This window comes from Pinisolibacter sp., assembly GCF_036782435.1.
In the GTDB taxonomy this organism is placed as follows: domain Bacteria; phylum Pseudomonadota; class Alphaproteobacteria; order Rhizobiales; family Ancalomicrobiaceae; genus CALBKH01.
Genome location: NZ_DAIPZB010000016.1, coordinates 1 through 56,344, shown reverse-complemented (window position 1 = coordinate 56,344; position 56,344 = coordinate 1). Strand labels below are relative to the sequence as shown.

Annotated in this window: 50 protein-coding genes, 2 tRNA genes and 1 pseudogene (1 of these 53 cut by a window edge); 34 read left to right on the top strand and 19 right to left on the bottom strand. The window is 68.3% G+C overall.

Going from position 1 to position 56,344, the window contains the following annotated elements; all coding sequences use genetic code 11:
• A protein-coding gene (locus V7Q42_RS09020) for a YihY/virulence factor BrkB family protein (protein ID WP_333823668.1) crosses the window boundary here: on the bottom strand, positions 1-712 show its 5' portion. It extends 203 nt beyond the left edge of the window; 712 of the gene's 915 nt are visible here — the first part of the coding sequence; it begins with the start codon at positions 710-712; its stop codon lies off the left edge, out of view.
• Positions 713-923: 211 nt separating this feature from the next.
• Here V7Q42_RS09020 and V7Q42_RS09015 point away from each other — a divergent pair, with 211 nt between their 5' ends.
• From V7Q42_RS09015 to V7Q42_RS09005, 3 genes are all read left to right on the top strand, one after another.
• A complete protein-coding gene (locus V7Q42_RS09015) occupies positions 924-3,584 on the top strand; it encodes a DUF3772 domain-containing protein (RefSeq protein ID WP_333823667.1) in 2,661 nt (886 codons plus the stop codon).
• Positions 3,585-3,670: 86 nt separating this feature from the next.
• The gene (locus V7Q42_RS09010) at positions 3,671-4,186 is read left to right on the top strand and encodes a CAP domain-containing protein (protein ID WP_333823666.1); all 516 of its coding nucleotides are present in this window, start codon (positions 3,671-3,673) and stop codon (positions 4,184-4,186) included.
• A 160-nt stretch (positions 4,187-4,346) separates the two neighbouring features.
• A tRNA-Val gene (locus V7Q42_RS09005) sits at positions 4,347-4,421 on the top strand.
• A gap of 139 nt (positions 4,422-4,560) precedes the next feature.
• Here V7Q42_RS09005 and V7Q42_RS09000 read toward each other — a convergent pair.
• A complete protein-coding gene (locus tag V7Q42_RS09000) occupies positions 4,561-5,874 on the bottom strand; it encodes a sigma-54-dependent transcriptional regulator (protein WP_333823665.1) in 1,314 nt (437 codons plus the stop codon).
• A complete protein-coding gene (locus V7Q42_RS08995) occupies positions 5,871-7,337 on the bottom strand; it encodes a sensor histidine kinase (RefSeq protein WP_333823664.1) in 1,467 nt (488 codons plus the stop codon). The genes V7Q42_RS09000 and V7Q42_RS08995 overlap by 4 nt, the downstream gene beginning before the upstream one ends.
• Positions 7,338-7,639: 302 nt before the next feature.
• On the opposite strand from V7Q42_RS08995, the gene V7Q42_RS08990 reads away from it, so the two are divergent.
• The 8 genes from V7Q42_RS08990 to V7Q42_RS08955 all read left to right on the top strand — a co-directional run bounded on the left by V7Q42_RS08990 (position 7,640) and on the right by V7Q42_RS08955 (position 15,127).
• The gene (locus tag V7Q42_RS08990; RefSeq protein ID WP_333823663.1) at positions 7,640-8,164 is read left to right on the top strand and encodes an invasion associated locus B family protein; all 525 of its coding nucleotides are present in this window, start codon (positions 7,640-7,642) and stop codon (positions 8,162-8,164) included.
• Positions 8,161-8,964, top strand: coding sequence for a hypothetical protein (locus tag V7Q42_RS08985; RefSeq protein ID WP_333823662.1), 804 nt, complete (start codon positions 8,161-8,163; stop codon positions 8,962-8,964). The genes V7Q42_RS08990 and V7Q42_RS08985 overlap by 4 nt, the downstream gene beginning before the upstream one ends.
• 261 nt (positions 8,965-9,225) lie before the next feature.
• Complete coding sequence (locus V7Q42_RS08980; RefSeq protein ID WP_333823661.1) at positions 9,226-9,474, top strand: hypothetical protein; 249 nt, start codon at positions 9,226-9,228, stop codon at positions 9,472-9,474.
• Positions 9,475-9,690: 216 nt separating this feature from the next.
• Entirely contained in the window at positions 9,691-9,825 is a 135-nt protein-coding gene (locus V7Q42_RS08975) for a hypothetical protein (RefSeq protein ID WP_333823660.1), read from the top strand.
• A gap of 32 nt (positions 9,826-9,857) precedes the next feature.
• Positions 9,858-10,610, top strand: a complete 753-nt coding sequence (gene otsB / locus V7Q42_RS08970; protein ID WP_333823658.1) for a trehalose-phosphatase — start codon at positions 9,858-9,860, stop codon at positions 10,608-10,610.
• A complete protein-coding gene (locus tag V7Q42_RS08965; RefSeq protein ID WP_333823657.1) occupies positions 10,607-12,394 on the top strand; it encodes a glycoside hydrolase family 15 protein in 1,788 nt (595 codons plus the stop codon). Before otsB ends, V7Q42_RS08965 begins: the two co-directional genes overlap by 4 nt.
• Entirely contained in the window at positions 12,391-14,667 is a 2,277-nt protein-coding gene (locus tag V7Q42_RS08960) for an alpha,alpha-trehalose-phosphate synthase (UDP-forming) (protein ID WP_333823656.1), read from the top strand. The genes V7Q42_RS08965 and V7Q42_RS08960 overlap by 4 nt, the downstream gene beginning before the upstream one ends.
• A 115-nt stretch (positions 14,668-14,782) precedes the next feature.
• Entirely contained in the window at positions 14,783-15,127 is a 345-nt protein-coding gene (locus V7Q42_RS08955) for a DUF305 domain-containing protein (RefSeq protein WP_333823655.1), read from the top strand.
• A 28-nt stretch (positions 15,128-15,155) separates the two neighbouring features.
• On the opposite strand, the gene V7Q42_RS08950 is transcribed toward V7Q42_RS08955, so the two are convergent.
• The 3 genes from V7Q42_RS08950 to V7Q42_RS08940 form a co-directional block, all read right to left on the bottom strand.
• A complete protein-coding gene (locus V7Q42_RS08950) occupies positions 15,156-16,724 on the bottom strand; it encodes an FGGY-family carbohydrate kinase (RefSeq protein WP_333823654.1) in 1,569 nt (522 codons plus the stop codon).
• Positions 16,725-16,866: 142 nt separating this feature from the next.
• Positions 16,867-18,468 carry a glycerol-3-phosphate dehydrogenase/oxidase gene (locus V7Q42_RS08945; RefSeq protein WP_333823653.1) on the bottom strand — a complete coding sequence of 534 codons (1,602 nt, stop codon included), beginning with the start codon at positions 18,466-18,468 and terminating at the stop codon, positions 16,867-16,869.
• Positions 18,469-20,091, bottom strand: a complete 1,623-nt coding sequence (locus V7Q42_RS08940) for an FAD-binding oxidoreductase (RefSeq protein ID WP_333823652.1) — start codon at positions 20,089-20,091, stop codon at positions 18,469-18,471.
• A 312-nt stretch (positions 20,092-20,403) separates the two neighbouring features.
• Between V7Q42_RS08940 and V7Q42_RS08935 the strand changes: the two genes are divergently transcribed.
• The 6 genes from V7Q42_RS08935 to V7Q42_RS08910 all read left to right on the top strand — a co-directional run bounded on the left by V7Q42_RS08935 (position 20,404) and on the right by V7Q42_RS08910 (position 26,367).
• Positions 20,404-20,964: a sigma-70 family RNA polymerase sigma factor gene (locus tag V7Q42_RS08935; protein WP_333823651.1), complete on the top strand. Its 561-nt coding sequence runs from the start codon at positions 20,404-20,406 to the stop codon at positions 20,962-20,964.
• The gene (locus V7Q42_RS08930) at positions 20,961-21,629 is read left to right on the top strand and encodes an anti-sigma factor family protein (protein WP_333823650.1); all 669 of its coding nucleotides are present in this window, start codon (positions 20,961-20,963) and stop codon (positions 21,627-21,629) included. The genes V7Q42_RS08935 and V7Q42_RS08930 overlap by 4 nt, the downstream gene beginning before the upstream one ends.
• Before the next feature lie 58 nt (positions 21,630-21,687).
• On the top strand, positions 21,688-23,490 hold the full coding sequence (locus tag V7Q42_RS08925; protein ID WP_333823649.1) for a S8 family serine peptidase: 1,803 nt from the start codon (positions 21,688-21,690) through the stop codon (positions 23,488-23,490).
• Between the two features lie 219 nt (positions 23,491-23,709).
• The gene (locus V7Q42_RS08920) at positions 23,710-24,012 is read left to right on the top strand and encodes a hypothetical protein (RefSeq protein ID WP_333823648.1); all 303 of its coding nucleotides are present in this window, start codon (positions 23,710-23,712) and stop codon (positions 24,010-24,012) included.
• Between the two features lie 217 nt (positions 24,013-24,229).
• Positions 24,230-24,520, top strand: a complete 291-nt coding sequence (locus V7Q42_RS08915) for a hypothetical protein (protein ID WP_333823647.1) — start codon at positions 24,230-24,232, stop codon at positions 24,518-24,520.
• A 185-nt stretch (positions 24,521-24,705) separates the two neighbouring features.
• Positions 24,706-26,367: an AMP-binding protein gene (locus V7Q42_RS08910; protein ID WP_333823646.1), complete on the top strand. Its 1,662-nt coding sequence runs from the start codon at positions 24,706-24,708 to the stop codon at positions 26,365-26,367.
• Between the two features lie 270 nt (positions 26,368-26,637).
• Here V7Q42_RS08910 and V7Q42_RS08905 read toward each other — a convergent pair whose 3' ends face one another.
• From V7Q42_RS08905 to V7Q42_RS08895, 3 genes are all read right to left on the bottom strand, one after another.
• Complete coding sequence (locus tag V7Q42_RS08905; RefSeq protein WP_333823645.1) at positions 26,638-27,849, bottom strand: GNAT family N-acetyltransferase; 1,212 nt, start codon at positions 27,847-27,849, stop codon at positions 26,638-26,640.
• 24 nt (positions 27,850-27,873) lie between these two features.
• Positions 27,874-29,283 (bottom strand): lipopolysaccharide biosynthesis protein, encoded by a 1,410-nt coding sequence (locus tag V7Q42_RS08900; protein ID WP_333823644.1) that lies wholly within the window; start codon positions 29,281-29,283, stop codon positions 27,874-27,876.
• Positions 29,284-29,407: 124 nt separating this feature from the next.
• Complete coding sequence (locus V7Q42_RS08895) at positions 29,408-29,836, bottom strand: L,D-transpeptidase (RefSeq protein ID WP_333823643.1); 429 nt, start codon at positions 29,834-29,836, stop codon at positions 29,408-29,410.
• A gap of 243 nt (positions 29,837-30,079) precedes the next feature.
• Between V7Q42_RS08895 and V7Q42_RS08890 the strand changes: the two genes are divergently transcribed.
• Complete coding sequence (locus V7Q42_RS08890; protein WP_333823642.1) at positions 30,080-30,481, top strand: hypothetical protein; 402 nt, start codon at positions 30,080-30,082, stop codon at positions 30,479-30,481.
• An 8-nt stretch (positions 30,482-30,489) separates the two neighbouring features.
• Here the strand turns inward: V7Q42_RS08890 and V7Q42_RS08885 are convergent, their stop codons facing one another.
• Both V7Q42_RS08885 and gluQRS read right to left on the bottom strand, forming a co-directional pair.
• Positions 30,490-30,906, bottom strand: coding sequence for a response regulator (locus V7Q42_RS08885; protein WP_333823641.1), 417 nt, complete (start codon positions 30,904-30,906; stop codon positions 30,490-30,492).
• Positions 30,907-30,944: 38 nt separating this feature from the next.
• The gene (gluQRS, locus tag V7Q42_RS08880; RefSeq protein WP_333823640.1) at positions 30,945-31,868 is read right to left on the bottom strand and encodes a tRNA glutamyl-Q(34) synthetase GluQRS; all 924 of its coding nucleotides are present in this window, start codon (positions 31,866-31,868) and stop codon (positions 30,945-30,947) included.
• A 118-nt stretch (positions 31,869-31,986) separates the two neighbouring features.
• Here gluQRS and V7Q42_RS08875 point away from each other — a divergent pair, with 118 nt between their 5' ends.
• Together V7Q42_RS08875 and V7Q42_RS08870 are read left to right on the top strand one after the other, a co-directional pair.
• Positions 31,987-32,631 carry a DNA-3-methyladenine glycosylase family protein gene (locus V7Q42_RS08875; RefSeq protein ID WP_333823639.1) on the top strand — a complete coding sequence of 215 codons (645 nt, stop codon included), beginning with the start codon at positions 31,987-31,989 and terminating at the stop codon, positions 32,629-32,631.
• A gap of 157 nt (positions 32,632-32,788) precedes the next feature.
• Entirely contained in the window at positions 32,789-33,346 is a 558-nt protein-coding gene (locus V7Q42_RS08870) for an HNH endonuclease (protein WP_333823638.1), read from the top strand.
• Here V7Q42_RS08870 and V7Q42_RS08865 read toward each other — a convergent pair.
• On the bottom strand, positions 33,319-33,885 hold the full coding sequence (locus tag V7Q42_RS08865; RefSeq protein ID WP_333823637.1) for a disulfide bond formation protein B: 567 nt from the start codon (positions 33,883-33,885) through the stop codon (positions 33,319-33,321). The genes V7Q42_RS08870 and V7Q42_RS08865 overlap by 28 nt on opposite strands.
• 34 nt (positions 33,886-33,919) lie before the next feature.
• Positions 33,920-34,504, bottom strand: a complete 585-nt coding sequence (locus V7Q42_RS08860) for a YqaA family protein (RefSeq protein ID WP_333823636.1) — start codon at positions 34,502-34,504, stop codon at positions 33,920-33,922.
• A gap of 325 nt (positions 34,505-34,829) precedes the next feature.
• Between V7Q42_RS08860 and V7Q42_RS08855 the strand changes: the two genes are divergently transcribed.
• The 9 genes from V7Q42_RS08855 to V7Q42_RS08815 all read left to right on the top strand — a co-directional run bounded on the left by V7Q42_RS08855 (position 34,830) and on the right by V7Q42_RS08815 (position 44,671).
• Positions 34,830-34,915 (top strand) — tRNA-Leu (locus V7Q42_RS08855).
• A gap of 171 nt (positions 34,916-35,086) precedes the next feature.
• A complete protein-coding gene (locus tag V7Q42_RS08850; protein WP_333823635.1) occupies positions 35,087-36,340 on the top strand; it encodes a tyrosine-type recombinase/integrase in 1,254 nt (417 codons plus the stop codon).
• A complete protein-coding gene (locus tag V7Q42_RS08845; protein WP_333823634.1) occupies positions 36,337-36,783 on the top strand; it encodes a hypothetical protein in 447 nt (148 codons plus the stop codon). The genes V7Q42_RS08850 and V7Q42_RS08845 overlap by 4 nt, the downstream gene beginning before the upstream one ends.
• Positions 36,784-36,875: 92 nt before the next feature.
• Entirely contained in the window at positions 36,876-37,103 is a 228-nt protein-coding gene (locus V7Q42_RS08840) for a helix-turn-helix domain-containing protein (protein WP_333823633.1), read from the top strand.
• 194 nt (positions 37,104-37,297) lie between these two features.
• Positions 37,298-37,834 carry a hypothetical protein gene (locus tag V7Q42_RS08835; protein ID WP_333823631.1) on the top strand — a complete coding sequence of 179 codons (537 nt, stop codon included), beginning with the start codon at positions 37,298-37,300 and terminating at the stop codon, positions 37,832-37,834.
• Positions 37,827-38,432, top strand: a complete 606-nt coding sequence (locus V7Q42_RS08830; protein ID WP_333823630.1) for a hypothetical protein — start codon at positions 37,827-37,829, stop codon at positions 38,430-38,432. Before V7Q42_RS08835 ends, V7Q42_RS08830 begins: the two co-directional genes overlap by 8 nt.
• Positions 38,429-42,202 carry a bifunctional DNA primase/polymerase gene (locus tag V7Q42_RS08825; RefSeq protein ID WP_333823629.1) on the top strand — a complete coding sequence of 1,258 codons (3,774 nt, stop codon included), beginning with the start codon at positions 38,429-38,431 and terminating at the stop codon, positions 42,200-42,202. Before V7Q42_RS08830 ends, V7Q42_RS08825 begins: the two co-directional genes overlap by 4 nt.
• 403 nt (positions 42,203-42,605) lie before the next feature.
• The gene (locus V7Q42_RS08820; RefSeq protein WP_333823628.1) at positions 42,606-43,145 is read left to right on the top strand and encodes a hypothetical protein; all 540 of its coding nucleotides are present in this window, start codon (positions 42,606-42,608) and stop codon (positions 43,143-43,145) included.
• Positions 43,142-44,671, top strand: a complete 1,530-nt coding sequence (locus tag V7Q42_RS08815; RefSeq protein WP_333823627.1) for a PBSX family phage terminase large subunit — start codon at positions 43,142-43,144, stop codon at positions 44,669-44,671. The genes V7Q42_RS08820 and V7Q42_RS08815 overlap by 4 nt, the downstream gene beginning before the upstream one ends.
• Positions 44,672-45,296: 625 nt before the next feature.
• On the opposite strand, the gene V7Q42_RS08810 is transcribed toward V7Q42_RS08815, so the two are convergent.
• Positions 45,297-45,896, bottom strand: coding sequence for a hypothetical protein (locus V7Q42_RS08810; protein ID WP_333823625.1), 600 nt, complete (start codon positions 45,894-45,896; stop codon positions 45,297-45,299).
• A gap of 614 nt (positions 45,897-46,510) precedes the next feature.
• Positions 46,511-46,884 (bottom strand): annotated as a pseudogene (locus tag V7Q42_RS08805) (IS1595 family transposase).
• On the opposite strand from V7Q42_RS08805, the gene V7Q42_RS08800 reads away from it, so the two are divergent.
• Complete coding sequence (locus V7Q42_RS08800) at positions 46,885-47,130, top strand: hypothetical protein (protein WP_333823623.1); 246 nt, start codon at positions 46,885-46,887, stop codon at positions 47,128-47,130.
• A 94-nt stretch (positions 47,131-47,224) separates the two neighbouring features.
• Here V7Q42_RS08800 and V7Q42_RS08795 read toward each other — a convergent pair whose 3' ends face one another.
• Positions 47,225-48,862, bottom strand: a complete 1,638-nt coding sequence (locus V7Q42_RS08795; protein ID WP_333823621.1) for a recombinase family protein — start codon at positions 48,860-48,862, stop codon at positions 47,225-47,227.
• Between the two features lie 654 nt (positions 48,863-49,516).
• Positions 49,517-50,911 (bottom strand): AAA family ATPase, encoded by a 1,395-nt coding sequence (locus tag V7Q42_RS08790; protein ID WP_333823620.1) that lies wholly within the window; start codon positions 50,909-50,911, stop codon positions 49,517-49,519.
• Here V7Q42_RS08790 and V7Q42_RS08785 point away from each other — a divergent pair.
• Positions 50,871-51,982, top strand: a protein-coding gene (locus tag V7Q42_RS08785; protein ID WP_333823619.1) for an IS3 family transposase whose coding sequence is annotated in 2 segments (ribosomal slippage) — positions 50,871-51,120 and positions 51,120-51,982 — 1,113 coding nt in all. Because the reading frame shifts where the segments join, the coding sequence is not laid out codon by codon here. The genes V7Q42_RS08790 and V7Q42_RS08785 overlap by 41 nt on opposite strands.
• Positions 51,983-52,070: 88 nt before the next feature.
• Here the strand turns inward: V7Q42_RS08785 and V7Q42_RS08780 are convergent.
• Positions 52,071-52,913, bottom strand: coding sequence for a dienelactone hydrolase family protein (locus tag V7Q42_RS08780; protein WP_333823617.1), 843 nt, complete (start codon positions 52,911-52,913; stop codon positions 52,071-52,073).
• A gap of 104 nt (positions 52,914-53,017) precedes the next feature.
• Here V7Q42_RS08780 and V7Q42_RS08775 point away from each other — a divergent pair, with 104 nt between their 5' ends.
• Together V7Q42_RS08775 and V7Q42_RS08770 are read left to right on the top strand one after the other, a co-directional pair.
• Entirely contained in the window at positions 53,018-53,917 is a 900-nt protein-coding gene (locus V7Q42_RS08775; protein ID WP_333823616.1) for a LysR family transcriptional regulator, read from the top strand.
• Between the two features lie 150 nt (positions 53,918-54,067).
• On the top strand, positions 54,068-54,502 hold the full coding sequence (locus V7Q42_RS08770; protein WP_333823614.1) for an RrF2 family transcriptional regulator: 435 nt from the start codon (positions 54,068-54,070) through the stop codon (positions 54,500-54,502).
• 93 nt (positions 54,503-54,595) lie between these two features.
• Here V7Q42_RS08770 and V7Q42_RS08765 read toward each other — a convergent pair whose 3' ends face one another.
• A complete protein-coding gene (locus tag V7Q42_RS08765; protein ID WP_333823613.1) occupies positions 54,596-55,027 on the bottom strand; it encodes an Rrf2 family transcriptional regulator in 432 nt (143 codons plus the stop codon).
• 205 nt (positions 55,028-55,232) lie between these two features.
• On the opposite strand from V7Q42_RS08765, the gene V7Q42_RS08760 reads away from it, so the two are divergent.
• Positions 55,233-56,273 (top strand): trypsin-like serine protease, encoded by a 1,041-nt coding sequence (locus V7Q42_RS08760; RefSeq protein WP_333823612.1) that lies wholly within the window; start codon positions 55,233-55,235, stop codon positions 56,271-56,273.
• The last annotated feature ends 71 nt before the right edge of the window (positions 56,274-56,344 follow it).

Here is a 56,344-nt window from a genome sequence, read left to right as displayed (position 1 = left end):
TCAGCAGGACGCCCGGCATCACCCCCTTCAGCGTCTGGCGCCGGGCCGGCAGCCACAGATGCGCCGAGGCCAGGAAGAGGAAGACGGCGAGGGTGAAGAAGGCCAGCGGCAGGCGGTTGAAATAGGACCAGTAGGGGGCGAGGTCGGGGGCGTGCGGGATGAGGAAGGCCCATACCACCGGCAGCACCACGACGAGGAAGCCGAGGCCGAGGATGACGACACCGCCGATCAGCATGAAGAACGTGCCTTCGAGGCGGCGGATCAGGAAGTGGCGATCGTCGTAGGAGCGATAGGCGTAGTTGAGGCCCATGCGCAGGCTCTCGACGAGGCCGGTGACGATGACCACGAGCAGGATGGCGCCGACCGTCAGGACGCTGCCCTGCGAGGTGGCGAGCACCGCCGAGATCTCCGGCCGGAGGATGTCGGCGACCTGATCGGGCAGCACCGAGAAGATGCCGCCGGTGCCCTGTTCCGCAGCGGCGGCCAGTTCCGCCCCGCCCCAGTAGCCGGCGAGACCGGTGACCAGGATCATGAAGGGGAACATCGAGAACAGGATGGCGAAGGCGATGTTGGAGGCGTGGGCGAAGGACTCGTTGCGCAGCAGGCCCCAGTAGAAGGCCTCCCAGACGATGTGGCCGAGCGCCTTGATCCGGTGCCGCAGCGTCGCGGTCGCGGAAGAGTGGTCGGGGGCTGCGGTCTCGGTTTCGGCCATGGCGCGGAAGATAGGCGCGCCGGCGTTCGGACACAATCGTTTCGGGCGTCGCCAGTTGGTCGATGGGCGACCGGCTGCGAGGGACGGCGAGGCGGCTGGCGGCTGCTGCGCTTTTGTCGCATTCTCGGGGCAGAGAGACCGCCGACGATTCACCGGCGCCGCGCTCTCGGCCCGCTTCGCCTTCCGAAACATCGCCCTCGGATCGACCGCCTTGATCAAGCCGACCGCTCGCGCGCTCCTCGTTCTCTTCTTCACCGCCGTTCTGCCGATCGCCGGCGTCGCGCCGGCCGCCGAGACCGCCCCGGCGGTCTCGGGTGGTGGAAAGACCGCCCCGGCAGCCTCGGAAGGTGGCAGGACCGCTCCGGCGGCCGCGGAGACGACCAGGGCTGCTTCGGAGGCCGGTGAGGCGGCGAAGCCGGCGGATGCGGCGAAAGCGCCGGCGGCGGGCGACGCACCCGCCACGCGGTCGATGAAGCCGGCGGGCAAGCCCGACGAGGTGCAGCAGAAGCTCGACGCCTGGAAGGTGGAGGTCGACCAGATCGCCGCCGGCATCCAGCGCGAGGGACAGACCGATCGCCATCTCGCCGAGATGCGCGCGCGCGCCGAGCAGATCCGCACCGCCGCCAACGAGCTGATCGCCGCGGAGAGCCCGCGTCAGACGTCGATCGAAGCCCGCCTCAAGCAACTCGGCTCGGCGCCGCAGGCCAAGCCCGACGAGCCGACGGCGGTCGAGTCCGACGCGGTGAAGGCGGAGCGCGAGGACCAGCAGCGGCAACTCGGCGAGGTCCAGGGGCGGATCAAGCAGGCGCAGCTCATCGACCTCAGGGCCGAGGAGATCACCAGGACGATCGCCGATCGCCGTCGCGACCGCTTCGCCCGCGAGCTGATCGAGCGGTCGCGCTCGGTCCTCGATCCCGGCACGTGGCTGGAAGCGGCGCAGTCGTTCCCGGGGACCTTCAACAGTCTCAGGTATCTGATCGCCGATTGGCTGAGCCTGATGGCCGGGCGCGGGCTCGAGACGGCGATGGCCGTCGGCTCGGTGATCCTGGCGCTGGTCGTCGCCCTTTTCGCCATGCGAAGGCGGCTCACCCTCTTCACCGAACGCGATCCGGACGTCGTCGATCCGCCGCGTCTGCGCAAGGCGGCGGTCGCCGCCGGGATCGTCGCGCTCAATGTCGCGATACCGGTGGCCGGCCTCTTCGGGATCGCCCGGGCGCTCGCGATCTTCGAGCTCAACCCCGACCGGATCTCGCTGTTCCTCGACGCTCTGATCGTCGGCGTCGGTGCGGCGGCGGCGGTCTACGGCGTGGCGCTGGCGCTGTTCGCGCCGGCCAAGCCGAACTGGCGGATGGTGGCGGTCGGCGACGTCACGGCGTCGCGCATCGTCGGTCTGTCGGTGGTGCTGGCGGTGACCCACGGCGTCGGTATCACCATCGCGCGACTGATGAACGTCGTCGCCGCGCCGGTCGCCGAAGTGATCGCCTATGCCGGGTTCTTCGCCGTCCTCGACGCCATCGTGATCATGGCGGGGCTCAAGGCGGTGGCGCGGTCGTTGAGCGGCGACGAGGCGCATGCGCCGACGGCGGTCGAGGGTGAAAGCGAACGCAGCGTGCTGTGGCGCTGGATCGTGCCGCTCGGCTGGGTGGTGGCGATCGCGGCTCTGGTGGCGGCGATCGGCGGCTGGGTGGCACTCGCCTCCTTCCTGACGACCCAGATGGTCCGGACGGGCTTCATTCTCGGGGCGCTCTACATCCTGCTGCAGCTCACCGACGAGGCGATTCTCTCGACCTTCCACGAAGAGACGCGCGTCGGGGCGATGCTCACCCGGTCGATGGGACTGGGGCGGGAGCGGGTGGAGCAGATCGGCGTCGTGCTGTCCGGTGTGACGCGACTGCTGGTCATCGCCGTCGCCGTGCTGTTCGCGCTGACGCCGATCGGGGTGTCGTCGCAGGACGTGGTGGCCGACGCCAAGGTCGCCTTCTTCGGCTTCAAGATCGGCGGTTTCACCTTCTCGCTGGCGACGATCCTGAGCGGCGTCGCCTTCCTGGTCATCGGCATCGCCGTGACGCGGGCGGTCCAGGGCTGGCTCGACGAGCGCTTCCTGCCGCGCACCCGGCTCGACGTCGGCCTCAAGAATTCGATCCGCACCGCGATCGGCTACGTCGGCTATCTCTTGGCGGCGATGCTGGCCTTCTCGGTGGTCGGCCTCGACCTCAGGAACCTCGCCATCGTCGCCGGCGCGCTCTCCGTCGGTATCGGTTTCGGCCTGCAGTCGATCGTCAACAACTTCGTTTCCGGCCTGATCCTGCTCGCCGAGCGGCCGATCAAGGCGGGCGATCTGGTCGAGATCGGTTCGGAGAAGGGTTTCGTCCGCAAGATCAACGTGCGCTCGACCGAGATCGAGACCTTCGATCGGGCGTCGCTGATCGTGCCGAATTCGTCGCTGATCTCCGGCAACGTGAAGAACTGGATGCACCGCGATCTCACCGGCCGCTGCGTCATCAACGTCGGCGTGGCCTATGGTGCGGATCCGGAACAGGTCCGGCGCATCCTGCTCGATTGCGCCCATGCGCACGAGAAGGTGCTGAAATTCCCCGAACCCGGCGCCTTCTTCGTCAATTTCGGCGACAGCGCCCTGGAATTCCGTCTGACCTGCACCGTCGGCTACGTCACCGATGTCTTCGGCGTGGAGAGCGATCTGCGCTTCGCCATCATGGCGGGGCTCAAGCAGCAGGCGATCGACATTCCCTACGTCCAACGCGACATCCACATCCGCCAGCTCGACGACCTCAGGGATCTCCTCGGGCGGATGGTGAACGTCCGCGAGGGCTCGTCGGATCGGCCGGAGGGGCCGCCGCCGGTCGACGCGTGACACCCGCCGCCGATCAGCTCGACCGGACCGGAGCCGTCGGTCGCGCCCTCGCTTTCCTCCACCTCGTCATCCCGTCGGGAGTTGCGATGTCTCTTCTGCGTTTCGGCGGCACCTGCGCCGCCCTCACCGCTCTCGCTCTGCTGGCCGCCTGTTCGCGCGGGCCCGTGCCGGAGCGCCAACCGGCCTTCTATCAACGGCTCGACCAGACCGGCGGTGCCGTCGACCCGGCGTCGTCGCTGTCGATGATCAACATGTATCGCTCGAACAAGGGGCTGGCGCCGCTGGTCTGGGATCCGGCGCTGGCGCGCGTCGCCCAGGGTCAAGCCGACCGGATGGCGGCGGCGGACAAGGTGCAGTCGGTCGAGGAGGCGCATTTCGACGCCGAACTCGCCGCCGCCGGCATCGGCCACAAGAGTTTCCTCGCCAATTTCTCGGCCGGTTACCGCACCTTCGCGGAAGCCTTCTCGGGCTGGCGCGAATCGAAGGTGCACGACGCCACCATGTCGGCGCCGCGCGCCACGCGGATCGGGTTGGCCACGGCGCAGGCGCCGCGGTCCAAATACAAGATCTTCTGGACCATGGTGGTGGTCGAGCCGAAGTGAGGGGGCGAAGCGGGCTCGCGCCGGCGCGCGAGGCGTCGAGCGCCGGCGCTTCTCGCGACTCGGGCGTCGCGGGGACGAAGCGGACGGGGATCGTCGAAGACCCCGGATGCGGCTTGACGAACCGCTCCCCACCCCCTTATATCGCCCCGTCTCGTGAGGCGGGCGCGTAGCTCAGCGGGAGAGCACTTCGTTCACACCGAAGGGGTCACAGGTTCGATCCCTGTCGCGCCCACCATTCCTTCCCCTCTTCGACACAGATCCGTCGGCACCCGGCCGTCGATGCCGGACCGGCGACGCCCGTGCGCCGACCGGTTGCGCGGAAATGCCGGCCGCGGATGCGGCCGCTCCTCGCGCGTCGACCGTCGGACATGGGCTCAGCGCTCCGCGTCCGGTTTGGCGATCCCGAAGCGCTTCATCTTCGACCACAGCGTGACGCGAGAGATGCCGAGAGCCTTGGCGGTGTCGACGATCCGGCCGTGATTCTCGGCGAGCGCCGCCTCGATCGCCTGCCGTTCGGCGTCGCGGCGGGCGGTGTCGAGTTTGTGGTCGGCGGCGTCGCCGCCGGTCGGCTGGTCGGGGAAGAGGTCGGCGACGGTCAACTCCTCCTCGCTCGCCAGGGTGACGGCACGAACGATGCGATTGCGAAGCTCGCGGACGTTGCCGGGCCAGGAATGGTCGCGTAGGGCCGCGGTCGCTTCGGCCGACAGGCGATGGCGGGCCGTGCGGGGGGTCGCACGGTCACAGAGGCGCAGGAAATGTTCGGCGAGCGGGACGATGTCCTCGTCCCTTTCGGCGAGCGGCGGCAGCCGGAGTTCGATGACCGCGAGGCGGTGGAGCAGGTCGGTGCCCGACCCCGGCGCGACGCCCGCCTCGGTGGGCGAGACCCGGCTGGTCGCCATGATCCGACCGACGAAGTTCTTCTCGGCGGTGGCGCCGACCGGTCGATAGCGGTGATCCTCGGCGAAGCGGAGAAGGCGTGCCTGAAGCTCCGGCGCGATGTCGGAGACGTCGGTGACGAGCAGGGTTCCGACGCCGACGCCGTCGACGAGGCCGGGCTCGTGTCCGTCGCCTTCGCGCGAGCCGAACAGCAGCCGATCGCCGCCGGCGGCGGTCAGCGCGGCACCTTCGATGACGACGAAAGGATCGGCGGCGCGGGTGGAGAGGGCGTGGAGCCGGCGCGCCAGCGCCTGCCGGCCGGAGCCGCTCGGCCCGACGAAGAGGACGTTCTGGGTGTCGTCGGCGAGGCGATCGAGGGCGGACGCCACCCGCTGCATCGCCGGCGACGCGGCGACGAACTCCGGTGAGCCGACGTCGGCCTCGGGGTGGCCGGTCACGCGCCGCAGGAGATCGACCAGCGCTCCGAGATCGTAGGGCTTGGTCAGGTAGTCGATGGCGCCGACCTTGACGAGCCGAACCGCCTGCTCGACGTCGCCGTAGGCGGTGGCGAAGATGGTCGGCGTCATGGCGAAGCGGGCGCGCTCGGCCCAGAAGACGTCTTCGCCGGATCCGTCGGGCAGGCGGATGTCGCTGACGACGGCGTCGAAATCGCGGTTCTCCAACGCTTCGATCGCGGCTTCGCAGGTGCCGGCGTGGACCGGAATCATGCCCTCCAGGGTGAGGCGGGCCTTGAGTGACGAGGCGAGAATCTCGTCGTCTTCGACCAGGAGTATCGTCGGCGCGTCGGTCACGAAGAGGGCTCCTTCGGCAGCGGGGCTCGATCCGCGGGGGCGCGGCTCGGCAATCTGACGGTCACCGACGTGCCGCCGCGGGGTGGGGTGGCCGTCTCGATCGCACCGCCGAGCGAGGCGACGGCGCGAATGACGACACCGAGGCCGATGCCGCCTTCGGTGGTGTCGATCCAGTCGAGGTCGAGGCGGTCGAGACGGGCGGCGACGGCGGGGTCCAGGCCGGGGCCGTCGTCGTCGACGACGAACCGCAACTCGGCTTCGTCTTCGGCCGCGGTGACGGAGATTTCACCACCGGAGCCGGTGGCGTTGACGGCGTTCAGAACCAGATTGAGGACGATCTGGCGGACGATCGCGGCATCGAGGGAGAGGCTGCGCTCGAGGGTCGCCGACCAGTCGAGCCGCACCCCGTGGCGTTCCGCCACCGGCCGGACGAGGCGCTCCAGATCGTCGAAATCGACCTGGCGGACCCCGCTGTCGCGCGCCGGAGGGCGCCAGATCGACAAGGTGGTGTCGACCACCCGGGCGATGGCGTTGAGCCCTCGTTCGAGCAGATCGAGGGATTCGGTGACGGCGGCGCGATTGTCGGGGAAGCGGCGGGCGGTGTCGACGGCGTTGAGCATGCCGGTCAGCGGGTTGCGGACCTCGTGGGCGATGGTCGCCGCCAGACGCCCGAGATCGGCGGCGCGCAGCCGTTCGGCGCGGGCGATCTGAACCTGCCGACGTTCGGCCAGGGCGCGGGCCATGCGATTGTAGGCGCGCACGAGCTTGCGGATCCGGCGATTGTGGGTCTCGCCCTCGACGACCGGGATCGGCCGCGGCTCACCCTCGGAGGCGTCGACGAGGGCGCGCTCCAACAGATTGAGAGGCGCGAGCAGACGACGCATCAGCAGGAAGCCGACGGTGGCGAGGCCGATCGCCATGGAGACGTTGACGGCGAGTGATTTCAGACTGACGGTGAGGCGCTCTTCGCGGATGGGCTTCAGGTCGAGCTGGGCCGACACCACCGCGAGGGCGCGATCGCCGACGAACAGGGGCCGCTGCACCCAGAGGCGATTCTCCTCGCTGGTGGTCGTCAACGATACTTCGGTGTCGACCGGCGGCAGTTTCGCCTGGGCGGCGACGGTGTCGCGGGCGAGATCGCCGAGAATGTCGCCGCCGGTGCTGCGAACCACGATTCGGACCTCGCGCACGCCGTCGTGATAAGCGGCGACACGCTCCAATGCGGCGGCGAGGTCGGTCCGGTGACCGGTGTCGAGCAGGGGCGCGACCGTCGCCGACACGCCGTCGAGATAGACCTCGCCGATCCGTTCGATCAGGCGCATCTCCGATTGCCGGTGCATCAGGATCGCCACACGCGACGCCAGGACCGTGACGAGCAGAATCAACACGGCGCCGACGACGGCGACCAGGACCGTCTGCGGGATGGAACCGGAAAATCTGCCCAGGGAAGTGCTTCGAGGCATCGGGGTCTCTTGGTTGGCGATTCCGCCGGGAGCTTCGCGCTCGCCTGTCTTCGGACCGGTGGGTAAAATTTACCCGGTCGACCGATGGAATGCAATTCGAACAAATTTCCCTCGACGGGACCGTATTCTTCTATTTCTGGATTCTATACTCTTGGTTTTATATGTTTAACACTGATGTTAAGATTATTGAACATTGACAATACCGTAATTCGTGGGTTTCATACTTGTCGATGTTCTTTCTTTCGTCAGCGGCCCGAGGCTGCTCGGACACCGACGTGGCGGAAGCAGATCACGGAGATCGAATGATCCGTTCCTGGAATATCCCTTCGGCCGCCTTCGTCCTGGCTCTGGTGTTCCCGATGTTCGCCGGTGGCGTGGCGCAGGCCGCACAGAAGCAGATCGTACAATCGGGCGCATGGCGGGCGATCGAAGCGGAAAGGGGCGGGCGGAAGGTCTGCTTCGTCATCTCCGAACCGACGTCGCGGATGCCGGCGGACCTGAAGCGAGATCCGGGAAGTCTCTTCGTCACGCTCACGTCGTCCTCGCGCGGCGAGGGAACCGAGGCGTCGATCGACTTCGGTTTTCCGCTCGCCGCGACCGGACACGTCGCGGCCGTCGACGATCGCGGCTTCGCGCTGATGTCGCGGGGCGAGACCGCCTGGCTGCGGTCGGAGGCCGACGAGGCGGCGATCGTGCAGGCGATGCGGGCGGGCCAGGAGATGCGCGTCACGGCGAAGTCGCGGCGCGGAAATACGACCACGGACGTCTACAGCCTGAAAGGCTTCACGGCCGCGCTCGCGGAACTCCAGAAACGGTGTCGCCGATGAGAATGAACACTGTGCAGACGAAATCGAGTGAAACGCCCTTCAAGAACGCCGTGCGGGCGCTGTTTTCCGATCCGCGCGAGAAGGCCTTCATCTTCGCGATGGAAGGCGGCCTGATCCGGTCCGACGATCTCGACGAGACCCGCTTCGCGGCGGAGGAGCTCGCCGATCTTCTCGGCGAGCTGTCGTCGGCCAGCGACGGTGCGGTGGCGGTGTTGTCGGATCGCCCGTTGGCGGAGACCGACCGGCTGCTGGCGCCGTTGTCGCTGCCGGGGTGCGGTTCGAGCGGACTCGAGTTGCGCATACCCGGCGGAGCCCACCTGAAGCTCAGGATCGAGGCCGATCTCGACCCGGTCCGGCGCTTTCTCGACGGCACGCTGCGCGGCGACACGCTGCTCGGTGTCGACGACGACGGGTTGTCGATCGCGCTCACCCACGGCGGCGAGCCGGAGGCGGTGGAGCGGGCACGGGTCCTGGCGCGCGAGGCCGTCAGCCTCGCCCCCGCGGCGTACCGCGTCCGTTTCGAAGAAGCGGCGACACGCATCACCTTCGCCGGCGTCTCGAAGGCGCGGGCGGTGAGGCGGCTCATGAGCTGCGACTATTTCATCGAGCGCATTCCGGTCGTCTTCGGCGGCCGCGTCTGCGACGACGACGTCTATTCCGTCGTTCGCTCCTTCGGGGGAACCGCGATCCAGGTGGGGTCCCGCGATGGGCACTGCGCCGACATCCAGGTGCCCGGTTCGAACGACGTGCGTTGGCTGATCCGCGATTTCCTCGCGGATCTGGGCGACCGGGTGCACTGACCCGGCAGCCGTTCGGTCGCTCCGGGCGACCGACCGAATCGATCCTCCGGCCGCGCCGCCGTGGCCGGAGGGGTACGAGATCTCGGCTCCGAGGTCCCCTGACGGTATCCGTGATCCGTCCGTTCATCCGTGTGGGCGGCCAGGAAATCGGTACCAGGAGCCGAGTCCACTCGCCTTTCGGCGGCGAGTGGGACCCACCCCGACGGCTCCGCATCGTCGTCGGGGTGGGTACCTTCATCGAGAGAAAGAGGAGACCCGAGAATGGTACACGAGGAGCTCATCACCCTGCTGAACTCCCATGTCGGTGCCGATACCCGGATCTCGGTCGATGCCGAGGACGGGGCCACCCGGCTGAGTTTCTATCGCGCGGACCGTCTGTCCGACGATCTGATCCGCGAGGCCGTCGAGAGGGTGCGCGGCGAATTCTCCGGCGACACACTGGCCGACTGCGAATTCTTCGTCGCCTTCGAAGAGCGGCTCGGCACGACACGTCGTCGCGTCGCGCTCTGAGGGAGGCGCTCTCCGAATCCATCGAAGCCTGCGGTCGCCGCCGGGTGCGGTGACCGTTTTTCTTTCGAAGGGCGCGACGCCGATCCGAGGGTCGCCGAGCGTCCGAAGCGAACACGAGGGGACGTTTCCGGTTCGGGGATGGCGGCGACCATGACGAACCGGAACGCGGTGACGACAGGTGTCCGTCCCACCGCCGACAGGACAAGGAGTCGAGTCATGAGTGGACAGAACCGCCGAGGCACCCCGGACGACACCTCTTTCGACGACGACGACACCGCGCCCCTGCCGGCGTCCTACGTCGTCGCGTTGTTCGGCGCCCTCGCCGTCGTCGTGCTGGCGACCTTCCTGTGACCTCGTCGGTGGAGGATCCCGTCTCGAGCCCGATGGGCCGACGTCCGCTCGCGCACCTCGCGGACATCGGCCGTCCGGCATTGTTCCTCGACTTCGACGGAACCCTCGTCGATCTCGCCGCGACGCCCGATGCGATCGTCGTCCCCCGCGGCCTCCCCGATCTCCTGGTTCGGCTGGAGAGTGCCCTCGGCGGGGCGCTCGCCATCGTCACCGGGCGGCGGATCGTCGACATCGATCGTTTCCTCGCGCCGGCGGTCTTCGTCGTGGCGGGGGTGCACGGCGGCGAATACCGGACCGGCCGGGGCGACATCGTGAGGCCGACGACGGAGCCGATCGAAGCGGATCTGGTCGAAGCGATCCGGATCCTCGAAAGGCTCGTACCGGGCGTGCTGGTCGAGCCGAAGGGGGCGACGCTGACCGTGCACTGGCGCGCCGTGCCGCAAGCGGCCGACCGGGTCGAGGCCGAACTCGCCCGCATCCTCGAAGGCGGTCCCGACCATCTGGAGATCTCGCACGGTCGCAAGGTCTTCGAAGTCTGCCCGAGAGACATCTCGAAGGGGGCGGCGCTGGGCCATCTCGCCGCATTGCCGGCCTATCGCGGTCGTATACCGATCATGATCGGTGACGACGTTTCCGACGAGAGCGCCTTCGCCGCCGCCGAACGGCTCGGAGGGGTGGGCTACCGTGTGCGCGGCGAGACCTTCGCCGCGGCGGTCGCCGATTTCGACTCGCCACGTCGGGTCCGTGAATGGCTCTCGGTTCTTCTTTCCAGGATTTCCCGATGACCTCTCCCGTTTCGCTCGATCTCGCCGTGATCGGCAATTCCAACATCGCCGCGCTCGTCGACCGGGGCGGGCGTCTGGTGTGGGCCTGTTGGCCCCGTCTCGACGCCGATCCGGTGTTCAGCGCGCTGGTCGACGGCGACGATCCGGAGAGCGGCTTCTTCTCGATCGATTTCGATCACGACGGTACGGCCGAACAGGCCTACGTGCGCAACACCGCGATCGTCAGGACCGTTCACACCGACGACCGCGGCGCCTCCTTCGCGGTCACCGATTTCGTGCCGCGGTTCCGTCAGTTCGGCCGGGTCTATCGACCGTTGATGATCGTGCGGCTGGTCGAGCCGATCGCCGGTCTGCCGCGCATTCGCGTCAGGATGCGGCCGCGCGGCGGCGACGGATCGGCGCATCCCACCGTCGTCACCGGATCGAACCACGTGCGCTGGGCCTGGGAGGGCGGCGCCATCCGGCTGACCACCGACGCGTCGATCAACCACGTGCTCACCGAGAGCGCCTTCGTCCTGACCAAGCCGCTCGCCTTCATCATCCACCCGGACGAGACGCTGAACGATTCCGCCTCGCGGGTCGGGCGCGACTTCCTCGAGAAGACCGCCGGTTGGTGGCTCGACTGGTCGCGGTCGCTGAACGTGCCCTACGAGTGGCAGGAGGCGGTGATCCGCTCGGCGATCACGTTGCAGTTGTGCAGTTTCGAGGACACCGGCGCCATCGTCGCGGCGCTCACCACCTCGATCCCGGAATCGCCCGAGGGCGAGCGCAACTGGGACTATCGCTTCTGCTGGATCCGCGACGCCTATTTCACCGTCCACGCGCTGAACCGGGTCGGCGCGACGGCGACGATGGAACGGTTCATCGAATACGTCACCAACGTCATCGCGCTCGAACAGGGGCCGACGCTGAAGCCGCTCTACGCCGTCGTCCCGGAACGGGAGGTGACGGAGGAGACGGCGAACTGGCTCGCCGGCTATCGCGGCCAGGGGCCGGTCCGGATCGGCAACGCGGCGCGCGATCAGGTGCAGCACGACGTCTACGGCAGCGTCATCCTCGCCGCCTGGCAGATGTTCTTCGACGAGCGTCTGCCCAACAAGGGCGACGCGTCGCTGTTCAACATGCTCGAACCGCTGGGCCTGTGCGCCCTGCGCCATGCGCTCACGCCCGATGCCGGCATCTGGGAATATCGCGGTCGCGCCCGCATCCACACCCATTCGGCGACGATGTGCTGGGTGGCGTGCGATCGACTGGCACGGATCGCCGAGAAGCTCGATCTCGCCTCCAACGCGCGTCACTGGCGCGACGCCGCCGACGGGCTGCGCGACACGATCCTCGAACGGGCCTGGAACGTCGGCGGCTGGTTCGCCGGCAGCCTCGACGGCGAGGAGGTCGACGCCAGCGTGTTGCTGATGCACGAGCTCGGCATCGTCGAGGCGAACGATCCGCGCTTCGTGGCGACGGTCGAGAAGATCGGCGCGACGCTGCGCCAGAACGGTCACGTCCGCCGCTACGACGAGGCAGACGATTTCGGCGTGCCGACGGTCGCCTTCACCATCTGCACCTTCTGGTACATCGACGCGCTGGCGGCGATCGGGCGGCGGGAGGACGCGCGGGCGCTGTTCGAGGGCCTGCTCTCCCACCGCAATCACGTCGGCATCCTCTCCGAGGACGTCGATTGGAAGACCGGCGAACTGTGGGGCAACTTCCCGCAGACCTATTCGATGGCGGGCCTCATCGTCGCGGCGATGCGCCTGTCGCGCGGTTGGGAAAGCGCCCGATGAACCCCGCGCCCATCGGTCCCGCAGGAATGGGGCCGACGGGCGTTGCGGCCCGGGTCGGCCGCTTGTTCGAGAACCGGGTCGTCCGGTACGGGCTGGTCCTGCTCGTCACCTGTCTGGTGTTGGTGCTGGCGCTGGCGCCGCTCGCCGCACTCCTGGTGGAGAACTGGTCGCGCCAGGACGTCGAACTGCGGTCGCGCTTCGTCAACCGATCGATCCACGAACAGGTGGTGAGCCGCTCGATCGACGAAAAGGACGTCGGTCCGCTGTTCGAACGCATGGCGGCCGACGAACGTCTCCTCGCTCTCGGCTTCTGCGACGAGGCCGGCGGCCTGCGCTTCGCCACCGCGCAGATGCCGAAGAGCCTGACCTGCACCGCGGTGCCGCTGCCCAAGACCGACGGCTTCGTGATGCGCACCTTCGACGGCGTGCACGTGCACGTCGGCATCTACCCGATGAAGGTGGGATCGATCGGCGGCCATCTGCTGGTGCTGCACGATCTCGCCTATGTCGACGAGCGCACCGCCACGGCGCGCATCTACACTATGCTGGCGCTGGCCAGCGCGGTTCTCGGCTTCGGGCTCGCCGCGGCGCTGGTGGTCTATGTGGCGATGCGGCGATGGACACGGTCGGTGACGGCGGCGCTGGCGGGCGCGCGCGATCTCGGCGCGACGGTCCGGCCGGGGCGCAAGGGCTCGCCGCCGGGGCGCGACTTCCAGGCGTCGATCCAGGAGCCGGAGACGGCGAAGAAGCACTCCGAGGGCATTCACGTCGACTGGTCGCCGGAAACGCTGCGCCGGCTGTTGGTCGAGGAACTGCCGGGTGCGGAGGTGCTGGTGGTGTCCAACCGCGAGCCCTACATCCACAATCACGACGCCTCGGGGGCGGTCGAGCTGCAATTGCCGGCGAGCGGTCTCGTCTCGGCGCTGGAGCCGGTGATGCGGACCTGCGGCGGCACCTGGATCGCCCACGGCTCCGGCTCGGCGGATCGCGAGACGGTCGATGCGAACGACCGCATCCGCGTGCCGCCCGCGCATCCCGACTACACGCTGCGCCGCGTCTGGCTCGCCGACGACGAGGTCGAGGGCTACTACTACGGCTTCGCCAACGAAGGGCTCTGGCCGCTGTGCCACATCGCCTTCGTCCGGCCGACCTTCCGCGAAACCGATTGGGATCGCTATCGGCTGGTCAACGCCCGTTTCGCCGACACGGTGGTGGCGGAGGCGACCTCGGAGGCTCCGATCGTCCTCGTCCAGGACTACCATTTCGCGCTGTTGCCGCGGATGATCCGCGAGCGCCTGCCGAAGGCGACGATCATCACCTTCTGGCACATCCCGTGGCCGAACGCCGAGACCTTCGGCATCTGCCCGTGGCGGGCGGAGATCATCGACGGGCTGCTGGGTTCGTCGATCCTCGGCTTCCACACCCGCCAGCACTGCAACAACTTCTTCGAGGCGGTCGACCGCTTCGTCGAGAGCCGGATCGATCGCGAGCACGATTCGGTCACCTTCGGGCGCCGCGACACCCTGGTCCGGCCCTATCCGATCTCGATCGAATGGCCGCCGGCGGCGCTCGCCGCGCAGGCGCCGGTCGAAGAGTGCCGTCGGGCGGTGCGGGCGCGGCTCGGGCTCGCCGACACGGCGAAACTCGCCGTCGGCATCGAGCGGTTCGACTACACCAAGGGCATTCTCGACCGCATGGCGGCGGTCGACGAACTTCTCACCCGCCAACCGCAGTGGAAGGGCCGCTTCGTCTTCGTCCAGGCGGCGGCGCCGACGCGATCGACGCTGGGCACCTACGGCGCCCTGCAGGAGGACGCGTTGCGGCTGGCCAAGGAGATCAACGCCCGTCACGGCGACGACGGCTGGCAGCCGATCCGGCTGGTCATCCGTCACCACGATCAACGCGAGGTCTACGAACTGTTCCGCGCCGCCGACGTCTGCGTCGTGTCGAGCCTGCACGACGGCATGAATCTGGTCGCCAAGGAATTCGTCGCGGCGCGCGACGACGAGCAGGGGGTGTTGGTGCTGTCGAGCTTCGCCGGGGCGTCGCGGGAGCTCTCGGAGGCGTTGATCGTCAACCCCTACGACACCCGTGCCATGGCCGACGCGCTCGCCACCGCGCTGACCATGCCGGAGAGCGAGCAGCGCGACCGGCTGGTGCTGATGCGCGACATCGTACGCCAGCGCAACGTCCACCGCTGGGCGGCCCAGATGCTGATCGACGCCTCCGACATCCGCAAACGCGAACGCATCCCGGCGCAGGCGTTCTTCTGACCGCGATCGTCACGACCCCGTTGCCGTCGCGCCGGTCCCGAGGCATGTTGCGGAGAAACATGGGGAAACGTGACCCGACCGCTTCGAACGGCCGGGCGAGATGCGGATCGGCACGATGCAGACGAAGAACATCGTCATCGCCGCGATCATCGGATCGGCGGCGCTTCTGGAAGTCTATCATTTCACCAGCACACTGCGGTCCTCCGACGGCGACGAGGAAACGGTCTCGGTGCAGGGCCGAAACGGCCGGGACCTCGATCGGCTGTTCGTCGAGGCGCTGATCACGCGTTACAAGGACACGATGGTTCTGGCCGAGGCCGAGCGCCTGCGCGGCCACAATCCGGAACTGCGGCGGCTCGCCGCCGCCCTGGTGGAGGCCCGCCGCAAGGATCTCGACACATTGATGCGCATCGACACCGCCGAGAACGGTGGGTCCGCCACGGACAAGAGCGCCCGCTGATCCGGCGCGCCGCGCGACGCCGGTGGGCTCAGTCGAGCCGCGGATAGTCGGTGATGTGGCGGATGGCGCGGTAGAGGCGGGCGAGACGCGGGTACATCTCGACGTAGACCTCTCGGTACAGCCGCTCGTAGAGCCGAGCGTTCTCGAGCTTCGGCTCGAACAGGCGGCCGGGGCGGCTCATGCGCTTCTGCGCGGTGGCGTGGTCGGGGTAGAAGCCGGCGCCGATGGCGGCGTTCATCGCGGCGCCGAGGCCGGAGGTCTCCCAGGTGTGCGGCCGCTCCGCCGGCCGGCCGAAGACGTCGGCGGTGATCTGCATGACCGCGTCGGACTGCGAGCCGCCGCCGGCGACGCGCAGCCGCTCGATCCTGACACCGTTGCGCTTCTCCAGCCGCTCGGCCGCCTCGCGCAGGGCATAGGCGATGCCCTCGACGATGGCGCGGTACATGTGCGAGCGCTCGTGGACGTCGCCGAAGCCGATCATCGCCCCCTTGGCCTCGGGGCCCGGCACCTTGACGCCGGGGTTCCAGAAGGGTTGCAGCATCAGCCCCATGTTGCCGGCCGGGGTCTTCTCCAACATGCGCTCGAACAGCACCTCGGGCGGCACGCCTTGGCGTTCGGCCTCGATCACCTCGCGGGCGGCGAACTGTTCCTTGAACCAGTTCACCATCCAATAGCCGCGCTGGACCATGATCTCCGCGTCGTAACGGCCGGGGGCGGCGGCGGGGAAGGGCGGGATGAAGGGGATCGGCTCGACGTAACGGCCGCTCGAAGTGTTGATCGTCGCCGTGGTGCCGTAGCTGAGCACAGCCGTCTCCGGCGTCCAGGCGCCGGCGGCGAGCACCTCGCAGGCCTTGTCGGCGCCGGCGGCATAGACCGGCAGACCCTCGGGGATGCCGGTCTCCTGGGCGGCACGGGCGGTGATCTGGCCCATCGACTGACCACAGGGGACGAGCTCGGGGAGCATGTCGCGGCGAACCGCGAAGAGCTTCCATTTGAAGTCGATGGCGCGTGCCCATTGCTGGCGCTTGGCGTCGAAGGGGACGTAGCCGACCTGGGAGCCGACGGCGTCGCAGAGGCGGCCGGTCAGTTTCAGGTTGAACCAGCCGGAGAGGAAGAGGAAACGCCGGGTGGCGCGCCAGGTCTCCGGCTCGTCGGCGGCGAGCCAGTTGCATTCGGCCTTGGACTGGAAGAAGTGGACGGTGCGGCGCTGGCCGGCGAGCCGGAGCCCGGCCTCGAGCCACAGAGGGAGCGGCGGGTAGCGCTTGGTCCGGCGTTGGTCGAGCCAGCCGATGGCGGGGCGCAAGGGTTCGCCGGCCTCGTCGAGCACCACCACCACGGCGCGCTGGGTGGTCACCGCCATGGCGGCGACGCGCGCCTTCAGGTCGGGATGGGCACGCCACAGCTCGTTGGTGGCGTGGCAGAGATTGGCCCAGTAGTACTCGCAGTCCTGCTCGGCCCATCCCGGCGCCCGGGAATAATAGGGGGTGATGTGGACCTGCGATTTGGCGACGAGTTCGCCCTCGAGATCGAAGATCATGGCGCGGACGCTCTGCGTCCCCTGATCGATGGCGAGCAGCAGGTCCTTGGTCTCGCTCATGCCGCCCTCTCCCCCGTCGGGACCGTCACGCCGTTCGCCGGAGCCTCGACTTTTCGACTTCGTTGCCCCGAACTCGGCCGTCGTCCCCGGCGAGCCGGAGGCGAGGGAAGGGGACCCATCGGCCTCTCGACTCGACGGAACATCATCGGATCCCCTTCCCCTCCGCTTCGCTCCGGCCGGGGATGACGGCTTCTGGCCCGGTCGAATTCGGAGGCGGCTGCGAAGGCCGAAAACCGTCGCCTCGAATTGCGCGAACGTCCCCCGTCGGCAGGCCGTAGACATCTTCGGCGATCTCGGCGAGCCGCGCCACCTCGGCGTGCCAGCGCGTCGCGTCCCAACCGAGGCGGTCGCGGCAGAACGGTTCGATGGTCGCGAGGAGGGGGACGAGGGCCGCCGGACGCGCGGGGAGGAGGCGCAGGCGGCGGGCGAGGAGGTCGTCGAGCCGGCCGACCATCTCGTGGTCGAGCGTCCAGGCGAACGCCTCGATCAGCGCCTCCCCCTCGGGGAGCGGCGCGGTCGGATGACCGAGACGGTCGGGAAAAGCGACGGCGTGGCGGAAGAGGCGCTCCTTCGTGCGTCGCGCCCGCTTGCGTTCGGCGGCGTCGATCAGACCGGCGGCGGCGAGCGCGTCGAGGGCGATGAGGCGGAAGGTGGTGAGCTTGCCGCCGGCGACCAACACCTCGCCGCCGTGATGCCAGACCGAATGGTCGCGGCTCTCCTGCGACGGATTCAGCCCCTTGCCGGAGGGCACCACCGGGCGGATGCCGGCCTGGGTGGCGATGACGTCGTCGCGGCCGAGCCGTCGCTCGGGGAACTCGCGGGCGAGGAATTCGAGGAGATAGTCCATCTCCTCGACCGTCGCCCGCGGCTCGCGCGACAGCGGCGTGGCGTGATCGAGGTCGGTGGTGCCGACGCAGGTCGCGCCCGCCCAGGGGAAGGCGTAGACCGGGCGGCGGTCGCGCGGGTGGGCGGCGGCGACGCAATCGCTCAGGGGCAGGCGGTCGCGGGTGAAGAACAGGTGGCTGCCGCGCAAGGGGCGGATCTTCTTCGCCTCTCCCGCCACCTCGCCGACCCAGGGGCCGCCGGCGCGGATCACCCGGGCGGCGGAGAGCGTCGCGGTGGTGCCGGCGAGCGTATCGTGGACCTCGACGGCGAACTCGTCGGCACCCTGCCGGGTCGCCGTGACCCGCACATGGTTGATCATGCGTCCGCCCTCGGCCGCCGCCTCGTGCAGGATGCGCAGCACCAGCCGGGCGTCGTCGGTGAGCGCGTCGGTGTAGACCATGGCTCCGACGAGACCCTCCGGTGCGAGGCCGGGGATGCGGGCGAGGGTGGCGTCGCGGCCGAGCCAGTGGTGGTCGCGGATGCCGGCCATGGCGTCGTAGAGGCCGAGCACCAGTTCGAGCGGCCAGCGGCCGGGGAAGACGCCGCGGCGGACGACGTAGGCGTAGGGCTGGCGGATCACCAGATCGGGCAGTTCGGCGACGAGGCGCTCGCGCTCGAGGAGGGCGTCGCGGGTGAGGCCGAGCCGGCCCTGCGGGATGTAGCGTAAGCCGCCGTGGACCATCTTGGAGGAGCGCGAGGAGGCGCCGGAGGCGAAGTCGGCCTGCTCGACCAGCAGGGTCTTCACGCCGCGACGCGCCGCTTCGAGCAGGATGCCGGCGCCGGAGATGCCGCCGCCGACGACGATCAGGTCGAAGCGTTCGGCGGCGAGGTCGGCGAGGGTGGGGCGCGGGCCGAGCATTCAATCCTCCAGGAGACAGCCGGGGTTCAGCCGGTGCTCGGGGTCGAAGGCGTCGACGACGGCGCGGATCGCCGCCAGGCCCTGATCGCCCTTCTCGTGGACGAGCCAAGGAGCGTGATCGCGGCCGACCCCGTGTTGGTGGCTGATGGTGCCGCCCGAGGCGACGATGGCGTCGGAGGCGGCGGTCTTCAGGGCACGCCAACGCGACGCCAGCGTGTCGTAGTCGCCGGCGTTCGCGAAGACGTAGGTGGTGTAGACGCTGCAGCCCTGGGCGTAGACGTGGGAGAGGTGGGAGAAGACGAGGATCGGTTCGCCGCCCGCGGCGGTGCGGATCGCCGTCTCGACCGCCGCCATGGTCGCGTCGACCCGGCTCCAGTCGACCGCGGTCTCCACCGTGTCGACCGAATAGCCGTGTTCCCACAGGCCGTTGCGGAAATAGGGCGAGCGGAAACGGGAGTGTTCCCAGATCTTTCCCATCGCGCCGTGCGCCAGGGTGACGCCGCCGAAGCCGCGGATCGCCGAGAGCGCCTCGGAGAGCGCCCGCCGCGCCCGCCGCTTCGGTCCGGTGACGCCGAAGGTGAACATGGTGCGGGCGCCCGGTTTCGCCCCGAGGGCGGTCACGGCGTGATCGAAGACGGCGAAGAGCGGATGGTCGCCGCCGAGCGCCAGATGGGCGACGGTCTCGTGCGGGTTGGAGAGCCGCATCATCGACAGCGGCACCTCGCGGTCGATCAGCCGGTGGAGGAGGGCGACGCCGGCCTCCCAGGAGGGCAGGAAGGCGACGTGAAAGGACTCGTGCTCGGCCGTGGGGGTGACGCGCAGGTCGACCTCGGTCAGGGCGCCGATGCGGCCCTCGCTGCCGAGCACCATCTCGCGCAGGTCCGGGCCGGCGGCCGAGGCCGGGACGGACGGCAGCCGCCAAGAGCCGTGTGGAGTTTCGATGCGACCGCCGGCGAAGAGCTGTTCGATGCGGCCGTAGCGGCGCGATTGCTGGCCGGAGGAGCGGGCGGCGACCCAGCCGCCGACGGTCGACAGTTCCCACGACTGGGGGAAATGGCCGAGGGTGAAGCCGCGGGTCGCCAGCTGCCGCTCGATCGCCGGGCCGGTGGCGCCGGCGCCGAAGGTGGCGATGCGGCTCTCGGGATCGAGGTGCATCAGCCGATCGAGGCGCTCGAGCGACAGGACGAGGACGGGCGTGGCGCTCGCGGGGATGTCGACGTGACCGGCGACCGAGGTGCCGCCGCCGCGGACGATCACGGTGAAGCCGGCGTGATGGGCCCAGCGCAGGACGTCGCCGACCTCGGCGCCGGTGGTGGGCAGCGCGACGCCGTCGGGGAAGCGCTCGAAGCGGCCGGAGCGCAGAGCCAGCCAATCGGGGAAGGAATGGCCGCGGGCGTTGCGGACGCGCGTCTCCGGGTCGGTCGAGACCAGCGGGTGGAGCGGCAGGCGCGAGGGCGGCACCCGGGCGATCACCGCGTCGAGGGTGGCGTCGGGGAGCCGGGTGCCCGGTCCGCCGAGCCGATCGGCGAGGAAGGCGAGGGCCTTCGGCTTCAGCGGAAAGTCGGTTCCCTCGCCGCCCCAGCCGTTCCAGCGGCGCCGGCCTCGGCCCAGATCGTCGGTCATGGTGGGGCGTCCTCCAACCGTCGCCGGCGCCCTCCGGGCGGGTGCCCCGCGGAGGCCGGTCCGGTCCGGCGCGATCCTCGACCCTCGATCGAGGATTGGCAAGTGTGCGGAGGCGAACCGGCGGACGCCGATCGTCGCGCGATCTTCCCGTGATTTTCGGCTCGCCGGACGGCTCGGTCCGACCTATCGTTCACGCACGGGTCGGCGCCGCCGCGGCGGTCGACCGACCGGGTGCGAGATTTTTCGCGATCGACTTGAACCTCTTGCCCCGCCGCCGCGACAGACGGTCGAACGGTCGGCACGGACCCGGACATGACGACGAATTCGGACGAGGATCTCCTCCAACGGATCGCCGCCGGCGACCGACTGGCGATGCGGGTGCTGTTCTCGCGGCACCAGCTCAAGATCCATCGCTTCGTGCTGCGGATGGTCCGCGACGAGGCGGTGGCGGAGGATGCGGTGAGCGACACCTTTCTCGACGTCTGGCGTGACGCCGGCACATTCTCGGGACGATCGCAGGTCACGACCTGGCTGATGTCGATCGCCCGCTTCAAGGCGCTCTCGGCGCTCCGGCGCCGGCGCGACCTGGGGCTCGACGAGGAATGGGCCGCCGGCATCGCCGACGACGCCGACACGCCCGAGGTGATCTCGCAGAAGGCCGACAAGGGAGCCGTGATCCGGCTCTGCATGGAGCGGCTGACGGCGGAGCACCGCGAGGTTCTCGATCTCGTCTACTATCACGAGACCTCGGTCGAGGAGGTGGCGGAGATCGTCGGCATCCCGGAGGGAACGGTGAAGACCCGCCTCTTCCACGCCCGCAAGAAACTCGCCGAGCTGCTCCAGGCGGCCGGTATCGATCGAGGTTGGCCATGAACGAGACGATCGCCGAAAAGGGCCGTGGCGAGATCGAGGATCTCCTGCCCTGGTACGCCAACGGGCGTCTCGCGCCCGCCGAGAAGCGTCGGGTCGACGCGGCTCTGGCCGAAGACCCCGAACTGGCGCGCCGGCTCGAGCTGGTGCGCGAGGAGATGGCCGAGACGATCGCCGCCAACGAGGCGATCCTGCCCGCCTCGGCGCGCGCCTTCGACAAGCTGATGGCCGGCATCGAGGCGATGCCGCAGCCGGCGCGACCGCTCGCGGCGATCAAGGCCGGGCTGATGGATCGGCTCGGCGACTTCCTCGCCGGCCTCGCGCCGCGCAAACTCGCCTATGCGGCCGCCGCGGTGGTGGCGCTGGTGGCGATCCAGTCGGTGGCGCTCACCGGTCTCGTCGGCGAGCGGGCGGGGTCGAACTACGGCACCGCCTCGCAGGGCGAGACGACATCCATGGGGCCGTCGATCCTCGTCGCCTTCGCCGCGGAGGCGAAGATGGAGGCGGTCTCGGCCTTCCTGAAGCGGCACAGCGCGAGCCTCGCCGAGGGGCCGAAGGCCAACGGCTTCTATCGCCTGCGGCTCGCTCCCGGTGCGGATGCGGCGGCGGTGGCCGCGGCGATGAAGGCCGAGACGGGTCTGGTGAATTTCGTCCAGGCGGTGCGGTGAGGCGCCGCCCGGGCCGGCCACGGGTCGTCGGTTCGAACGAGAAGTCGAGGAGGGAACGATGCGGGAGAAATCCGAACCCGATGCGATGTCGAGGCGCCGCTTCGCGCCGCGCCGCGGCCTGCTCGCGGGCGTGGCGCTGGCGGTCTTCGCGTGCCTCGTACCGACGGTCGAGGCGGTCGCTCAGAGTTTCGACAATCGGCCGCCGATCTATGGCGACGGGCCTCGTCCGCGCCGAGGTGGCGGTGGCCTGGGGGTCGGCGGAGCGATCGGGCTGGGCATCGGTCTCGGTCTCCTCGGGGCCGCCGCGGCGCAGCGCGCGCGGGCCGAAGAAGAGGCACCGCCGTCGCGCTCGGATCGGCCGCGGCGGGTTCGGGTGATCGAGAGCGACGACGACGATGCGCCGCCGCCGCGCCGCGTCCGGGTCGCGCCGCCGTCGGATGGCGGCGGCGACACCCCGCCGCCGCGCAAGCGCCCGCCGCGCGAGGCGCAGCGTACGCCGCCCTCGAACATCCGCGTGCCGCCGCGCTCGGAGACGCGCTTCGTCGCCGGCGAGGTGCTGATCGAGATGAAGAGCGACGGGTCGATCGATCCGCTGGCTCGCCGTCTCGGCCTCGAGGTGCTGGCGAGCGAGCCGCTCGACCTCACCGGGACGACGCTGCACCGGGTGCGCGCCCGCGACGGTCGCACCACGCCGCAGATTCTGACCCGCCTCCAGCGCGAGCGATCGGTCGCCTTCGCCCAGCCGAATTGGGTCTACACCCTGCAACAGACCGCCGGCGCCGAGCCGACGCCGGTCGCGGCGCCCGCGGCAGCGGTAGCGCCTCCCCCGGCGTCGTCCGCCGAAGCCACACCGGCGCTCGCGCCCTCCCCGGCGCCCGAGGCGCCGGCTCCGATTCCGGTTGCGGTGCCGGCCGGCGCGGCTCCGGCCCCGGCCGAAGCCGCGGTCGCGCCGCAGACGACGGCCGCACCGGTCGTCGCCACCGCCGGCTCGCCGACCGCGCCGCGGCCGGCTCAGCCGCTTCCTGGGCAATATGCGGCGGAGAAGCTGCGTCTTCCCGCCGCCCACGGGCGGGCGCTCGGGGCCGGCGTGTTGGTGGCGGTGATCGACACCGGCGCCGACGAGACCCATCCCGAGCTCGCCGGGGCGATCGAGGGCACCTATGACGCGCTCGAAGGCGTCGCGGCGGTGCCGGGCGTCCACGGCACGGCGATGGCCGGTGCCGTCGCCGCGCGGGTCCGCCTCTCCGGCGCGGCGCCGGCGGCGCGGCTGCTCCTCGCCCGCGCCTTCGGTCCGCCTGCGGCCAACGGCGTGGCGCAGGGTTCGACCTTCCACGTGGTCAAGTGCCTGGACTGGGCGGTGGCGAGCGGGGCGCGGGTCGTGTCGATGAGTTTCGCCGGACCGTCGAACACTTTGCTCTCGCGCGCCCTCGGCGCAGCGCGCGACCGCGGCGTCATCGCGGTGGCGGCGGCCGGCAACGCCGGACCGCAATCGCCGCCGCTCTTCCCGGCCGCCGACCCGGGCGTCATCGCCGTCACCGCCAGCGATCCCGACGATCGGGTACTGCCGGCGGCCAATCGCGGCGGTCACGTGCTGGTCACGGCGCCGGGGGTCGACATCGTGGTGGCGACGCCGCAGGGCGGCTACGACCTGACCTCGGGCACTTCGGTGGCCGCCGCGGAAGTATCGGGTGTCGTCGCGCTCCTGGTGGAGAAGCGCGCCGATCTGACGCCGGACGAGGCGCGGCGCATCCTCGCCGCGACCGCGATCGATCTGGGTCCGAAGGGCCGCGACCCGATCTTCGGCGCCGGACTGGTCGATGCCGAAGCGGCGGTCGGGGCGGTCGCCAAGCGCGCCCGCTGAGGTCGCCTCGCTCCGAGACACCGCCTCGCCTTCCTGTCGGGAGGGCGGGGCGGTGTCGTTTTCGGCCGGCCGCGCAGGGCGGGCGCGGCGGTTCGAGCGACCGCCGGACCGGCACTAAAAAAACTTCGCCTTCGCTTTGAACCGGATCGCTCGTCGGCGCGACAGACGGACAAGAGGGCCGAGAACGAGGCCTTCGCCCCGACCCCAAGGAGAGCCCCCATGTCGACCTCGAAGAAGATCCTCACCGCCGCCCTCGTCGCCCTCACCGTCGCCACCGCGGGCGTCGCCTCCACCGGTTCGGCGCTCGCCGGCCCGCATCATCATCACGGCGGTGGTTGGGGCTGGGGCGCCGGCGGTCTCGCCGCCGGTCTGGTGATCGGTTCGGCGCTGGCCTCGCGCCCGGCCTATGCCGAGGCCGAGACCGTCTACTCGGAGCCGGTGCGCCGTTGCACCACGGTGGAGCGGGTCAACCGCTGGGGCGAAGTGATCGGCACCCGCCGCGTCTGCCGCACCTACGAATGATCCCGTCGCATCCGCGATCGATCGAGAGGCCCGCTCCCCCCGGCGGGCCTTTTCACGTGGCGGGGCATGCGCGGCGACGAGCGCGCTCCCCCGATCGGCGGCGATGAAAAAACCTGCGAAAAAATCGCCTTCGCTTTGAACCGGATCGACCGCCGGCGCGACAGACGGACAAGAAGGCCGGAAACGAGGCCTTCTCCCGACCCCAAGGAGAGCCCCCATGTCGACCTCGAAGAAGATCCTCACCGCCGCCCTCGTCGCCCTCACCGTCGCCACCACCGGCGTCGTCTCCACCGGCACGGCCGAAGCCGCCCCGTGGCACCATCATCACCATCGCCATCACGGCTGGGGCTGGGGCGCCGGCGGTCTCGCCACCGGCCTGATCATCGGCTCGGCCATCGCCTCGCAGCCGGCCTATGCCGAGCCGGTGCGCCGTTGCCATCGGGTCGAGCGGGTCAACCGCTGGGGCGAGGTGATCGGCACCCGTCGCGTCTGCCGCGTCTACGAATGATCCGTTTCTTTCCGATCGATCGCGAGGCCCGCTCCTCCCGGCGGGCCTCGACATTTTCCTGGATGCAGCCATGCGACGACGGTGCGACGTGCGTGGCATTGCCCTGCTAGATCGACACGATATGATCCGGTCACGCGGCTTTCGGGCATCGCGGAGTGCCGGCGAAGGGGGGAGTTCAGAGGCGCATGCTGCCGTTCGGCCGGACCTACGAAGAGATCACCGCGGCTTTCCGTTGGCGGGTTCCGCCCGCCTACAACATCGCCGTCGACGCATGCGAAAAGTGGGCGACGGTGGAGCCCGAGCGGGTGGCGCTGATCCACGTCGGGGCCGACGGCGCGATCGACCGCTGGACCTACGGGCGGCTGTCGCAGGCGGCGCATCGGCTCTCCAATCTGCTGACGGCGCGCGGCGTGATGCGCGGCGACCGGGTGGCGATCCTGCTGCCGCAGTCGCCGGAGACGGCGATCACCCACATCGCGGTCTATGCCATGGCGGCGGTGGCGCTGCCGCTCGCCGATCTCTTCGGCGTCGAAGCGCTGGCCTATCGTCTCGGCGACGCCGGGGCGCGGGTGGTGGTGACCAATCGGGCGGGTGCGGCCAAGATCGCCGAGATCCGCGACCAGCTGCCGGGGCTCGAGCTGGTTCTGACGGTGGACGGTCCGTCGGACGGGACGGAAGATCTCCATCGCCTCCTCGCCGAGGCCTCCGATCGCTTCGAGCCGGTGACGACGTCGGCCGACGATCCGGCGCTGATGATCTACACCTCGGGCACCACCGGTCAGCCGAAGGGGGCGCTCCACGCCCATCGGGTGTTGCTCGGCCATCTGCCGGGCGTGCAGTTCGCCCACGAGTTCCTGCCGCAGCCGGGCGACCTGATCTGGACGCCGGCCGACTGGGCCTGGGCCGGCGGTCTGCTCAACATCCTGCTGCCGGGGCTGACGCTCGGCGTTCCGGTGGTGGCGGCGCGGTTCGAGCGCTTCGATCCGGATGCGGTGTGGCGGCTGATCGCCACGCAGGGCATCCGCAACGCCTTCATCCCGCCGACCGCCCTGAAGCTGCTGCGTGGCGCCGGGCCGGTGCCGGATCGTGCCTCGCTGAAGCTGCGCACCGTCGGCTCGGGCGGCGAGATGCTCGGTCGCGACACCTACGACTGGGCGCGTGCCGAGCTCGGCCTCACCATCAACGAGTTCTACGGCCAGACCGAGTGCAATCTGGTGGTCGGCGCCTGCGGCGCGGCCGGGGTGACGCGGCCGGGGGCGATGGGCAAGCCGACGCCGGGCCACACGGTGGCGGTGATCGACGATCAGGGCAATGTGCTGCCGCCGGGGGAGACCGGACAGATCGCGGTGAAGCGGCCGGATCCGGTGATGTTCCTCGGCTACTGGGGCAAGCCCGAGGCGACGGCGGAGAAGTTCATCGGCGACTGGATGACCACCGGCGACCAGGGGATGACCGACGAGGACGGCTATCTCTTCTTCGTCGGGCGCGACGACGACCTGATCACCTCGGCCGGCTATCGCATCGGCCCGTCGGAGATCGAGGATTGCCTCGCCGGACATCCGGCGGTGTCGCTGGCGGCGGTGGTCGGCAAGCCCGATCCGATCCGCACCGAGATCGTCAAGGCCTTCGTCAAGCCGAAGCCCGGCGTGACGACGGATGCGGCGCTCGTCGAAGACATCCGCGCCCACGTCCGCAAGCGCCTGGCGGCGCACGAGTACCCGCGCGAGATCGTGTTCGTCAAAGACATCCCTCTGACCACCACCGGCAAGGTCATCCGCCGCTTCTTCCGCGAACAGGTGCGCGACGAGGCGGCGGCGGAAGCCCGGGCTCGCGACCGCGGCGAGTGATACCGGGTTCACGAAATTCGGACTCGTCCGAATTTCGTGAGTTTCGGCCTGACCGGCCGACGCCCGTTCGGGCTCGCCTTCGCCCATGAAGTTCCGAAGAGGTCGGAACATCATGGGCTCGGTATGACATCTGCCTCGTGGAATTCGGTCTCGTCCCGATTTCGCGCGCGTACCGCCCATCGGCCGACGCCGGGGCGAGGCCGCCGTCGCCGGCGATGTTTCGAAACGGCGGAAACGTCGACGGCTCGGTGCGAGCCCGCGGGTTTCGCGTCAGCTGTTGACGAGCCGGCGCAGGCGGCGGGCGGTGCGTCGTGCCGCCAGATAGGAGCCGAGTTCGGCCGCCTGCAGCCGGAGGCGCAGCGGCAGGCGCAACGGCGCCGGGAAGCCGACCACCACCGTGCCGATACGACGGCGGTCGGGCCACATGTGGTTCATCAACGGATGGTCTTCGACCGCCAGACTGTCGACCTCGACGAGTTCGCCCTCGTCGAGGAAACGGGTGGTGGCGCGCAACAGCACCTGCGCGCCGGGGGAGTAGGCGGCGAAGGCCTCGTCGTAGGCGGTCTTCCAGCTGACCCAATGACCCTCGGCGCCGAAACACACCAGCATGGCGAGGGGTTGGCCGCCGCGGTCGATGCGGTCGACGACGATGTGGCCGCTGTCGGCGAGACCGTCGATCACCCGTTCGGCGAAGCGCACCACGTCGGTGTTCTGAACCAGCGCGGTGCGGCGCCGGCCCTTCCAGCCGGAGGCCTCGAGCACCAGAAAGTCGGCGAAGGCGTCACGTGCCTCGGCGCCGCGGGCGATCGAGGCGCGAACCGGGCCGGTTTCGGCGAGGCGCCGCCACTGTCGCCGCCATTCCTTGCGGCGCTTGCGGCGGATGTTGTCGTGGAAGAAGGCTTCGCCGTCGCTACCGCCGCGGAGACAGGCGCGGATGTGGCTCTCCACCACCATCATCTGATGGCCGGCGGTCTCGGCGACCCGTTCGAGAACGGCGGCGAAGGGGCCTTCGAGCGGCAGGTCGGGGAAGACCACGCCGCCGTCGCGGCGGGAGATCGCGGCGAGCAGGGCCGTGAGGATCTCTTCGGCGCGGTCGGCGTCGACGAGTGGCGTGCCGAGCGGGGCGAACTCGTTGGCGAAGACGGTCGGCAGCCGGCCGGTGAGACCGAAACCGAGGCGGGGGGTCCACAGCGCCATCACCGCGACGAGGTGACGGCCGACGCCATCACCGCGGTGCGCGACGAGAAGACGCGCGTCGGGGGCGAAGGTCTCCAGCGCCGGGATCAGGAAGTCGGGTCCGTGCATGACATCGGGTTCGACGGCGCGGGCGAGGAGATCGTTCCAGGCGGCGCGCAACGGCACCGCCTCGACCAGCGACAACTCCTGCACCTCGACGGCGTGACCGCGCCCGGCGCGACCCGTCGGTCGGGGACCGAGGGGTGCACCACCGGCTTCCGCAGCCGATGTGCCGGTCGAGGTCATGGCGAGATCGCTCCTTCAATCGGTTCACTCGGACGACGAGGCCCGCCGCGCCGTCGCCAGGAAGAAGACGTTCAGGCCGAGGCGTCGCCGCACCACCATCGCCAGAACGACAGACTCCAGAATCATCGCCACCGTCGTGCCGACGGCCGCGCCCCAGATACCGTAGATGGGAATGAGTAGCGAATTCAACAGGAGGCTGACCGCCAGGGTGAGACCATAGACGGACGCCGACGAGGTTTGTTGGCCGGCCATCGACAGCAACGTCTCGGCCGGGCCGACCGAGGAGCGGGCGAGGACGCCGAGCACCAGAACGAAGAGGATGGGGAAGCCTTCGGTGAAGGTCGGCCCGAAGAGCGACAGGAGGGGGCGTCCGACGATCAGGACGCCGATCGACATCGCCAGGGAGGCCCAGAAGGTCCATTTCACCATCTCGGCGACGAAGGCGGCGAGTTCGGCCTGCGCATCGGCGTGCCACAGCGAGGCGAAGCGTTTGGCCGAGGCGACCTTGGCGGCGTAGTAGACGAAATGGACGAGGGCCAGCGTCTTGACCGTGGCGAAATAGACGGCGACGCGGTCGGGTTCGGCGTAGCGACCGACGAGCAGGATGTCGATGCTGTTGAGCAGCACCAGGAAGCTGTCGACCAGGAACATCGGCGCGCTGAGGCGCACCCAGAGCGCGAAATCGTAACGCCGCGGTGCCGGCGGCAGGACCGCGGCGAGGCGGCGGCCGATGGCGACGGACTGGCCGAGTGTGGCCGACCAGGTGGCGATCACCGCCGCCCAACAGGCGTTGACCGCCGTCATCTCCAGACCGACGGCGAAGGCGGCGGCCATCAACAGGAGAATCGTCGCCGGGCGGGCGACGAAGGTCGGCACCAGAGCGAGATCGGGCCACCCCTGCGCCACGGCGATGCCGTCCTGGATCTCGGCGACGGTGTAGATCGGCAGGCAGACCGCGGCGACGAAGATCGGCACCAGCCGGTAGTCGGAGACGAGATCGGGGCGGAGCCACAGGATCGCGCAGCCGAGGGCGGCGATCAGCCCGGAGACGACGAAGGTGTAGAGGCGGGACGCCAGGATCAGGCCGCGCGCCGCGCCGTGATCGCCGTCGTGGGAGTATTTGCGCAGCAGTGTGATCACCGACTGCTCGAGCCCGAAGGCGAAGACGACGCCGAGGGTGATCACCAGGGTCCAGACGACGACGAAGACGCCGTATTCGAAGCCGCCCATCCAGCGGGCGAGCAGCATCTGGCTGACATAGGCGAGACCGGCCGAGAAGACGCGGATGAAGAAGGCGCTGGCGGCGATGTGGCCGGTGGCGGCGGCATCCCCGGGCGAAGCCGGGGGTGCGACACGATCGAGAACCGTGGCGAGGCGGCGGGCCGGTCCGGCCGGCAGGTAGCGCTCGATCAGGGATCTCGGAGACAGCGACAAGAATCGACCTCGGCCGGCGGTATCGATCCGCTGTTTAACACGGTTCGCCGAAAGGGTCGTCCGCCGAGTCTTCGGGGGCCGCCCGCGCCCGGCGCGGATCGATCGCCGTGGCGGGGCGGTCGCCTCATTCGGTCACGACGATGCGACTGTTCTCCATGCCGTGGCTGCGGACCAGTCCGAAGAGCGCCGCGGCATCCCTGGGGTGCAGGCGCACACATCCGTGCGAGGCGGGTCGACCGAGGCGTCCGGTCTCGTAGGTGCCGTGGACGGCGATGCCGCCGTTGAAGAAGATCGAGTTCGGCATCGGCGAGTTGTGATATTTGCGCGAGTAGTATTTCTTGTGCATGCGCGTCGGCCTGTAACTGCCGAGCGGCGTCCGGTAGCCCCGCTTGCCGGTGGAGACGGCGTATTCGCCGGTCTTGATGCCGTCGACGAGGACGACCATGCGCTGCGACGACACGTGGATCCGAGCTTCCACGGCGGCCGCTTCGGCCGAACGGACGAGGCCCAGGATGCCGCAGAGAAGGGCGAAGGTCAGGGCGAAGAAACGCATCGCGAAGATCCTCGACGACTTGCCGGACGATGATGGAATCTCTCGTCCGGAGGATAGGACTGGAACGGTCGTGCAAGTATCTCGCATCCTACCCTCGAATACACGGCATTGTCGACATTAAGCTTAAAGTCGGTCGGCGGGGGCGTGGCGGGGCGGCGTCACGAGGGCTCTTCACGGCGTCGACGTTCGCGGCTAAGGCGGTGACGGTTCGTCCCTTTCGCTCCCCGCCCGAGTCGTCTCGCCATGTCGCGTCCGCGTTCCGCCGTCCTCCTCGTCTCGACCCTCGTCTCGCCGCTCTTCTGGGGCGCCGCATCGGCCGAGGACATGCCGCATCAGCTGACCGGCGAGCTGATCCGCACCGAGCACGAGAACTGCAAGACCTCGACCGGGTACGGTATGCGTTTCGTCACGCTGCGCGACGTCGACGGCGACGGCCGCAAGGACGTGGTGCTCGACTATGCCGAGGCGTCGTGCGGCGGTCGGCCGGAACCCTATTGCGACGGCTCGGGCTGCCTGTTGAAAGTCTACCTCGGTAGCGGTGGCGCCTATCGCAAGGTGTTCGAAGGCCGGGTGCGGTCGTGGAAGGTGGAGGAGCACGGCGGTCGGCCGACGCTTCTCGTCGACGGTCGGCCGTTGGCGCGCTGAGCCGACCGTCAGGCGGAGCGGGCGACGCCGGCGACGAGACCGGCGAGCAGGTGGTGCAACTCGCGGACCGAGAAGGGCTTCTCCAGCCAGTCGGCGAAGATCGCCGGCAGGACGTTCGGTCGTTCGCGGCCGGTGACGGCGACGAAGGCCGGTCGGGCATCGCGGGCGAGGCTGCGGGCGAGGTCCTCGCCATGGACGTCGGGCAGGCCGAGGTCGATCAGCACCACGTCGAAGTCATGGGTGCGCACCGCTTCCCGGGCTTCCTCGCCGGAACCGGCGAGCGCGGCGGTGATGCCGAGGCCGGCGAGCATGGCCTGGAGCAGGATGCGGCCGATGGCGTGATCCTCGACGACGAGCACGCGCAGGCCGTCGAGCGCCGCGGGGCGCGGCGAGGGAACGAGCGGCGGTTCGGCGTGGCGGGACATCGACGATCTCCGAGGCGAGCCTCTTCGAGGAGGCCAATCTAGGCCCACTCCCTCAACGCCCGGTTAAGTCGCGGAAGATCTTCGGCGGTGGCCGGCCAGTCGACGAGACGGCGGACGTCGTCGGGTGTGTGGCCCTGTTCGCGCAGGTGGGCGAGCGCCGTGTCGGCGGCCGATTTGGCGAGTTTGCGGCCGCCGGCGTCGGTGACGAGGCGGTGGTGGTGATAGATCGGCTCCGGCAGATCGAGCAGCCGCTGCAGCAGGCGGTGGAGGCTCGTCGCATGGAAGAGGTCGCGGCCGCGCACCACGTGGGTGACACCCTGGAGCGCGTCGTCGACGACGACCGACAGGTGATAGCTGGTCGGCACTTCCCAACGCGCCAGCACCGGGTCGCCCCATTCGGCGGGATGCGCCTCGATCCGCCCGCTCTCGCCGTGCGGTCCGGCACCGGTCTCCCGCCACGACAGCGGCCCCACCCTGGCGAGCGCCTTCGCCGTGTCGAGGCGCCAGACGACGTGCGTTTCCCGACCCATGCGCTCGGTTCGGGCGGCAGCGGCGAGATCGCGTTCGTCGCCGGGATAGTGCGGGGCGCCGTCCGGGTCGCGCGGCCAGGGGCGGCCGTCGGCTTCGAGCGCGGCGATGCGGGCGCGGATGTCGCCGCGGCCGAGGAAGCTCGGATAGACGAGGCCCGCCGCCTCCAGCCGCTCGAGGGCTTGCGCATAGGCGTCGAAATGATCGGACTGGCGGCGCGGCGGCTCGTCCCAACCGATCCCGAGCCAGGCGAGGTCCTTCTCGATCGCCGCCTCGAATTCGGGGCGGCAGCGGGTCGTGTCGATGTCTTCGATGCGCAGCAGGAAGCGGCCGCCGAGACCGCGCGCCAGGGCATGGTCGAGCATCGCCGAATAGGCGTGACCGAGATGCAGAAGCCCGTTGGGGCTGGGGGCGAAGCGGAAGACGGGCGTCATCGGGCGGGGTCGCGGGTGGTCGTCCGCATCTTCCTAACCGCTCCGCGCGAAGATCGCGAGCCCGGCGAGACGAACGCCGCGCTTCGGCTTATGGTCGAACGCGACGGGGGGACGAGCGATGCGGCGGATCGAGAACGACGAGGACGTGGCGGCGGGGCTGGTGGAGTTGACGCGAATCGATCCGCGTCTCGAGCCGGTCGTGGCGATCGCCGGGCCGGTGCCGCTGCGCCGCCGGCCGCCGGGGTTCGAGGGACTGGCGCGGATCGTCGTCGCCCAACAGGTCTCGGCCCAGGCGGCGACGTCGATCTGGAACCGTTTCGAGGAGACGCTCGGTGGGCGGGTCGACGCGGCGGCGATCGCCGCCCACGACGACGAGACGTTGCGCGGCGCCGGCCTGTCGCGGCCGAAGGTCGTGACGCTCAGAGCGATCTCGGCGGCGGTGTCGGACGGGCTCGACCTCGAGGCGGTGGCCGGCGCGCCGGTCGACGAGGCGACGGAAAAGCTGGTCGCGATCAAGGGGATAGGTCCCTGGACGGCGGAGGTGTTCCTGCTCTTCTGCGCGGGTCATCCGGACGTCTGGCCGGGCGGCGATCTGGCGCTCCGCAACGCCGTCGGTGACGCCTTCGATCTCGGCGATCGACCCGACGAGGCGGCCTGCCGCGCCATCGCCGCGGCGTGGGCGCCGTGGCGCGGGGTGGCGGCGCGGCTGTTCTGGGCCTACTACGCCGCCCGCCGCGACGGGCGCGAAGGCGCGCCGCGCTGAGGTGTCCCGAAACGGGACGGATCGGCTTCACAAGGCCGACATCTCACCTGTACACTCTCGCCATGGTTCGCCGGCGTCCGGGCCTCGCCGTGCGCGTTCCTGTCTGAGGCCACTCGTCGGACGGTACCGGAGACGGAGCCGAACGAGAGGTGCGCCTTTGACGATCCACGTGCCGTCCAGATCGCATCCCGCTCTGGTGCTCAACGCCGATTTTCGCCCCCTCAGCTATTATCCGTTGTCGCTCTGGTCCTGGCAGGACACCGTCCGCGCGGTGTTCATGGACCGGGTCAACATCGTCCAGCACTACGACGTCGAGGTCCACTCGCCGTCCTTCGCCATGCGCCTGCCGTCGGTGGTGTCGCTCAAGACCTACGTCAAGCCGACGCGCCAGCCGGCCTTCACCCGTTTCAACGTCTTCCTGCGCGATCGCTTCCAGTGCCAGTACTGCGGGTCGAGCGAGGATCTGACCTTCGACCATCTGGTGCCGCGGGCGCGCGGCGGGCAGACCACCTGGGAGAACGTGCTGACCGCCTGCTCGCCCTGCAACCTGCGCAAGGGCCACAAGAGCCTGCGCGAAGCCGGCATGCACCCGATGCACCTGCCGTGGCGGCCGACGGTGCACGACCTGCACGACGCCGGCCGGCACTTCCCGCCCAACTTCCTGCACGACAGCTGGATGGACTACCTCTACTGGGACACCGAACTGGAGCCGTGAGGCGTCGGCTCAGGCGCGGCGGGCGCGATCATGCCGGCGAAGGCGAGGAGGATCAGGCCGCTCGAGGCGATGACGTTCAAGCCGGCGAAGGACAGGCCGAGGATGCGGATCTGCGGCTTGGTGCAGTCGACGATCTTCACCTTGGAGAGGCTGCCCAGGAGGTCGCCGGCGGCGGTCGGGATCGTCCCGCCGCGCGCTGCGCCGCAGTCGGCGGGGCCGGGCCACCAGCCCCATTCGGCGCCGGCCTGATAGACGCCGACCGAGCCGCCCCACAGGAACAGGCCGGCGAGCACCAGCAGTACCACGCGGGTCAGCCACGCCGGACCGGAGATGCGCTCGACGCCCCAGCCCATGAAGGCGAGCGGTATCGCCAAGTAATAGGGCATGCGTTGCATCAGGCAGAGCTTGCAGGGCACGAAGCCGGCGAGCTCGAAGCTCCAGGCGGCGCCGACCGAGAAGATCGCTCCGAGCCCGAGGAGCAGGACGATGCTCTCGCGCGGGCGATCGATGTCGGCGATCTTCGTGTGCAGGAGGTCCATCCGTCGTCCCTCTCGGTTGTGGGCGCCGCGCCCTTCAGCCCATCAGTTTGAACGCCACCCATAGAGCGATCACGAGGGCGGCGAGAGCGCCGGCGACGCGGCCGAGATGGGTCTCGATGAAATGGCGGATCGGCTCGCCCCACTTCCTCAGCGCCCAGGCGAGGGCATAGAAGCGGGCGCCGCGCGCCACGATCGCCGAGCCGACGAAGAGCCACAGATCGACGTGGACGGCGCCCGACAGAATGGTCACGACCTTGATCGGCGGCAGGTGGGCGAGGCCGGAGGTGATCAGCAGCAGCAGGACCGAATCGCCCCAGTCGCGGCGCAAGCGCTCGAACGCGTCGACCTTGTGATAAAATTCCAGCACCGGCATCGCCAGCGTGTCGAAGGCGTACCAGCCGAGATACCAGCCGGCGATGCCGCCGAGCACCGAGGCGGCCGTGGCGGTGAAGGCGTAGCGATAGATGCGGTCCGGCCGGGCGAGGCCCATCGGCAGGAACAGCACGTCGGCCGGCACCAGGAAGACCGAGCTCTCGATGAAGGCGATGATCGCCAACCAGGCTTCCGCGGTCTTGCGGGCGGCGAGCGACAGGGTCCAGTCGTAGAGGCGTTTCAGCATCGGTCCTCGTCCGAGGGCGGCGGCGGGCGCGGCGCGTGGTCGAGCGGGGTGTAACCGAGGCGAGGGGCGCGCGTCCAGAGCGTCCGTCGCACGTCTCGTGGAAGTGAACGACGCCGACCCGCCACCGTCGTGTCGGCGCTCCTCGACACGACCGGCGACGCGGCGCCCGTCGAGAGGTCACCAAACCCGCACGCCTCGCGCCGGCGCCGCGGCGGAGCGGCCGATCACGGCGGCGGACGATCGGGTGGGGTTCGGTCTTTTCATGTGTGGGAGTGCGGGGTCGTCGTTGACGCGGCGCGGCTCCCGTCTAATATGCCGCCCGCCTGCCCCAGTGGCGAAATGGTAGACGCGGCAGACTCAAAATCTGTTGCCTTCGCGGGCGTGCTGGTTCGAGTCCGGCCTGGGGCACCACAATTCACTTCCGGAATGGCGAAATAGGCGGACAAGGGGGGCGGAAACGCCCCCTTTTTCAATGGTCCGCGGTGTCCAGCGGTGTGTGTGGGTGATTGTGTATGGGTGTGGCTGACCACCAAATTCGGTGGTAATGGTGGTGGTCAGAGACGATTTTCGAGGATGCTCGCCATGGCGCTTACCACCACCGCCATCCAAGCCGCCAAACCGGGGCCGAAGATTCGCACGCTGACCGATGGTCGCGGGCTGCAGCTGCGCATCCTGCCGAGCGGCGTGAAGACGTGGCGTGTCGACTACCGAATCGGCGGCAAGCGGAGCAGCCTGCCCCTCGGCAGGTGGCCGGAAATCTCGCTCGCGGAGGCGCGGGACTTGGCGCGCGAGGCGCGCCGTCTCGTCGAGCGGGGGACCGACCCGCTACAGGACCGGAAGCGGGTCGCGCGCGAGGCGGAAGCCGGGCGGGCAGTGACGTTTCGCGTGGTCGCCGACGAGCTGCTCGACAAGCTGACGCGCGAGGGCAAGGCCGCAACGACGCTCGCCAAGCGGCGGTGGCTGCTCGACAAGGCTTGCGCGGGGATCGGCGATCGGCCGGTGGGCGAGATCACGCCGCCGGAAATTCTCGCTGTGCTGCGCCTGGACGAGGCGGCCGGACGGTATGAGACGGCGACCCGGCTGCGGTCGACCATCGGGCAGGTGTTCCGCTTCGCCATCGCGACCGGCCGGGCGACGTCCGATCCCACGCGCGACATGCGCGGCGCTCTAGTGACGCCGACGGTGCAGCATCGGGCCGCCATCCTCGATCCGAAGCGCCTCGGCGAACTGCTCCGGGCGATGGACGACTATGCGGCCGAACGCTCGCGGTCGCCGGTGACGGTGGCGCTGCGCCTGCTGATCGCGACGGCGACGCGGCCGGGCGAGGTGCGCGGGGCGACGTGGGGAGAATTCGATCTCGACGCGGGGGTCTGGACGTTGCCGGCCGGCCGGACGAAGCAGCGCCGCACCGTGCGCGTCATGCTCGCGCCCGACGTCGTCGAGACGATGCGCGAACACCGGAAGTTCGCCACCGCCCGGCGGGTCGACGGGGCCGGCGATCTCGTCTTCCCGGCGATGGGGCGACCCGGCCGGGCGATGAGCGAGAACACGCTCACCATGGCGCTACGGGCAATGGGCTTCGATGCCGGCGAGGTGACGGCACACGGTTTCAGATCGACCTTCTCGACGATGGCCAATGAATCGGGGCGGTGGTCGCCGGACGCGATCGAGATGGCTCTCGGCCACGCGATCGGCGGTGGTGACGTGCGACGCGCCTACGGCCGTCACAGCCTCGAGGAGGAGCGTCGAGAGTTGGCGCGATGGTGGAGCGACAGGCTCGACACGATGAAGCGCGGCGCCGAGGTGGTGACGCTGCCGACCGGGAGGGCGAAATGAAACGGCGGCCGGGATGGCGGCCGGTGGGCTGGCAGAATTGCGATGAGGCGCGCGAGCTGGCGATGGCGCTCGACGGCGGATTCGAGCCCGACAGCTACGAAGAGCCGGAGGACGGCGGCATCGATTGGGGTCCGGGCATCCAGGCGGAGGCCGTGCGGTCGGTGGCCGAGGCAGGCATCGACGAGGCCATCACCCGTCATATCGAAGAGCTGCGGTCGAAATGGCTCGACGACCTGAAGGACCGTCTCACGCGGGATCGCGAGCACGGCTTTTCCTCCCCGCTCGGCCACGCGGAGTGGTGTGCTCGGCTGGCGAAGTCGCTCGGCTACACGTCCGAGAGCGTGAGGGTGATGATATCCGCGCGGTGCAAAGGGGACGCGGAATTTCGCGACCTCTGGCGCGGGGTGGCGAAGCCGGCGGGGCGTCCGCGTAAGCAAAAATAACAAGTAAAAAGTAGTTTCGAATTGCGGTTTTTCCCATCGTCAGGTCGTGAAAGCCTCCACTCATGCATAGTCATGAGCAGGGACGGTTAGCCATGCACGAAGCGATGATGGAGGCGCAGCCCGAGCCGCTGTTGCTGACGGTCGACGAGGTTTGCCGGCGGCTCGGCGTGTGCCGGTCGACCTACTACAATCTGGTGAGGTCCGGGCAGCTCGCCGCGCGTCAGCTGAGAGGCCGACCATACGTCGAGACCTCCGAACTTCGTCGATTTCTCTCCGCACTGCCACCGGCGGACGTGTCCACCGGCCGACGTCGCGCCTGATGAGCGAACGCCCGACCGTGGCTGCGGCCGGGCGCTCCGAAATGCGGTGAGGATGGCCCGATTCTACACGGCCGGCGGGGCTCCTCAATCGAATTCGACACCGGCCGGTGAGGATTTCCGACATGACATGGCTGTTGAACGGCGCCCTCGGCCGGGCTGCCGGCGGAACAACTGCGCCCACATGGATCGAGTGCATGAGGCACGAACTGAGTGGTGGTCACAAGCCGATCTATGGCTGTTCCCCGACGTCCGAAGAGCTGCCGGCCGACCAACGCATCCTTCTCGGCATCGAGGCGACGCGGCGATTGGCCGATGTCGTGTGGTGGCTCCAGGCGATCGCCGGCAACGACGAGGGGCTGACCTTCGCCGTCATCCTCGACGCCTGCGACACGCTCTGCAGCGAGTCCGAGGATGCGTCGACCGAGCCGGAGACGGCCGAGCTGCGGCGGGACGCGATCGCTGCGGCGTGTAGCCTGCTCGACCTCGTCGAGAACTACGGTGTGTGTCGTCGGGTTTCGAGCGCACGTCATTGGTTGTCGGGCGTGGTCAACTCCCGCGTCGGCTGCAGGCTCGCCAATGGCCTCGCCCTGCATCGGCGAGGGCGGCGAGGGGCTAGAGCCCTCTGGCGGGTCGACGATCGGCCGACCTACGAGATGGTGCAGGGCGAAAATGGCCGCTGGCACCGAGCCGAGATCGCCATCTCGGGCGCGGAGGGCATCCCCCATGGGTGAAGCGCGACGACGGCGGGAGGCCGCAGAGAAGGCGAAAGCGGCGGGAGCCGAGACCGTGATCGATGGGCAGACACTGGCGGAGATGGGCGGCTTCCTGGAGGGGCGGCGGCCGTTCGGCGGTGATAGCGCGCGGGCCGAATTCTCCGCGGCGGACGAGCGCGTCGAGCGCCTCCTGAGGGGCGCGACGATGGGGGCGAACGGATACTTCATCGCGCCACTCGACGGCCAGCTACCGCGGCTCGACGGGCATCGGAAGATGCTTCACGTCGGTCTCGACGGGGGCGAGACCACGGTCGCCGAGGCCGAGGTGGCGTGGCATCTCCTCAAAGAGCGGCTCGCGGAAGAGCTGGAGGAGGCATATCGCCGCGATCCGGGCCGCACTCGCCGATGGCATATGAAGCGGATTGCCCGGCGTGAGGGGCTCAAGCTGGCGAGCCGGCGGGTGCGAGTCACGGGCGGCGGCGTCACCGTGACGACGCTCGGAAGGACGGCCGCAGAGGCGCGGGAAATCCTGATGCAAAGGCTCGCCGAGGCGGGATTCGCCGGAGCCGAAATCGGCCTGCCCCTGGCCAGTGAGCGGGTGGAGGACGGGCTATGACCGCGCTGCTCGGCGGACCCGCTCACATCACCGCCCCCACCGTCGCGGCGGCGATCTACGCGGCGGCCGGACTGAAGGTCTTCCCATGCGACCCCGCGACGAAGCGCCCGCTCATCACCGGGTGGCCCGACGCCGTGGTCGACGCGGCGCAGATTTCGGCGTGGTGGACCATGTGGCCGACGGCGCTGATCGGCTTCGCACTGAAGGGTGGCCGCGTGCTGGTACTCGACGGCGACCGACACCACGAGGGCGTCGACGGGGTCGCCGAGCTTGCCGCTCTACTCGGGCGGCACGGAATCGCGCCACAGGCGTGGGTCGAGACGGCGGGCGGGGGCGCGCATGTGCCGATCGGGCTCCCGCCCGGTCGTGAATGGGGAAATCGGTCCTCACTCGGATCGCGCGGCGTCGACGTGCGAGGGCCGGGCGGCGGCGGCAGCGGCGGCGGCTATGTGGTCCTGCCGGGGTCAATCCGGGCCGATGGGCGGCGATGGCTGGTCGCGGGGCCTGCGGTCCAGGGGCTCGACGAAGAGGCGGCGATTCGCGCCTACGCGCACTTCTTGGCGGCCGGCGAGGGGCTTCCGGTGGCGCCGGACAGCCTGCTCGACGAGCTGGGGAGGGTCGATCCGGCGAGGTCGGCCGGCGGAACGGTGGCGCCGGCCGGCGAGGTGAACGTCACGGGCACGCCGGCCGGTCATGACCGACCGACCTGGACGGCCGGCGGGCTCGCCACCTACGGCGGATGGGCGCTGCTCTCTGCCGAGGAGGCGGACGCCGCGGGCTATGCGCTCGGCGAGGACGGGCGACGCGGCCGGTCGATCGTCGCCCTGCTCAGAAGCGAATTCGACGCCGCCGCCGGGCCGGGTTCCTATCACAACAACGCGCTCATCTTCGGCGGCAAGCTCGGCGCGCTCGTTCGGCATCGGCTGTTGACGCACGGGGCCGCGGTCGAGGCGGCGCACGACGCCGTGCCCATCGAGCACTGGCGCACGGTAGAGGATGCGATTTCTTGGGGAATCAGGTCGTGCAGTGACTCCGTCGCGCTGATCGGCGGCGGCGGCGGCTCGAGGCGCGCCGTCGAGCGGAAGGGCGACGAGGTCGTGTCGGTCGACGGAATCGCGGTGGTCGGGGCCGGTGATCTCGGCGAAGACGGCTATGCGCGCGGTCACGGGGGAGAAGCCGGCCGAGCCGCGGTCGAGCAGCACCTTCGAATGTTCCGCGCCGAGGCCGAGGCCGCGCTCGAAATCGAAGACGATGGCGAGGCGGTCGACGAGCTGCGCAACGCGGTCAACGACCTCTCGTTCAAGATCGGCGCGGTGGTGCGATCTCGTCGCCTGGGGTGGTCGGCGGCCGTGGGGATCGCCGAGGACGCGCTCGACGAGGCGCTTCGCGAGGCCGGAGCAGAGGCCGATTTCGACGATGGGCAGATGGACCGGCTGTTCGATGCGATCGAGTGGGGGCTGATCGACGGCGTCGCGAAGTCGTCGCCGGGGTCCAAGGCGAGCGGTGGCCCGCTTTCGATGAGCGAAATTTGGGGCGTCGAGGTGCAGCCGGCGGCAGTTCCGACAGTGGGGGCGCTGCTCGACATCGGCGTGCTGTTCGGGCAGCCGGCGGCGGGGGTGACGGTCCCGGCGGCGATCGACGAGGAGGGGGAGGAAATGGCGAATTCGGCGGCCTTCGGTGAGATCGCGGCTGTGAGGAGTCACAAGCCGATCGTCGCGTGGCAGCCCGGCGAGGAGACGCAATCGGTCGACTGCATCCTGATGCTGCTGGAGCGCGAGAGCGCCCTGTTCCGGTCGAGAGGGCAGCTCGTGCACCTGTCGGTGCGCGGATCGCTCACCGAGATCGTCTCACCGACCGGCGGCGACGGGCGCGAGCTGCTGGTCAATCTATGCCGTCGACACGTCGCACTCGTGAGGACGACGAGGGCGAGCCGCGGCGAGAGCGTCGGATGCTGGCGTCGGCGGGAGAGTGCGACGATCAGCGATGCGCATCCCGTCGAGCTGAACATGGGGCCTCCGAAGGGCAAGCCCGACAAGCCGGACGTGTGGAAGCCGGTGCAGCTGCTCCGCGACGCCGCGCCGCCCTCTCGCCGCGTCCCGGCCGGGCTCTACCCGGACGACACGGTCATCATCGGCGACGACGGCTCGCGGGCTCGCCTCAAAGGGACCGAGGACGCGGTGATCGCCGCCGAGCGCGGTGAACTGGTCCTCGTCGTCGAGTGGATGAAGGCGCCCGACGCGCTCCTCGAACGTCAGCTTCGCGCCAAGAGCGCCAGCGCGAGAGAGCGGGCGAGGCCACTGGAGGGGATCTTGCGCGCGCCCTCGCTCGGCTCCGGCGGTGAGATCGTCGAGGGGCGCGGCTATCACCGGGCGGGCTATTGGCTGACGCCGTCTTTCGGGATGCCGGCGGCGATGGGCGACCTGCCGTCGACGCGGGAGGCGGCTCAATCGGCGGTATGGCGCCTCATGAGCTACTTCGAAGGGACCTACTTCGACGAAGATTTCGGCCTCGTCGCAGCCCTGGGGGCAGTGCTCGCCGGAGTGGCGCGGCCGGCGGTGCCGAGGTCGCCGATGTTCGCCGTCACGTCGCCGAGGAGCGGCGGCGGCAAGTCCAAGCTTGTCGACATCATGATTGCGATGGGCGTCGGACACGAGACGAAGCGGGTCAATTTGACGTGGTCACAGGGAACCAACGACGAGATGTCGAAGCGGACGGAGGCGGCCCTTCTCGATAATGCAGAAGTGATCTCATATGACAATGTAATTGGCGTTTTTCCGAATATTGGATCCGCCCTTTCGGCGATCATGGAAAAGTCGGTCGACGTCCGACCACTCGGCGAGAGCGCGCAAATCCGCATCGAACCGAAATCTATGCTTTGGTTTTACAACGGCAACAACGTCTCTCCGGCCAATGAATGGCCGAGGCGGACGATCGATATTCGAATCATCTCGCCAGAGGAGACTCCGCGCATGCCGGAGCGGGCGGCCGGCGGTGGCTTCGTCGTCGACCCGGTGACGGGCGAGCGGCGATACGATCCCGAAGCCGAGGCGGCCGCGCTGCGGTTCGGTCGGGTCTGGACCCCCTTCTCCCCGCCCGTGTCGCCCCCGATCGCCGGAGGCGCGCGGCCGATCTCGATCGAGGAGAGGATGGAGCAGATTCACCGAGAGCGGCCGCAGATCGTCCGCGACGCGCTCATCGTCATGCGGGCTCACCACATCGCGAGAGAGGAGGCGGATCGGCTCCCCGGGGGGCGGAGGGCGCACGGGTGGTTGCCTGATCATGCGGGCTTCGGCGCTTTCGGGAGCGTCGTCCGCGATGCGCTGCACTGGTTGATGGGCGTCGACATCCTCGAATTCACGCGATCCGACGAGGCCGACGTCCTCGAGGTCGGCGACGACCAGGAGCTGATGGCGGTTCTGTGGGAGGCGGTCGGCGAGTACTACACCGTGGGGGGTGGGACGAACCCCCGAATCTGCTTCTCCCATGCGGCGCTCCACAAATACCACGACGAGGTCACGCGGTCGGCGGCGTGGGGCGTGCCGATGCCGGCGAACGAGGGCAAGCGGCCGGCGATCATCCGGCTAGCCGAGCTGCTCGACGACATCACGAGAGCGCCGGGCGACCCGGCCAAGATGCGGTGGCGGACGCTCCGGTCCAAGCTCTCCAGCCTCAAGGGCAACCTCTTCGATGGGGTGAAATTGATCCGACGGAAGCAACTGCTCGACGGGTATGCATCCTATGAGCTGGTGCGAGTGCGGGGGCAGAAATGAGGAAGAAAGTGGAAACAGTGGAAACAGTGGAGGGAAGAATGTGCTGTTTTCACCATCAATCAAGGCTCCCGGCGATTTCGAGACACCAAAACAATGGGCCGTCACAGTGAGAAAGTGGGTTTAGTAGTCAAATCTCTCACGGGCGGGAGAAACCACAGGGGAAGAGATAGAGAGTGTGTGCGCCCGCGTATGGGGGTTTTGACCCCCTAAACCCACTGTCTCACTGCCACCCTGCTCCAACCCGATTTCATCCGATTCCCCGCCTGCGCTCGTCGGCAGGCCGACATGGCGGCAAAATAGGACAGGACCAATGAGCCTCCTCACCTTCCTTTCCCTCACGCACTCTACGAGCCGGTCATCGCCGGTCATCGCCGAGGGTGGTGTCGAAGAGCCCGGCGGGGTGGTGTCGAGCATCGACGGTGGAGATGCCGACGAGTCCGAAGAGGGTGGTGCAGAGGAGAAGCCGCCGCACGCCGACCGTGACAGTAAGGGGCGTTTCGCTCCCGGCAATTCGGGCAGCCCGGGTCGGCCGAAGGGATCACTCAGTCGGACGACGATCGAGGCACAGAAGCGGCTCGCCGAGGCGGGCGGATCGAAGGTCGTCGCGATGGCGTTGAAGTTAGCAGCGCAGGGTGAACCGGCCGTGGTGACGGCGCTGCTCAAACACATCTTGCCGAGGCAGAGAGCGGCGCTGACGCCATTCTTGCTGCCGGCTGGGGAGTTGACCGAGGCGGGGCTGAGATCGGCGGCGACCGACGTTCTGCGTCTCGTGGCGGAGGGCGAGATGACCGCCGCCGAGGGGCGCGAGGCGATGGCGATGATCGAGCAGGCGCGGTCGATCGTCCTCGCCGACGAGCTGGCGAAGCGCGTCGATGCCGTCGTTGCGCGGGGTGGCGCCGTCGAGGGTGGCGAGCCGATGGCCGGGCCGGAGGGCGAGCCGTGAGTTATGCGGCTCTGCGGAGGATGGCGAGCCGGCTCGACGCGGTGCGGCCGCAAAGCGCCGCGATGGCCGGGCCGACGATCGACGTGGCGACGGGCGGGATGCTCATACCCGGGTCGCCGGGCGGGCGCGCGATCCGGGTCCTTTTCCTGCCGTCCCGGCTTCACGTCGACGGCGGCCGGGTGCTCACCACCGCCGAGATGTGGTCATCGCTCGGAATCGACGCGGCATGGGAAAACCCTCACGAAGAGGGGGCCGCACGGTCGGCGGTGGCCGGGGGCGGTAGGGAGCGCCTCGAGGAATCGCTTCGATCCGCAGACGTCGTCCTACCGGAGGCCGCGCGCCCTCTGTTCGATGTCGGCGAATGGCGGCATGTCGCGCTGTGGGGCGGGCGATGCGGGTCGAAGTCGACGTCGGCGGGCGTGGCGACGCTGCTCCTGGCGCGCGGTCGCCGGCTGAGGATCATATGCGCGCGGCAATTCATGGCCAATATAGGCGCCAGCGTGCGGACGCTGCTCGTCGACTGGATCGACCGTCTCGGCCTCGAGGACGAATTCGAGGTGATGGAGCAGACGATTACCCATGGGCACACCGGGTCGCGGATATCCTTTCTCGGCCTCGATCGATCGCCGGACTCGGCGAAGTCGCTGGAGGGCGCCGACATCTGCTGGATCGAAGAGGCTGCGTCGGTCACCGCCGCGGCGCTGCGCAAGCTCTCGCACTCGATCCGCCGGCCGGGCGCCTGCCTCTGGTACACGCTGAATCCCGAGGACGAGTCCGATCCGGTCGACGCGGCGCTGCTGTCGACGACCAATCCGCCGCCGAGGTCGGTCGCGAAGCGGGTGAGTTACACCGAAAACCCCTACTTCTTCGGCGGTGGTCTCGTCGACTCGCTCGTGCATGAGATGGGCGGCGGTGACGTCGCGATGGCGCGTCACACGTGGCTCGGCGAGCACCTGACGCTGACAGAGGCGCGGATCTATCCGAGCGTCGTCGCCGGGATGCCGCCGGACGACGCGATCGGCGCGGATGCCGTGCCGGTCGCCGGGCTGGACTTCAGCCGGGGCGGCACCGATCCGCACGCACTGGTCAAGGCGGTGGTCGACGTCGAGCGGCGGACGATCTTCGTGACGGAGGAGCTGGTCACGCACGCGCCGACCGCGGATCTCGTTGCGGCGGTGGCCGGGCTCGTCGGGTCGGGCCGGCTGCTGACCGATCACGAGCCGGAGCGGATCGAAGACCTGCGGCGGGCCAGGATCGATGCCGGGGGAGCGAGGAAGAGCGCCGGAAGCGTCATGCGCGGCATTTTCTGGCTGCGGGGATTCACGATCTACGTCTCTCGCGCGTGCCCGAGCACGCTTCGCGAGCTGATCGGCTACCAGTGGCAGCGCGATCGCCGCACGGATCGCATTCTCGCTCGTCCTCGCGACGGCGACGACCACACGTGCGACGCGCTGCGCTACGCGGTCTCCGACCTGATCGACGGTGGCGGGGCCGGCGGTGCCATCCGCTTCCGCATCGGCTGGTAAGGGGCCGGGACGGGTTGGCGCGGCGCACCAGAGGAGTGAATACATGCCGAAATTTTTGGACGAATATACATGTGCGACATATCTGATAGATTGTGTATAGCATTGATTTGCACGGTACGCGTGAGATACATTTTGCAGCCCAGAGCCGTTGATACAGAAGCCGTCGTGCTCGCGTCGATCAGCATCCTAACCCGACTGGTTGAAGTCCTAGAAGCCAACGGGACTCTCAAGCCCAGCAAAGTAGATGCCATATTTTCTGGATCGTTCGACGAACAACAAAACGCCACTGCCGCTCCAATCCAGCGGGCGGCATACGTGATCCATTTTCTTCATACGAAGAATGGAAAGGCACGGCCGTTCCATCTCTAACAGGGTTCTGAAAAAGCGATTTCGAGCTCAACTCGACAGGATCATGTTCCGCAGAGGATCTAATTCGGGAACTGTATTTCGCCTGCCGCCCGAAACGCCGCTTTCATTTGCGGGATGCCTTCCAATCAGTTCGTTGACCGCGCTTTTTTCAGCAGCCTGCTAAGGAACAGCATCGGCTCGCAATATTTTGCCATGTCGCCCCCAACAAAAAAGCCCGGCTCAGCGGCGGGGCTCGTCGCCGATATGCAACTCGCACTCAATCTTGGATAATTCTTCCACCACCGTCCAAATCAGGGTACTCGGCAGCCATACGAACCTGAAATTCCGCCTCGGTCTCTGGCGGGTTCGGGTCATAGCCGACTTCATCGTTTTTCACGTCCGCCAACCAGTACCCGCCGCTTTTGAGACGAGCGACGCGGTCCTTCATACGCCACAGCATAGTGGAGAGCACCATTTCCGGGTCCGTGCCTTCAATGCGAAGGCCCCGCGCCACCAGTTCCTTGTAGAGATCGGAGCGCCCCACGGGCTCACCGCGTTCGCGGATGATATCCCGCGCGGCCTCGGCAACTTCTTCCTTTTTCGAATTCCCTTGTGACCGGCGCGAGCTTGCGGTCTGCACGATTGTTTTGGGCGGAAGTGTGCGCAACTTCTCAAGAATGACATCCTTGAGAAGAGACCCTTCGGACGCATCTCCCTCTTTTTTCGGCATCCCCGCATATGCGTGCCAAGTAGCGATGAACTGCTCAACGTCCCGCAGATCCCGCTTCCATTCGTCGATCTGTTGCTGCGCCGCATTGATCTGCGCTGCAAGCGCATCGCGGCGGGCTTCTGCGTTTTGCAAGGCGGCGTCCGACATTCAGTTGCTCCCGGTCCGTTCTGGCGGAGAGCTTAGCATCCGGAGATTCTTTGCGCCATACACAATCGCGGCCTTGCGCCCGTATGAATGCGAAGATAAGGTGAATCGCGAGGGTGCCCGGTACGAAAAAGGGGCAGCGTTGGCCCGCTGCCCCTTGGATCTGCCGGCGCTTCACGGGCGCTCGTTGTGCCACCCCGTGAACGAAGACAGACGTCTGATTTGCTCGTACATCGTACGGCATCTGTCGGAGACCCGCAAGCGGCACGTCCAACATGGAGCGAAAGCCCATGAGCAAGCGTGCTTGCCATTGGGTCCGCCCGCACTCGCGCGTCCGGAATGGTCGCGTCGAGTCGGTAACGGGCTACTGGCGCTGCTGCGGCCTCTAACCGCTTGGCGCTAGTCATCTTCAGGCTTGCGTCGGCGGCCCTCAGATGACGAACTGACGTCCTTCGTACGTCCTGACCGTCGGGGAGGCTCATTCCCCGGCGGTCTTTTTTGCTTCGAGCGTTCGATGCTCTCGACAATTTCCTTCGGATCGGTCTTGGCGAACCGCCTCAACGCTTCCCCGAAATTCATGTTCAGTCCGAACGGGGGCTCCGTCTTTCGATCCCCGGTCATGCCTTGAGATCCACATAGCGCAAGCGCCCTTCGACGCAAGCGAACAATGCATTCATCCGGTCGGTGACAACCATATCACGGCGGTTGAAGTGCCACGTCATTTCGTCGAGATACCGGGACAGGTGCTTCGGCGACAGCCAATGGTGAATGCCGAGGATCTGCCTCTTGAGAAGCGCCAAACGCTCTCGATCCCATTCGTATGGATCCTGAAGTCACGGACATATTCGCCAGCCGAATGATTCACCGTGTGATGGTGATGCGTCTTGTGCAGACCCTTGAACCCACGGTCCTCGCCGGTCATCACCGTCTCATTCGCCGCGACATTCTCATGGACATATCCTTGCAGCGTCCGCGCCGTCTGGTCGTTCACGTGTTCAGTGCGAAGCTCGCCTTCACGCTCAAGAACACCGAGTACAATGAGCACGATCCCGCTTGGGTGCGCGGGCTGGCGAGGCTGCCGAAGCGCGAGTTCGCAGCGCAGGTGCTGGCGATGGCGGCGCGATGGGACGAGCCGCCGCTAATGGGAGGGCTAGCCCTACTCACAATGATCGGCGGGGCGGCGCACAATGGCGACGCATATTCGATCGAATACCTACGCCGCTTGGGGCAGTGGTGAGGGCCGGGACGGCGGTCGGCGGAGGGGGCACGGCGGGGGATGGTGGTAACGATGGTGGTAATCTCGCAGATCCTACGAAGCGTATTAAGCAATATCAATTACTTGATCTGATATTGTGCAGCCGGCCTGGGCACCACTCACTCACAGAACTGCGAACCGGTCTGGCGGTGCGGGTCAGATCGCCGTCGGCGTCGATCGCGCGGGCGAGTAGGTCCTTCTTTCCGATCACACGGATGCCGGTCTTCCCGACGACGATACGGTCGATCAGGGCGTTGACCCACGCCTTCCGCGCCCCAACGTCTCCGGTGCGGAGCGTCGTCGCCATGGCGGAGCTGAAAATCTGCACCTTCATCGGATCGATCGTCTTCACCGACGTTTCGGATGCCAAGATACGATCGAGCGCAGCCTGAGCACGGTCGCGATCGGCGACAGTGTCATCGACCCGCTTCTTCAGTGACGGGTCGGTGACGGAGACGACGCCGACTTCGATAGCCTGATAGAGTCGGTCGAGCTTGTCTCCCGCCTCTTTGACCTCCTTCGTCAGTGCCGCAATTCGCGAATGGACGGCCTCCCTCGCGGCATCACGCGCCTTCATCGCGCCGTCGAGAAGCGACATGACATGCGCGGGCTGGAGCAAGCGCTCGACCAACCCCTCGGTGACCGCGTCGTCGAGCTTGGGAGCCGATACCCATTGTCCTTTGCAGGCGGTGGTGCCCTTCCGACCCGCAGCCGAGCAGGCGTAGTACTGGTAGACGACACCCCTGCGCGACGTTCCGGTCCGTGCGGTCATCGCAGCACCGCAGGCTTCACAGACCGCTATTCCGCCAAGCAAGGTCGGCGACGCGGAGAAACGGGGCGGCGACTTCTGCGGATCACGATCGGCGAGGAGTTTCTGAACACGGTCGAACACGTCGAGTTCGATGATCGTCGGCACCTCGTAGGCGACCACGTCCGATTCATATTTGTAGTCGCCGGTCTTGCTGGACCGAACGTTCCAGCGCCGCGTTCCGGTGTAGGCTTCTCTGGTCAAGATTTCGTGGACACCACCGGTCGTGAACAGATTGCTCTTCCTGGTGCGGATACCCGTCTTGTTGAGCGTGTCGGCGATGCGCTTCACCCCCAAGGGACCTGACTTCCCGTCGCCTTCGACTGCGAGTTTGAAGATGGTTCGGACGATTTCCGCCTCGACCGGGTCGACCTCGTATTTCGACTTGATTCGATCGCCCTTCTGCCCCGCCGCGACGCGGCGATACCCGAAGGGCGGAACGCCACCGTTCGAGTATCCTTCCTTCGCGTTGAGCTTCATAGTGCGAGTGACGTGCTTCGCCGTTTCCCTCGATGAGTATTCGTCGAAGAGGGCGATCATCTGAGTGGCGAAATCGCCTTCGTTGCCTTGCCCGAATTCCTGAGTGATCGAGACGATCGTCGTGTCGCGCTTGGCGAGATTGCGGCGTTGGACGCCCTGCTCGATCGAGTCGCGAAAGAGGCGGGACAGCGAGTGGACGACGATTGCGTCGATGCGTATCTCGCCGTTCATCACTCGGTCGATCATCTGCTGAAAGCCGGGGCGATTGGTGTCGGTCGCCGTGAATCCCGGGTCGACGAACTCGGCGATGATAGTTGCACCCCTCCTTTCCGCCCAGGAACGCATCTGAGCGAGCTGATCGGGAATAGACAGTTCAGCAGCCGCCTGTCCCGGGGTCGACACCCGGGCGTAGAGCACCACGCGCATGGGTGCGTCGGGATCGCGTCTTTCCGGTGGTCTGCGCCTCGCCATCGTCGCCTCAACTCAACACGGCATCGAGCATCTGCTTCATCCAGCGCTCCAGCACGTCGACTTCACGGAAGGAGACCGGGAGCGGGTTTTTCAAATTCCAGTCGACCGGAGGCAGTTCGCGTGCAGATGAGCACGTGCCCGAAATTGGAACGGTGGCACCGGTTCTCGTGCCGTCTGTCTGACCCGTTCCGAGAGCATGTGCTGTCGGTTCGAGTCCGGTTTCGACCTTAACGGTCGGAGGTTTGCCCAAGAGGGCTCGCGATCCCGCGCTGGCGACGGTCTACGTGTCGAAGACGACCGCCGCCGAGCGCGGCATGGCTTCCCACCTTCTTCGATACGGGCGAGCCGGATGTTCCGATCTCACCATATTCAGCCCTCTGACGAGGGCTGAACAAATTCATGTTAGAGCTGATCTATGCCATACTCCAGCTGTTGGTCCGCAGAAATGGCGAAATTCTCTGACATGATCATGTGATTGGCGAAAATATCCAGGTAATATATGAATATTTTCGGCTACAATTTTTTCATTGATATTTGAACCTCCTGCATGAGTTGATCGAGTAGGGCAGATCGAAACGCAATAGGATCTGCCTGAGGTCTTCACCCTCGTCAGGGGGTGTGGGTTACGTATGCCGGGACTTTCTCGGAACGCTTCTTCCCTTTCCACTTCTTCACAATGCGTTCCAGGCAGTGTCGGTCGAGCACCCGCGACCTTGTGAGCGCATCGACGATCGCGGCGTGAAGGTCGTGCCGATCCTGGAGAATCGAGCGAGCAGTGTTCCTGGCTTTGCCGAGATCCGCTTCGACATCGGCAGCGAACCCCCGGTCGACGAGAAGCTTCTGCGCCAACAGGTCGGGATCGTGATGGGTGAGAGACCCTGCAAGACCCACGGTGGCCCGCATCACGGTTGCCAAGCGGGTCGCTATTCGAAGGTCTGCTTCCGCTCCGGCGTCGGCGCCACCGCCGAAAAGCTCGTCTCCGGCCCTCCCGGCAAGCGCGACGGTGATATGGGCTTCGAAATCCTGGCGCCTCGTCAATCTCTCGGTCTCGACCGAGGTCAGGCCACCGATACGACCGGCGCCGATGATGGAGACCCGCTCGACGTCGAAACCGAAAGCGTGGGCGACGACGGCATGCGCCGCTTCGTGGACCGCAATGTCGCGGATCTGCTCCGGCGTCCGATGATCGGGCGGCGAGACAGCGGCGAGGAGATGCGAGAACCCGAATGTGAGTAGCCCGGCATGCTTGGCGAGACGCCGAGCGGTCTCGATCCAGTTGACGACTTGCGCCCCAGTCGCACGGCCGACGATCTCGACGACGGATGCGATCTCCGTATCCGTCAGTTCCGTCGGGGCGTACTGGCGGATGATTCCGGCCAATTCCGCTCCCTCGGGGATCACCATGTGGATGGTGCGGTCGATACGTCCGGGTCGGATCATCGCGGAATCGATGCGGTCCGGGTGATTCGTTGCGGCGACGAGCAGCACTGCGCGGGACGATGCTTTGAGCCTGTCGATTTGCAGGAGAACGGCGGTAATGACGGGCAACCACCAATCCGCATTTCTCGAATTCAACCGGTCGCGCGACGGCAGAGCATCCAGCTCATCCACGAACAAGACACTTGGCGAATTTTCGAGGGCCCGGTCAAAATCCTCGATCGCTGCTTTGATGACAGCATCCAGATCGCCCGCAGATCTGGCGAACCAATTCGCAACAGAGGCCGAGACCAGCGTGGCCCCGGTCGTCCTCGCGATGGACTGCAGCATTCTGGTCTTGCCGGTGCCGGGTGCGCCAGCGAGCAGAGCAGCGACCAGATGAGCGGGCTCACCAGCGCGGATCCGCTTGAAATCCTCGACCGCGCCGAGGGCCCACTCCTTCGCTTCACCATAGCCACACAGGTCGTGACCTTGCCCCTGGGGATGTCCTCGTTCTGAACTGGAATCCGTCGACAGGAGACGGACGATGCGAAAGAGCAGGTTCAGCGACGAGCAGATCATCGGCATTCTGAAGGAACATCAGGCCGGGATGCCGGTGGCGGATGTCTGCCGCAAGCACGGCATCAGCGACGCGACGCTCTACACGTGGCGATCGAAGTACGGCGGCATGGAAGTCTCCGACGCCCGGAAGCTGAAGACCCTCGAGGACGAAAACCGACGTCTGAAGAAGCTCTTGGCGGAGTCGATGCTCGACGTCGCCACGTTGCGGGAGATGATGGGAAAAAACTTCTGACGCCTGGTTCGCGGAGACGTGCCGTGAGCTGGGCGATCGAGAAGAAGGGCTATTCGCAACGCCGTGCCTGCGGGCTCGTAGGGATGGCGCCGCGCGTCTATCGCTACGCCTCGCGGCGCGGTGACGACGAAGGCGTTCGGGCGCGTCTACGGGAGCTGGCGGCCATCCGTCGTCGGTTCGGCTATCGCCGGCTGCACATCCTGCTGAAACGGGAGGGCGTCGCCGTGAACCACAAGAAGCTCTACCGGATCTACCGGGAGGAACGGCTGACGGTTCGAAAGCGAGGCGGCCGGAAGCGGGCTCTGGGCACACGGGCTCCGATGGCGATCCCGCAAGGACGGAACCAACGTTGGTCGTTGGACTTCGTCTCCGACACGCTGGTTGACGGACGTCGCTTCCGGGTTCTCGTCGTCGTGGATGACTTCACGCGGGAATGCCTGACGCTGCTGGTGGACACCTCGCTCTCGGGCGTACGCGTCGCTCGCGAACTGGATCGGCTGGTTGTCCTGCGTGGCCGGCCGGCGATGATCGTCAGCGACAACGGCACCGAGTTCACGTCACACGCCATGCTGCGTTGGTCCGAAGAGAACCGCGTCGAGTGGCACTACATCGCTCCCGGCAAGCCGATGCAGAACGGCTTCGTCGAGAGCCTGAACGGGCGCTTCCGGGACGAGTGCCTGAACGAGACGTTGTTCCGCGGGCTGGCCCATGCCCGCAACGTCATCGAGGAGTGGAGAACGGACTACAACACCGAACGCCCCCACACGAGCCTCGACGGGCTCACACCGAACGAGTTTGCAGCACGGTCCCGAGAGGACCAGAACCGGAACGGATTCTGGCTATGAACGGGGACAAACCGGGGGCAAGGTCAGCGGCGGAGAGGTCGACGCACCGCATCCGCCCGTCGGCGGAGCACGCGGCGCCGCTCGACCCTCAGGGTTTCGGACGGGGCTGCGGGGCGATGCCGAGGGTGCGCTCGAGGAAGTCGCCGGCGAGGGACCGCGCCTCGGGGAAATTGACCACGGTGTGTTTGTCGGTCGACAGCGTCACCACCGTCGCGGCGGTATGATCGCGCAGCGCCGCGGTGCAGGTTCCGGTGACGGACATGCCCTGGTTCCACGGGTTCATCGGCGAGAAATAGGGATCCTTGGCGGCGATGATCGCCAGGACCGGGGTGGCGCGCGGGATCGCGGTACGGTCGTCCTCGACGAAGTAGTTCTTCTCGCAGGACCAGGCGTAGAGCAGGCGACCGACCGGGCGTGGATCGTCGAGACGGGCCACCGGCACCGCGCCTTCGCTGGTGCCGGCGACGACGATGTGATCGGGGTCGACCCAGGACAGCTCGGCGGCGTGATCGAGGGCATATCTCAGTTCGGCGAGACGCAGGCCGTGGACACGCTCGTAGGTCGGCTTGTCGATCGGCGACCGGTAGGTCAGGCGATCGGCGATGGCGAGACTGTCCGGGGCGATCGAGGCGAGGCCGAGGTCGCGGGCGAGCCAGGTCTGATAGTCCTTGACGAAGCCGGCGATGCCGCTGGAGCCGTGCATGAACACCACCAACGGCCGACGTCGCTCGGCGATCGGCGGCAGGTCCTTCAACTTGACCTGCTGCGGCGCTCCGCCCGGGGTCTCGGCCGGGACGGTGACGAGGGCATTCTCCCAGGTGGCGCGCAGATTGTCGGCACTGGGATCGAGCACCGCTCCCTTGATCGACTGGGCGAGAGCCGGGGCGGCGACGGCGATCGTGACGGCGGTGTAGGCGGCCAGGCGCAGCATGGCGTTCCTCCCTCGAGACCGGGTCACGATGCGGCCGGCGGAGGCCCGCGTCATCGATGTACTCGATCGACTCGGGTGATCGATCGAGTACATCATCGCCGTCGATGCGGGACCGCCGACCGACCCTGTCCGAGCTCGAGGCGCTGCGCGCCACCCTCGCCGAAGGGTCGACGGCAGCGGCGGCGCGCCGCCTCGGTCGCTCCCAGTCGTCGATCAGCCGGGCGCTGGCGAGCCTCGAGGATCGCCTCGGCCGGCGCCTGTTCGAGACGGCGGGCCGCGGCCTCCGGCCGACCGGCGACGCACTGGCGATCGACCGCGAACTCGATACCGTCTTCGCCTCGCTCGACCGTCTGTCGAGCCGCAGCGCCGTCACCGCCGGCCGGATGCTGCGGATCGCCGCGCCTCCCACCTTCGCGGTGGCGCTGGTGCCGCCGATCTTCGCCGCCTATCGGCGCCGTCACGGTGACGTGCGACTCGATCTCTCGGTCGTCGCCTCGGCCGACGTGGCGGTCGCGGTCGCCGCCGGATCGGCCGACCTCGGCCTGACCGACACGGTGATGCTCGACACCGAGACCCGGATCGAGCCGTTCCACCGCTCCGAGATGGTGGCGATCGCGCCGCAGGGACATCGGCTGTCGACGCTCGACATGGTGACGGCCGCCGATCTCGCCGGTCTCGCCTTCGTCGAGTTGGCGCGCGGCCACTCGATGCGGCGACGGGTCGACGCGCTGCTCGACGGTGTCGATCGCGAGATCGTGGCGGAGGCGGCGACGGCCCTCGCGGCGGTCGAACTGGTGCGGCAAGGGGTCGGTGTGACCCTGCTCAATCCGTTCCCGGTCCTGAACGGACGCCGCGCCGAAGGACTGATCCTGCGGCGGTTCGCGCCGAGCCTCACCTATCAGGCGGTCTGCGTCCTGCCCGCCGGTCCGGCCTCGCCGGAGGCGATGCGCTTCGTTCGCTTCCTGAAGCGTCGGGTGGGGGCCGAGGAGCCACCGGCGTCCTGATGTGGCGACCGCGGCGAATGCGCAACCTCACGAGCTTGTCGGCCGGACCGTCGGGACGGTACAAGGAAACGGCGACCCGGTTCCCGGGGTCGAAGAACGGGAGCGCGTGCGCTTTCGATCACCACGGCGACCGCGCCGGAAAGATCTCTCATGCAACTCAACGCCTGCACCCACGGGGCCCTTCGTATCCTGATGTCCTGCGCGGAAGCGGGAAACGATCCGGTGACGATGGTCGGCATGGCGCAGTCGCTGGGTCTGACCGAGGCGTTGGTGGTGAAGGCCTGCCATCGCCTGATGCGGGCGGGTTACCTCAAGGGCATGCGCGGCCGCGGTGGCGGCTATCTGCTCGGCCGGCCGGCGCGGGGGATCTCGCTGCTCGAGGTGGTGCGTCTGTTCGAGGACGAGGACGATCTCTTCCCCTGTCGGCTCAAAGCCGACGGCGATTGCCGGATCGCGGCGATCTGCCGGCTCAGGGTCGCCTGTGAAGAGGCGCACGACGCCTTCTCGGCGGTGCTGCGCGACACGTCGATCGGCGACCTCGCCCCCGGGGCGAACTCGCCGCAGCCGGCTCCGATCCTCGCCTGAGGGACGAGCCGAACGGCGCCGTGGGCGGTTCGATCGGCCTTCCGGGCGGCCGTCACCGATCCGCGGGAGGAGCCGCGGGCGATACCGCGTCGCTCAGGCGGCGTGGTCGACGTCGAAGCCGAGGATCGGACGCAGGACGTCGGCATTGTCGGTCATGTCGGCGATGGTGTAGCGCTCGAGCACCGTGAGAAAGGCCGCCTGGGCACGCTGCACCGCATCCACCAGCCTCTGCACCGAGGTTTCGGTGTTGCCGCAGGTGGGCGAGCCGAAGCCTTCCTCGGTTCGGCGAACGATCTCGGCGACGCTGATCTCCTCGGGCGGGCGCGCCAGACGGAAACCGCCGTTGCGACCACGCTGATTGATCAGATAGCCCCACATGCCGAGGTGGTGGACGCATTTCACCAGATGCGTCCGCGAGATGCCGTAGGCGTCGGCGACGTCCTGGACGCGAACCAGACGGGGATGGGCCAGCGCCGCGTACATCAGGGTACGTAGGGCGTAATTGGTGTAACTGGTCAGACGCATACGGCGATGTCCGGATCGCGACGAACACCCGCCGCGCCGATAACATATACCAGCGATCGTGATTTTCGTACTCCGCAGAATCCCCTCCCGATGTGACCCGCGTCATGACCCGGCGTCGGTGAAATGGGGCGACACGTCGGAGACTGCGGCGGTGCGCTCCCGCGCGCGGTGGTATGATTCGTTCGATGGTTCCGAGGAGACCGTGATGGCGGCGTGGTGGCATCCGGGTGCGATCGCGATGATCGTTTCGAGCCTCCTGTCGGGTCCGGCCACGGCGGTGGTGCCGGCGGAGAGCGGCGCGGTGACGGCGCCGTCGGCCGTGCCGCGTCTCGCCTCCCTCGACGGCATCGACGCCGATCTCGTCTACGACAAGATGGCGATCGACATCCGATCCGACATCGTGCGGCTGCGGATCACGCGGCCCTCCGGTCCGCCGGGGATCTGCATGGGGGCGTTGGTCGACCGCCGCTTCGTGGTGACCGCCGGACACTGTCTCGCCGGCGCCACGGCGATCGAGGCGTCGCGGCAACCGCGCCGCGGCGGGCCACATCAGGTGATCGGGGTGCGGGACTGGACGATCCATCCGCAGGCGGCCGGCGGGCGCCCGGGATCGGGACGTCTGCCGGAGGGGCGCCGGCGGTCGACGGTTCGCGACGTCCATCGTCATCGCGACCTCGGGCTCCTGCTACTCGCCCGGGATTTTCCCGGTGGCGCCGGGCGTCTGCGGCTGGCGGAGGGGCACGTGCTGCGCGATTGGCATCGGGCCGCCGCGGTGATCGGCTTCGACCGTGATCGCGACACCCGCGAACTCACCGACCGATTGAGCTTCATTCCACTGGTCAAGGTGCGGGGAATCGCCGGTTCGGGGGGCGCGGCCGTCGCCGCGGAGGTCGGGATGGTCTTCGACCACGAATTGCAGGACATCCCAGCGCCGCCGCGTCTGGCCTATTGCCAGGGCGATTCCGGTGCGCCCGTCCTCGCCCTTCTGACGGTGAAGGCGCCGGGCGCGGGCGCGCCGCGGTACGAAGTGCGCCTGATCGGCGTCTCGGCGTTCGGGTCGCGACCGCTGCCGCGGTTCGGGCGGCGAGCGGCGGCGAACGTCGGCTGTTTCCGGCAGGTGGTGTGGTTCTCGCTCACCGACCCGAGCGTTCGACGCTGGCTCGCCGACACACAGGCGTTGCTCGAACGTCGCCACTGCCTGGAGGCGCGGAACGACTCGTGGTGCGGGCGACGGGCGGCGCCGTGAAGGGGGCGGTGGTGGTGTCCCGGAAGGGATTCGAACCCCTGACCTACGGTTTAGGAAACCGTTGCTCTATC

What these genes read in the sequence shown, in the direction of transcription:
- V7Q42_RS08980 (WP_333823661.1), top strand. Translation starts at nt 9,226, where the DNA reads ATGGTACACGAGGAGCTCATCACCCTGCTGAACTCCCATGTCGGTGCC.
- V7Q42_RS08775 (WP_333823616.1), top strand. Translation starts at nt 53,018, where the DNA reads ATGCGGGACCGCCGACCGACCCTGTCCGAGCTCGAGGCGCTGCGCGCC.
- V7Q42_RS08990 (WP_333823663.1), top strand. Translation starts at nt 7,640, where the DNA reads ATGATCCGTTCCTGGAATATCCCTTCGGCCGCCTTCGTCCTGGCTCTG.
- V7Q42_RS08955 (WP_333823655.1), top strand. Translation starts at nt 14,783, where the DNA reads ATGCAGACGAAGAACATCGTCATCGCCGCGATCATCGGATCGGCGGCG.
- V7Q42_RS08825 (WP_333823629.1), top strand. Translation starts at nt 38,429, where the DNA reads ATGACCGCGCTGCTCGGCGGACCCGCTCACATCACCGCCCCCACCGTC.
- V7Q42_RS08915 (WP_333823647.1), top strand. Translation starts at nt 24,230, where the DNA reads ATGTCGACCTCGAAGAAGATCCTCACCGCCGCCCTCGTCGCCCTCACC.
- V7Q42_RS08850 (WP_333823635.1), top strand. Translation starts at nt 35,087, where the DNA reads ATGGCGCTTACCACCACCGCCATCCAAGCCGCCAAACCGGGGCCGAAG.
- V7Q42_RS08935 (WP_333823651.1), top strand. Translation starts at nt 20,404, where the DNA reads ATGACGACGAATTCGGACGAGGATCTCCTCCAACGGATCGCCGCCGGC.
- V7Q42_RS08885 (WP_333823641.1), bottom strand. Translation starts at nt 30,906, where the DNA reads ATGTCCCGCCACGCCGAACCGCCGCTCGTTCCCTCGCCGCGCCCCGCG.
- V7Q42_RS08760 (WP_333823612.1), top strand. Translation starts at nt 55,233, where the DNA reads ATGGCGGCGTGGTGGCATCCGGGTGCGATCGCGATGATCGTTTCGAGC.
- V7Q42_RS08875 (WP_333823639.1), top strand. Translation starts at nt 31,987, where the DNA reads ATGCGGCGGATCGAGAACGACGAGGACGTGGCGGCGGGGCTGGTGGAG.
- V7Q42_RS08780 (WP_333823617.1), bottom strand. Translation starts at nt 52,913, where the DNA reads ATGCTGCGCCTGGCCGCCTACACCGCCGTCACGATCGCCGTCGCCGCC.
- V7Q42_RS08940 (WP_333823652.1), bottom strand. Translation starts at nt 20,091, where the DNA reads ATGACCGACGATCTGGGCCGAGGCCGGCGCCGCTGGAACGGCTGGGGC.
- V7Q42_RS08890 (WP_333823642.1), top strand. Translation starts at nt 30,080, where the DNA reads ATGTCGCGTCCGCGTTCCGCCGTCCTCCTCGTCTCGACCCTCGTCTCG.
- V7Q42_RS08895 (WP_333823643.1), bottom strand. Translation starts at nt 29,836, where the DNA reads ATGCGTTTCTTCGCCCTGACCTTCGCCCTTCTCTGCGGCATCCTGGGC.
- V7Q42_RS08860 (WP_333823636.1), bottom strand. Translation starts at nt 34,504, where the DNA reads ATGCTGAAACGCCTCTACGACTGGACCCTGTCGCTCGCCGCCCGCAAG.
- V7Q42_RS09010 (WP_333823666.1), top strand. Translation starts at nt 3,671, where the DNA reads ATGTCTCTTCTGCGTTTCGGCGGCACCTGCGCCGCCCTCACCGCTCTC.
- V7Q42_RS08965 (WP_333823657.1), top strand. Translation starts at nt 10,607, where the DNA reads ATGACCTCTCCCGTTTCGCTCGATCTCGCCGTGATCGGCAATTCCAAC.
- V7Q42_RS08795 (WP_333823621.1), bottom strand. Translation starts at nt 48,862, where the DNA reads ATGCGCGTGGTGCTCTACGCCCGGGTGTCGACCCCGGGACAGGCGGCT.
- V7Q42_RS08790 (WP_333823620.1), bottom strand. Translation starts at nt 50,911, where the DNA reads ATGCCGATGATCTGCTCGTCGCTGAACCTGCTCTTTCGCATCGTCCGT.
- V7Q42_RS08905 (WP_333823645.1), bottom strand. Translation starts at nt 27,849, where the DNA reads ATGACCTCGACCGGCACATCGGCTGCGGAAGCCGGTGGTGCACCCCTC.
- V7Q42_RS08975 (WP_333823660.1), top strand. Translation starts at nt 9,691, where the DNA reads ATGAGTGGACAGAACCGCCGAGGCACCCCGGACGACACCTCTTTCGAC.
- V7Q42_RS08925 (WP_333823649.1), top strand. Translation starts at nt 21,688, where the DNA reads ATGCGGGAGAAATCCGAACCCGATGCGATGTCGAGGCGCCGCTTCGCG.
- gluQRS (WP_333823640.1), bottom strand. Translation starts at nt 31,868, where the DNA reads ATGACGCCCGTCTTCCGCTTCGCCCCCAGCCCCAACGGGCTTCTGCAT.
- V7Q42_RS08810 (WP_333823625.1), bottom strand. Translation starts at nt 45,896, where the DNA reads ATGTCGGACGCCGCCTTGCAAAACGCAGAAGCCCGCCGCGATGCGCTT.
- V7Q42_RS08930 (WP_333823650.1), top strand. Translation starts at nt 20,961, where the DNA reads ATGAACGAGACGATCGCCGAAAAGGGCCGTGGCGAGATCGAGGATCTC.
- V7Q42_RS08910 (WP_333823646.1), top strand. Translation starts at nt 24,706, where the DNA reads ATGCTGCCGTTCGGCCGGACCTACGAAGAGATCACCGCGGCTTTCCGT.
- V7Q42_RS08985 (WP_333823662.1), top strand. Translation starts at nt 8,161, where the DNA reads ATGAGAATGAACACTGTGCAGACGAAATCGAGTGAAACGCCCTTCAAG.
- V7Q42_RS08960 (WP_333823656.1), top strand. Translation starts at nt 12,391, where the DNA reads ATGAACCCCGCGCCCATCGGTCCCGCAGGAATGGGGCCGACGGGCGTT.
- V7Q42_RS08995 (WP_333823664.1), bottom strand. Translation starts at nt 7,337, where the DNA reads ATGCCTCGAAGCACTTCCCTGGGCAGATTTTCCGGTTCCATCCCGCAG.
- V7Q42_RS08845 (WP_333823634.1), top strand. Translation starts at nt 36,337, where the DNA reads ATGAAACGGCGGCCGGGATGGCGGCCGGTGGGCTGGCAGAATTGCGAT.
- V7Q42_RS08770 (WP_333823614.1), top strand. Translation starts at nt 54,068, where the DNA reads ATGCAACTCAACGCCTGCACCCACGGGGCCCTTCGTATCCTGATGTCC.
- V7Q42_RS08830 (WP_333823630.1), top strand. Translation starts at nt 37,827, where the DNA reads ATGGGTGAAGCGCGACGACGGCGGGAGGCCGCAGAGAAGGCGAAAGCG.
- V7Q42_RS08950 (WP_333823654.1), bottom strand. Translation starts at nt 16,724, where the DNA reads ATGAGCGAGACCAAGGACCTGCTGCTCGCCATCGATCAGGGGACGCAG.
- V7Q42_RS08765 (WP_333823613.1), bottom strand. Translation starts at nt 55,027, where the DNA reads ATGCGTCTGACCAGTTACACCAATTACGCCCTACGTACCCTGATGTAC.
- V7Q42_RS08835 (WP_333823631.1), top strand. Translation starts at nt 37,298, where the DNA reads ATGAGGCACGAACTGAGTGGTGGTCACAAGCCGATCTATGGCTGTTCC.
- V7Q42_RS08945 (WP_333823653.1), bottom strand. Translation starts at nt 18,468, where the DNA reads ATGCTCGGCCCGCGCCCCACCCTCGCCGACCTCGCCGCCGAACGCTTC.
- V7Q42_RS08840 (WP_333823633.1), top strand. Translation starts at nt 36,876, where the DNA reads ATGCACGAAGCGATGATGGAGGCGCAGCCCGAGCCGCTGTTGCTGACG.
- V7Q42_RS08920 (WP_333823648.1), top strand. Translation starts at nt 23,710, where the DNA reads ATGTCGACCTCGAAGAAGATCCTCACCGCCGCCCTCGTCGCCCTCACC.
- V7Q42_RS08865 (WP_333823637.1), bottom strand. Translation starts at nt 33,885, where the DNA reads ATGGACCTCCTGCACACGAAGATCGCCGACATCGATCGCCCGCGCGAG.
- otsB (WP_333823658.1), top strand. Translation starts at nt 9,858, where the DNA reads ATGGGCCGACGTCCGCTCGCGCACCTCGCGGACATCGGCCGTCCGGCA.